Source organism: Ferrimonas sediminum (genome assembly GCF_900100175.1).
Lineage (GTDB): Bacteria > Pseudomonadota > Gammaproteobacteria > Enterobacterales > Shewanellaceae > Ferrimonas > Ferrimonas sediminum.
Genome location: NZ_FNEM01000009.1, coordinates 1 through 57,671, shown reverse-complemented (window position 1 = coordinate 57,671; position 57,671 = coordinate 1). Strand labels below are relative to the sequence as shown.

The 57,671-nt window shown below is 57.0% G+C and carries 43 protein-coding genes (1 of these 43 running past the window's edge); 23 read left to right on the top strand and 20 right to left on the bottom strand.

Annotated features, from left to right (window positions below; genetic code table 11):
• A protein-coding gene (locus tag BLT77_RS11565) for a flavocytochrome c (RefSeq protein ID WP_090365428.1) crosses the window boundary here: on the top strand, window positions 1-676 show its end. The gene continues 848 nt to the left of window position 1, outside the view; 676 of the gene's 1,524 nt are visible here — the last part of the coding sequence; the start codon falls outside the window, past its left edge; the stop codon is at window positions 674-676.
• A 9-nt stretch (window positions 677-685) separates the two neighbouring features.
• Entirely contained in the window at window positions 686-1,072 is a 387-nt protein-coding gene (locus tag BLT77_RS11560; protein ID WP_090365427.1) for a cytochrome c3 family protein, read from the top strand.
• Between the two features lie 172 nt (window positions 1,073-1,244).
• Here the strand turns inward: BLT77_RS11560 and BLT77_RS11555 are convergent, their stop codons facing one another.
• The gene (locus tag BLT77_RS11555) at window positions 1,245-1,886 is read right to left on the bottom strand and encodes a response regulator transcription factor (RefSeq protein ID WP_090365522.1); all 642 of its coding nucleotides are present in this window, start codon (window positions 1,884-1,886) and stop codon (window positions 1,245-1,247) included.
• A gap of 421 nt (window positions 1,887-2,307) precedes the next feature.
• On the opposite strand from BLT77_RS11555, the gene BLT77_RS11550 reads away from it, so the two are divergent.
• Window positions 2,308-3,339 carry a polyamine ABC transporter substrate-binding protein gene (locus tag BLT77_RS11550; RefSeq protein ID WP_090365426.1) on the top strand — a complete coding sequence of 344 codons (1,032 nt, stop codon included), beginning with the start codon at window positions 2,308-2,310 and terminating at the stop codon, window positions 3,337-3,339.
• Window positions 3,340-3,348: 9 nt separating this feature from the next.
• Window positions 3,349-5,769: a putative bifunctional diguanylate cyclase/phosphodiesterase gene (locus BLT77_RS11545; RefSeq protein WP_090365425.1), complete on the top strand. Its 2,421-nt coding sequence runs from the start codon at window positions 3,349-3,351 to the stop codon at window positions 5,767-5,769.
• A 15-nt stretch (window positions 5,770-5,784) separates the two neighbouring features.
• On the opposite strand, the gene BLT77_RS11540 is transcribed toward BLT77_RS11545, so the two are convergent.
• The 3 genes from BLT77_RS11540 to BLT77_RS11530 form a co-directional block, all read right to left on the bottom strand.
• Window positions 5,785-6,837, bottom strand: coding sequence for an efflux RND transporter periplasmic adaptor subunit (locus BLT77_RS11540; protein WP_176819298.1), 1,053 nt, complete (start codon window positions 6,835-6,837; stop codon window positions 5,785-5,787).
• Between the two features lie 2 nt (window positions 6,838-6,839).
• Window positions 6,840-9,965: an efflux RND transporter permease subunit gene (locus BLT77_RS11535; protein ID WP_090365423.1), complete on the bottom strand. Its 3,126-nt coding sequence runs from the start codon at window positions 9,963-9,965 to the stop codon at window positions 6,840-6,842.
• 541 nt (window positions 9,966-10,506) lie between these two features.
• Window positions 10,507-11,136 (bottom strand): class I SAM-dependent methyltransferase, encoded by a 630-nt coding sequence (locus BLT77_RS11530; RefSeq protein WP_090365422.1) that lies wholly within the window; start codon window positions 11,134-11,136, stop codon window positions 10,507-10,509.
• 173 nt (window positions 11,137-11,309) lie between these two features.
• On the opposite strand from BLT77_RS11530, the gene BLT77_RS11525 reads away from it, so the two are divergent.
• From BLT77_RS11525 to BLT77_RS11510, 4 genes are all read left to right on the top strand, one after another.
• Window positions 11,310-11,825, top strand: coding sequence for a hypothetical protein (locus tag BLT77_RS11525; RefSeq protein WP_090365421.1), 516 nt, complete (start codon window positions 11,310-11,312; stop codon window positions 11,823-11,825).
• Window positions 11,826-11,867: 42 nt separating this feature from the next.
• Window positions 11,868-12,473, top strand: coding sequence for a hypothetical protein (locus BLT77_RS11520; protein ID WP_090365420.1), 606 nt, complete (start codon window positions 11,868-11,870; stop codon window positions 12,471-12,473).
• A gap of 610 nt (window positions 12,474-13,083) precedes the next feature.
• A complete protein-coding gene (locus BLT77_RS11515; protein ID WP_090365419.1) occupies window positions 13,084-13,779 on the top strand; it encodes a 4Fe-4S dicluster domain-containing protein in 696 nt (231 codons plus the stop codon).
• A 9-nt stretch (window positions 13,780-13,788) separates the two neighbouring features.
• Entirely contained in the window at window positions 13,789-16,836 is a 3,048-nt protein-coding gene (locus BLT77_RS11510; protein ID WP_090365418.1) for a molybdopterin dinucleotide binding domain-containing protein, read from the top strand.
• Between the two features lie 254 nt (window positions 16,837-17,090).
• On the opposite strand, the gene BLT77_RS11505 is transcribed toward BLT77_RS11510, so the two are convergent.
• The 6 genes from BLT77_RS11505 to BLT77_RS11480 all read right to left on the bottom strand — a co-directional run bounded on the left by BLT77_RS11505 (window position 17,091) and on the right by BLT77_RS11480 (window position 25,071).
• Window positions 17,091-19,520, bottom strand: coding sequence for a TonB-dependent receptor (locus tag BLT77_RS11505; protein WP_090365521.1), 2,430 nt, complete (start codon window positions 19,518-19,520; stop codon window positions 17,091-17,093).
• A gap of 328 nt (window positions 19,521-19,848) precedes the next feature.
• Complete coding sequence (locus BLT77_RS11500; RefSeq protein ID WP_090365417.1) at window positions 19,849-20,595, bottom strand: PIG-L deacetylase family protein; 747 nt, start codon at window positions 20,593-20,595, stop codon at window positions 19,849-19,851.
• A 9-nt stretch (window positions 20,596-20,604) separates the two neighbouring features.
• On the bottom strand, window positions 20,605-22,503 hold the full coding sequence (locus BLT77_RS11495) for a TonB-dependent receptor plug domain-containing protein (protein WP_090365416.1): 1,899 nt from the start codon (window positions 22,501-22,503) through the stop codon (window positions 20,605-20,607).
• Between the two features lie 18 nt (window positions 22,504-22,521).
• Window positions 22,522-23,265, bottom strand: coding sequence for an ABC transporter ATP-binding protein (locus BLT77_RS11490; RefSeq protein ID WP_090365415.1), 744 nt, complete (start codon window positions 23,263-23,265; stop codon window positions 22,522-22,524).
• Entirely contained in the window at window positions 23,252-24,244 is a 993-nt protein-coding gene (locus BLT77_RS11485; RefSeq protein ID WP_090365414.1) for a FecCD family ABC transporter permease, read from the bottom strand. The genes BLT77_RS11490 and BLT77_RS11485 overlap by 14 nt, the downstream gene beginning before the upstream one ends.
• Entirely contained in the window at window positions 24,241-25,071 is an 831-nt protein-coding gene (locus BLT77_RS11480) for an ABC transporter substrate-binding protein (RefSeq protein ID WP_176819297.1), read from the bottom strand. The genes BLT77_RS11485 and BLT77_RS11480 overlap by 4 nt, the downstream gene beginning before the upstream one ends.
• 212 nt (window positions 25,072-25,283) lie before the next feature.
• On the opposite strand from BLT77_RS11480, the gene nikR reads away from it, so the two are divergent.
• Entirely contained in the window at window positions 25,284-25,706 is a 423-nt protein-coding gene (nikR, locus tag BLT77_RS11475; RefSeq protein WP_176819296.1) for a nickel-responsive transcriptional regulator NikR, read from the top strand.
• Window positions 25,707-25,873: 167 nt separating this feature from the next.
• A complete protein-coding gene (locus BLT77_RS11470; RefSeq protein WP_090365411.1) occupies window positions 25,874-26,203 on the top strand; it encodes a hypothetical protein in 330 nt (109 codons plus the stop codon).
• Here the strand turns inward: BLT77_RS11470 and BLT77_RS11465 are convergent.
• Window positions 26,200-26,679 carry a SixA phosphatase family protein gene (locus tag BLT77_RS11465; RefSeq protein WP_090365410.1) on the bottom strand — a complete coding sequence of 160 codons (480 nt, stop codon included), beginning with the start codon at window positions 26,677-26,679 and terminating at the stop codon, window positions 26,200-26,202. The two genes, BLT77_RS11470 and BLT77_RS11465, sit on opposite strands and share 4 nt — an antisense overlap.
• Before the next feature lie 236 nt (window positions 26,680-26,915).
• On the opposite strand from BLT77_RS11465, the gene BLT77_RS11460 reads away from it, so the two are divergent.
• Window positions 26,916-27,173, top strand: coding sequence for an Lpp/OprI family alanine-zipper lipoprotein (locus BLT77_RS11460; protein WP_090365409.1), 258 nt, complete (start codon window positions 26,916-26,918; stop codon window positions 27,171-27,173).
• Between the two features lie 17 nt (window positions 27,174-27,190).
• Here BLT77_RS11460 and BLT77_RS11455 read toward each other — a convergent pair whose 3' ends face one another.
• The 3 genes from BLT77_RS11455 to BLT77_RS11445 form a co-directional block, all read right to left on the bottom strand.
• On the bottom strand, window positions 27,191-28,084 hold the full coding sequence (locus tag BLT77_RS11455; RefSeq protein ID WP_090365408.1) for a L,D-transpeptidase family protein: 894 nt from the start codon (window positions 28,082-28,084) through the stop codon (window positions 27,191-27,193).
• Window positions 28,085-28,185: 101 nt separating this feature from the next.
• A complete protein-coding gene (gene fdhF / locus BLT77_RS11450; RefSeq protein ID WP_090365407.1) occupies window positions 28,186-32,331 on the bottom strand; it encodes a formate dehydrogenase subunit alpha in 4,146 nt (1,381 codons plus the stop codon).
• A gap of 260 nt (window positions 32,332-32,591) precedes the next feature.
• The gene (locus BLT77_RS11445; RefSeq protein ID WP_245709930.1) at window positions 32,592-32,927 is read right to left on the bottom strand and encodes a DoxX family protein; all 336 of its coding nucleotides are present in this window, start codon (window positions 32,925-32,927) and stop codon (window positions 32,592-32,594) included.
• A 127-nt stretch (window positions 32,928-33,054) separates the two neighbouring features.
• Here BLT77_RS11445 and BLT77_RS11440 point away from each other — a divergent pair, with 127 nt between their 5' ends.
• A complete protein-coding gene (locus tag BLT77_RS11440) occupies window positions 33,055-33,960 on the top strand; it encodes a LysR family transcriptional regulator (RefSeq protein WP_090365405.1) in 906 nt (301 codons plus the stop codon).
• Window positions 33,961-34,046: 86 nt separating this feature from the next.
• Window positions 34,047-36,440, top strand: a complete 2,394-nt coding sequence (lon, locus tag BLT77_RS11435; protein ID WP_090365404.1) for an endopeptidase La — start codon at window positions 34,047-34,049, stop codon at window positions 36,438-36,440.
• A 101-nt stretch (window positions 36,441-36,541) separates the two neighbouring features.
• Here lon and BLT77_RS11430 read toward each other — a convergent pair whose 3' ends face one another.
• From BLT77_RS11430 to BLT77_RS11415, 4 genes are all read right to left on the bottom strand, one after another.
• Window positions 36,542-37,327, bottom strand: coding sequence for a helix-turn-helix transcriptional regulator (locus tag BLT77_RS11430; RefSeq protein ID WP_090365403.1), 786 nt, complete (start codon window positions 37,325-37,327; stop codon window positions 36,542-36,544).
• 60 nt (window positions 37,328-37,387) lie between these two features.
• The gene (locus BLT77_RS11425; protein ID WP_143026622.1) at window positions 37,388-39,217 is read right to left on the bottom strand and encodes a cytochrome c3 family protein; all 1,830 of its coding nucleotides are present in this window, start codon (window positions 39,215-39,217) and stop codon (window positions 37,388-37,390) included.
• A gap of 300 nt (window positions 39,218-39,517) precedes the next feature.
• Entirely contained in the window at window positions 39,518-40,321 is an 804-nt protein-coding gene (locus BLT77_RS11420) for a DUF2189 domain-containing protein (RefSeq protein WP_090365401.1), read from the bottom strand.
• 145 nt (window positions 40,322-40,466) lie between these two features.
• Window positions 40,467-40,739 (bottom strand): hypothetical protein, encoded by a 273-nt coding sequence (locus tag BLT77_RS11415; RefSeq protein ID WP_090365400.1) that lies wholly within the window; start codon window positions 40,737-40,739, stop codon window positions 40,467-40,469.
• 327 nt (window positions 40,740-41,066) lie between these two features.
• Here BLT77_RS11415 and BLT77_RS11410 point away from each other — a divergent pair, with 327 nt between their 5' ends.
• The 6 genes from BLT77_RS11410 to BLT77_RS11385 all read left to right on the top strand — a co-directional run bounded on the left by BLT77_RS11410 (window position 41,067) and on the right by BLT77_RS11385 (window position 46,671).
• Entirely contained in the window at window positions 41,067-42,335 is a 1,269-nt protein-coding gene (locus tag BLT77_RS11410; RefSeq protein WP_090365399.1) for a sensor histidine kinase, read from the top strand.
• Complete coding sequence (locus tag BLT77_RS11405; RefSeq protein ID WP_090365398.1) at window positions 42,316-42,849, top strand: response regulator transcription factor; 534 nt, start codon at window positions 42,316-42,318, stop codon at window positions 42,847-42,849. Before BLT77_RS11410 ends, BLT77_RS11405 begins: the two co-directional genes overlap by 20 nt.
• 224 nt (window positions 42,850-43,073) lie before the next feature.
• Complete coding sequence (locus BLT77_RS11400) at window positions 43,074-44,552, top strand: alpha/beta hydrolase (protein ID WP_176819295.1); 1,479 nt, start codon at window positions 43,074-43,076, stop codon at window positions 44,550-44,552.
• Window positions 44,549-45,283 (top strand): ABC transporter ATP-binding protein, encoded by a 735-nt coding sequence (locus tag BLT77_RS11395; protein ID WP_090365396.1) that lies wholly within the window; start codon window positions 44,549-44,551, stop codon window positions 45,281-45,283. The genes BLT77_RS11400 and BLT77_RS11395 overlap by 4 nt, the downstream gene beginning before the upstream one ends.
• On the top strand, window positions 45,280-46,410 hold the full coding sequence (locus tag BLT77_RS11390) for an ABC transporter permease (RefSeq protein WP_090365395.1): 1,131 nt from the start codon (window positions 45,280-45,282) through the stop codon (window positions 46,408-46,410). The genes BLT77_RS11395 and BLT77_RS11390 overlap by 4 nt, the downstream gene beginning before the upstream one ends.
• Before the next feature lie 99 nt (window positions 46,411-46,509).
• Complete coding sequence (locus BLT77_RS11385) at window positions 46,510-46,671, top strand: DUF2986 domain-containing protein (protein ID WP_090365394.1); 162 nt, start codon at window positions 46,510-46,512, stop codon at window positions 46,669-46,671.
• A 6-nt stretch (window positions 46,672-46,677) separates the two neighbouring features.
• Here the strand turns inward: BLT77_RS11385 and rbsK are convergent, their stop codons facing one another.
• Complete coding sequence (rbsK, locus tag BLT77_RS11380) at window positions 46,678-47,607, bottom strand: ribokinase (protein WP_090365393.1); 930 nt, start codon at window positions 47,605-47,607, stop codon at window positions 46,678-46,680.
• Between the two features lie 197 nt (window positions 47,608-47,804).
• Entirely contained in the window at window positions 47,805-47,948 is a 144-nt protein-coding gene (locus BLT77_RS11375) for a YoaH family protein (RefSeq protein WP_090365392.1), read from the bottom strand.
• 631 nt (window positions 47,949-48,579) lie between these two features.
• Here BLT77_RS11375 and BLT77_RS11370 point away from each other — a divergent pair.
• The 4 genes from BLT77_RS11370 to ushA all read left to right on the top strand — a co-directional run bounded on the left by BLT77_RS11370 (window position 48,580) and on the right by ushA (window position 57,466).
• Complete coding sequence (locus BLT77_RS11370; protein ID WP_090365391.1) at window positions 48,580-49,632, top strand: hypothetical protein; 1,053 nt, start codon at window positions 48,580-48,582, stop codon at window positions 49,630-49,632.
• Window positions 49,633-49,666: 34 nt separating this feature from the next.
• Window positions 49,667-52,855, top strand: a complete 3,189-nt coding sequence (locus BLT77_RS11365; protein WP_090365390.1) for an ExeM/NucH family extracellular endonuclease — start codon at window positions 49,667-49,669, stop codon at window positions 52,853-52,855.
• 72 nt (window positions 52,856-52,927) lie between these two features.
• Window positions 52,928-55,570, top strand: a complete 2,643-nt coding sequence (locus BLT77_RS11360) for an endonuclease (RefSeq protein ID WP_090365389.1) — start codon at window positions 52,928-52,930, stop codon at window positions 55,568-55,570.
• Window positions 55,571-55,735: 165 nt separating this feature from the next.
• Window positions 55,736-57,466 (top strand): bifunctional UDP-sugar hydrolase/5'-nucleotidase UshA, encoded by a 1,731-nt coding sequence (ushA, locus tag BLT77_RS11355; RefSeq protein ID WP_090365388.1) that lies wholly within the window; start codon window positions 55,736-55,738, stop codon window positions 57,464-57,466.
• Window positions 57,467-57,671: the final 205 nt, after the last annotated feature.

Genomic DNA, 57,671 nt, shown 5'->3' with positions numbered 1-57,671 from the left:
ACACATGGCCCACATTCAATCTGGTCCCTGGGCATCTCCCGATGAAGGAGGCTTTGGCTACGTGTCTAATTACTCCATCTTCAACTTCCCCCACTCCATTGCCATTGAGCGCAAGAGTGGCAAGCGCTTCATGAACGAAATTGCCGACCGAAAAACCCGCGCCGATGCCGAACTGGCGAATCGCGACGATCAGGGTAATCCGGACCCAGCACTGATGATCACCAGCTACAAACATGCTGCCAAGCACCCCAACGCCAAAAAAGTGCTCAAGTACGGGGTCGGCTGGAAATTTGACTCGCTGGAGGAGCTAGCCAAAAACTACCAGATCCCATTTAAAGCACTTAAAGCACAAGTGGATGAGTACAATGGCTATGTAGAAAACGGAAAGGATGAGCAGTTTGGCAAGTCAATGACTAAGGCTAAGGGCAAATACCTCGAGCCCCCGTTTATGGTCGTCAGGCTGTGGCCAAAAGTGCACTACTGCCAAGGCGGCGTCATGATTAACCAAGACGCTCAGGTACTGGACTCCGAAACAGGTGAGCCCATCATGGGGCTGTATGCGGCTGGAGAGGTCACCGGTGGTGTCCATGGTGTCAGCCGCCTCGGCAGTTGCTCCATTCCGGAATGCATCGTCATGGGTATGACCGCATCCCGACACATAATGGCTAAGGGATAGGAGCTGATCATGAAAAATGCGTTGATCTACAGCATGTCGGCTCTCTCCTTATGCGTAACATCTTTGGCGGTAACCGCGGAGTCAACCCTGAAAGAGTACGACCAGATGACCGGTCGCAGTTACCATGAGCAGCTGCACAGCAAAAACAACTGTAAGGCCTGCCATGGCTCCGAAGTCAGCGGCTACCCCGCTGATAACACCTGTCACAAGTGCCATAACCCGGACAAATTAGCACAGAAAACCGTTCGCTCCGGGGATGAGGTTCATCAGAACCCTCACGATAACCTCCACTATGGCAAAGATGTTCCATGTACCGAATGCCACGGAGAACATATAGAGAAACAACCTCTGTGCGCAGACTGTCACACCTTTAAGTACCCTAACCACAAGAAGTAACGGCAATCTGACCGCGCCTTTGCAGGCCACTCAGAGTATGAATTAGGCCCTCAAACTAATGAGGGCCTATTTATTAAACCAGAGGTTACCGGCATGACTAGTCTGATGCGGTGCGCGGATGGCGTGTACATCGTCTTCTCGTTATCAACCATGTCCACCGGCCCCCTGGCGGCTAAATCGCTACCGAGGGCTGCAACTGCTTCATGGCGATCACCGCCTGGGTGCGGGTACGCACGCCCAGCTTCAGGAAGATGGCGCTGGCGTGGGCCTTGATGGTGGCCTCAGACAACCCCAGTTCGTTGGCGATCTGTTTGTTAAGCAGACCATCGGCAAACATCAACAGAATGCGGTGTTGCCGGGGCGACAGACTGGCAATGCGACGGGCCATGTCGTCATCGCCATCGCCGCTGAGATCGACGTCTTTGGGCCACCATTGCTGCCCCATGACCACCGCTTCTACCGCTTCCAACATCAGGGCCACCGGCTGCGATTTCGGCACAAAACCGGCGGCGCCACAGCGCATGCTCTGAGCAATGGTCTGGTTGTCTTCCTGGCCGGAGATGACGATCACCGCCAGTTCCGGGCGCTGGCTGCGAATACGGATTAAGGTGTTAAAGCCATGGGCATTGGGAATATTGAGATCGAGCAGCAGCAGTTCGGCATCCGGATGAGTGTCTAACAGCTTGTCGAGCTCATCGATACTGTCGGCTTCAAACAGCGACACCCCCTCAAAGCGGGCGCCCAACACCGATGTCAGGGCTTGGCGGAACAACGGGTGATCATCAGCAATTATTATTTTATCTATCCGTTGCATGGTGGCTTCCTTGTCAATGACATCGGTCATCAATATGGCACTGCCGGCGCCCACTGCACCGGCTTAGCCCTGATGGCGGAAACCACAAAATCAACCCTGGATTTTATTCCACCGACGATAAACAACCTCCCAATCTACCGAAACCCAGAGCAATTGCCATTAGACCTTCAGCCTACTCGTTATTAGGTAGAGGAATGGCCTCGCAACGACGCCTCTGCCGCCCTCCATGATCGCAAAGAACGGAGTGAGGTGGCGCACGCTTTGGAACCGATTCCAAAACGCCGCATGGCAAAGCAACTTTACTGTGATTTCATGTACATTCGAGAAATATCGACCTAGGATTAATGCAAGATCATAGAAAATTCGCAACTTATCCCATCAGGGTCACGACCGGTTTTTACTCGATTACCAAGGATACGGTATGAGTCAGATCAACGTTATTGCCAGCACACTGCTTATACTGCTGGCCCTTCCGTCCCTAGCCGACGAGATCAAGCTGCTTAACTGGGAAGCTTACCTTGCCGATGAGGTCATAGAAGCCTTCCACCGGGAAACCGGCCATACTGTTCGTCAGTTTTTTATCAGCAGCGATACCGAGCGCAACTCCATCATGGCCAGGGGCGGTGGTGACCAGTTCGACCTGGTGATACTGGATAATTCCGACTTATCGATGTACAGCAACGAAGGCTTACTCACCTTGCTGTCTCCCCTTATCGCCCCCCACACCCTAAGCAACAATCGCTGGCAACAAGCTTGTGGCGATTATGGTGTTGCTTACAGTTGGGGCACCATAGGCATCGCCTACCGCACCTCCATCAGCAACGCATCCATCACCTCCTGGGACCAGTTTTTTAGCCCGCCCCCCGAGCACCACGGCGGCATCGTGGTGATTCCGGACATTCAGGACCTTGTCTCGGCGGCGCTGCTGTCCGAATCATTGAGCCCCAACAGCAGCGACAGCGCCGAACTGGAACGCGCCTTTATCCGTTTGCAGAGACAACAGCCCCATGTCCTCGCCTACGACTACGGGGTCAGCTATGCCATCGCCAACAGATCGGCCAGTACAATGACCATGACCCTCGCCTACTCTGCGGATGTCGAGGAGATTATCGAAACTACCGGACAGCAGGACTGGGTGTACCTGGTACCTGAGGAAGGCACCATGATTTGGACCGACTGCTGGGCGGCACCGGCTTCCCGGGAACTGTCGAAGGCCACCCTGGCTTTTCTTGAGTTTATCAGTCGCCCTGACATCGCGGCATTGAACGCCGAGAAGGCCTGGATATCCACTCCGGTGGCGGCGGCCCTGCCTTTAACCAGCGACGAGCACCGCCGGAACCAAGAACTCTATCCGCCAGAGAATATCCTGATTAACAGCCATCATTACCAGCTCCAGACCGAAGAGATGATGGCTCTCAGGGCACGCATGGTGGCAACAGTGAAATTTCGCTGAGGAGAGGCAATGAAACTGAATCACCGTCTTAACCTGACCCTGTTACCGGTGATTGTTCTGGTCTTTTCCGTTGCCGCCACACTGACCATCGGCGAAACTCAGCGCCGCTCCAGTGACTTTCTCAAACACCGCCTGGTGGTCGAATTGGAAAACATCGAGGCGCAACTGGTCAACCAGGGCACCCTGATGGTCAGTGGCCTGAAGCTGATGCTGAGTAACGATGCCTTTCACTCGCTGCGCCGTTCCGATCACAGCCATTCGGCCAGCCTGTCACTGCAGCACCTGATTCTCGAACACCATGCCAATCTCAGGCAAATTCTGCCGAATCTGGAGATGTTGCAAATTTATGATACCCATGGCGAGGTGCTCCTTTCCACCACCGTCGATAACAACCCATTCTCCCCGCCCGCGACTCCGCCTATTCCTTCGGAACTGCAGTGGTGGACCCCCGGGCTGCCAGCACTCTCGGGCCAAAATTTTTACCTCTACCTTAACAACTCCGGTGCCGCCAGGCTGGTGCTGATCGAAGCCTTTGTGCCGGAGATGTTCGGAGTGAAGCATTCAAATGCATCCAATGCCGCCAACAACCTGTATGCACTCATCAGCATCACCCTTGGCGGCGGGGATGAAGTCCGGCCCAATACGCTATCTCCGACACAGAAGGGATTGTCTCTGCAGCTGAGTCCGCAAACAGAAGGCCTGCCGATGTCGCAGGCACAGAGATCAAGACTGTCCCCGGCCCAGCAGCTCTCCGGATACATCACCACCGATGCAGCCATCGCCACCCTGACTACACCGCTCTACCTTGCTACGCTCAGTCCACAGCCAGGTCTGGCATGGAGAGAGATCGCGCCACTGGTCAAGACCGAGTTACTGCTGGCCCTGCTGCTGATCATACTGACTTACCTGGTGCTGAAAAAACTGATCCACAACTACATTATCCGGCCGGTAACGATGCTGGTCACGCAGGTGAAGCACATCAGCGCCGACTCGGCGTCAACCCTGAAACCGCAACCGGGCAGCAATGAAATTACTCAGCTCAATAATGCCTATGTGAAGCTGGTTGACGACATCCAACACCTGGCGGCTTATGACCCGCTTACCGGCCTGGCCAATCGACGTAAATTCCAGTTTGTGCTGGATAAAGAGATAGCCAACACCTTGAAGTACGAGCAATCCCTGGCGCTGCTCTACATCGATCTGGATAACTTCAAGCGGGTTAACGACTCCTTCGGCCACGAGACCGGTGACCGATTGCTGTGTGAATACACCCATCGGCTCAACAAAGCCATCCTCAACTGCCGAAATGCATCGCCAAGGCTCACCCGCCCCCTGCTGGCCAGGCTGGCGGGAGATGAGTTCGCCTTGCTGTTAAATGATGTCAGCAGCGCCAACACCGCGATTAGTGTGGCCAAGCGGGTACTGGCGATCACCGAAAACGGCCTCACCGTTGACGGGTTTACCCACAATATCGGCACCAGTATTGGCATCGCCCTGGCTCCCCGGGACGCCTTGGACACCTCAGCGTTGTTCCGCTGCGCCGATACGGCCATGTACCAGGCCAAACTTAAGGGTAAAGGACGTTATCAACTGTTCAGCGACGATATCGCCCGGCTGCTGGCAGAACAGGACGCCATAGAGCAGGCGCTGCACACCGCCCTGGGAAGAGAAGAGTTCGAGCTGAATTTCCAGCCAATCTTTGATGCCAACAACCTTCGGGTCACCGCCATTGAAGCACTGCTTCGCTGCAACCACCCGCAACTGAAACAAGCCGGCCCCGACAAATTCATTCCTGTCGCCGAGTCCACCGGACTTATCCGCCAAATTGACCGCTGGGTCATCGAGCACGCTCTTAGCTCACTGGCACAGTTGCAACAGCGGGGGTTTGGCGGCGTACTCAATATCAATATTTCCGCCAATGAGCTGCACAATGAGCAGTTTCCCAGCCATATATCAACTGAACTAGGGAAGCACAATATTTCGCCAGCAGCAGTGGAGCTGGAGATTACAGAAACCACGTTAATCGACGCCGATCGACAGAGCGTCTCAGTATTGAGACGGCTCCAGGATATTGGCGTCAACATTGCCCTGGATGATTTCGGTACCGGCTACATCGGCTTTAACCAGCTCAACCATTATCCCGTTAATACCCTTAAGATCGACCGCTCCTTTGTCCACGCCATTGGCAATGAATCGGGCCAGAAGCGACCGATGGTTGACGTGGTGTTGGAACTGGCAAGCATCTTCGATCTGGATACGGTGGCCGAGGGCGTGGAAACCGAGCAGCAGTTACTGCGGCTGCGTAAATTGGGCTGCAACTTCCTTCAGGGCTACTACCTGGCACGACCGATGCCCTTGACCGAATTACTGAAGTTCCTGGAGCAGCATGGAGAATGCCCCCCAGCCCAGGCGCAGTCACTTCCGGATTGAAACTCAGCTGCAATACTAGCCCTGAACGACCACTCTCTGCCCGTCCCGCAGCCGCTCGGCGCCGCGAATCGCTACCCGGTCTCCCACCGCCAACTCGCCTTCAATGGCCACCCAGTCGCCCTGACCGGCGCCTACCACCACCCGTGTCTTATGGGCCACGTTGTTATCATCAATCTTCATCACGTAGGAGCCCTGACGACGCAGAATCAAGGCATCGCGGTGCACCGCCAGAGTCTGTCTGGATTGCTGCACCGGAATCGCTACCTTCACCAGTTCGCCAGCCGTCAGATATTGAACACTCTCCGGCGGCAAGGTCATTCTGAGCTCAAAGGTCTGGCTGCGGGGATCCGCTGCCGGAATCACGGCACGAATGCTGGCCTGGGTCAGGTGGTGCTCGCTGCTGATGGTCAGGGGCTCACCCCGGCTGATTTTACTCAAATACTTCACCGGCACGTGCAGATGCACCTCCAAGTGCTCGGTGTCCATCATTCTCAGCAGCGCATCGGAACGATTCACATCGGTGCCTTCCCGCACCAGTCGCTCGGTGATCACCCCGTCGAAGGGCGCCTCGATCTGGGCCCGCTCCAGTTGGTCGTTTATCTGCTTCAACTTAAGCCGGGCAATCTCCAGATCGGCATTGGCCAGCTCGTACTTGGAACGGTTCTCATCCAGCTGGTACTCGGCGGCGTTATTTTGCGCCTGCAGGGTAACCAGGCGCTCCAGCTCACGCTTCAGATAACGCAGGTTAATCTCGGCCCGTTTGATCTGGGCCTGCTGCTCCAGCTGTGCCAACTCCAGCGGAAAAGTATCCATGGTCACCAGAGTATCGCCTTTGCTTACCAGGGTGCCGGGCTCCACAATCCAGGTCAGCTGGCCGTTAACACCGGCGGTCAGCATCACATTGTTACGGCTGTACACCGTGCCCAACAGCCGGGCCGTCGGCGCCAGGTCCGTCTGCTTGACCTGCTCGACCTTCACCGGACTGGCCGGCGCCTGCGGCTCCGCCATGGTCTGAGGCGCCAGCCCCCATAGGCCGATGAGGATCAAAAGCGTATTAAATCGTTTCATAGTCATTCCGCCTGTGATTGGCTGGCTTGCAGAGGCGCGACAGGCGCCGCCGGTGTAAGTGTAGAGGAGCTCTGCGGGGTCATCCGGGTCTCTCCCAGCCGCAACAGACTCGGCAACAGAATCAGGGTGAACAAGGCACTGATCCCCATGCCACCGACGATCACCGTCGCCAGTCCCCGGTAGATCTCAGAGCCGACGCCGGGCATCAGCATCAACGGCAACATGCCAAACAGGCTGGTCAGGGTACTCATGTACACCGGCCGGGCACGGATGCGTACCGCCTGCGCCACCGCCTCGGCGCGATGACAACCCTGGCGCTCGGCGCGGCGAGTCTGGTCCACCAACAAAATGGCGTTATTGACCACCAACCCCAGCAGGATGATGAACCCAATCATGGTCAGCAGATCCAGTGACTGGAAGCTGACCAGGTTCAGTATCCACAAGGACAACACCCCGCCGCCAACCGCCAGGGGCATGACCAGCAGCACCAAAAAGCTGTCCCGGGCCGATTTAAACAGTGCCGTCATCAACAAAAACAGAATCAGTAGCGCCAGGACAAAGTTCAGCATCATCTCCTCAATGGCCGAGGCCATCTTATTGGCGTTACCACTGAGCTTGATGCTGGCCGAAGGCGGTAACTGCGCCTGCATCGTTGGGATAATGGTATCGTTCAGCGCCACCAGCGCCTCCTCCATCGACATCTCTTCCGGTGGCGACAACTCCAGGCTGATGGTGCGTTTTCCGTCCACTCGCCTCAGCTGTGTCGGGCCGACGGTTCGGCGAATATCGGCCAGCTCGCCCAAGGTCTGGATCCCCGCCAGCGGAGTGTATACCGGCAGTGATGCCAACTCCTCCGGGGTACGCCAGTCGCTACCACGCAGGATGACGTTCATACGGTCGTTACCGTCAAAATACTCGCTGATGAACAAGCCGTCGGTATAGGCCCGCACGGTGTCAGCCACATCGCCGCGGCTGAGGCCGGCCTGGGTAATGCGACGGTCATCGGGCACCAGTTGCAGTTCGGGCTCGGCGATGGCCAGCCCGGGGATCGGCCGGGCACTGACGCCGGGCAGATGGGTCTGAATGGCGGTAAGGCCAGCCTGGGCGGCATCAATCAGCCCCTCAAGCTCCGGTCCCTGCAGATTGACGCTGATTGACCGGCCATTGCCGCCACCGGTCACATTGATCATCGAGCCCCGGAACAGAAACACCTGGGTGTCAGGCAGTCCGGCAAGAATATCGGCCTGTACCACCTCCATCAGGGTTTCTACCTCGGTGGGATCATCGGCGTAGATGAAGCCGCCACTGAACCCGGCCCCAAAGGAGTAAAAGTTATAGCTTTTTATCTTCGGCAGCTTGTCGCCACTCAGGTGGGGCTGAATCCGCTCACGAACCAGCTGGGCCATCTCCTTGTCGACAAATTCCAGGTTGCCCCCCGGTGGCAGACTGATGTTGAAGAAGAAACCGTCGATAGGCGCCCGGGGCATAAAATCGGTCTTGGGCAACAGCAACAGAGTGATCGCCACCGAGCCTCCGAGCAGCGCGCCAATCCAACCGATGCGCCGCAGCGCACTGCCGGTCAGCCACATCACACTATGGGTCAATCGCTGCCAGTAGCGTTCAAAGGGGTCGCAGTCGTCCAATCCGGTCAGCCAGTATCTGCTGGCAACGGGCAAGACTGTAATGGCGCTCAGCAACGACGCGATCACCGCGATGGACAGCGTCAGGGCCAGATCGGAAAACAGCTGCCCCTCAATCCCCTGCATAAACAGAATCGGCAGGAAGATGGCCACGCTGGTGGCGGTGGAGGCGAACAGCGCTCCGGTCACCTCCACCGCCCCCTTTAACACCGCCTTACCGCTGTCCATGCCCAGGCCCCTGAGCCTGACAATGTTCTCCTGCACAATGATGGCAGCATCCAGCACCAAGCCTACCGAGAACGCCAGCCCCGCCAGAGAGATCACATTCAGGCTGCGGTCAAACAGGCTCAGGCCCAGAAACGCCACCATGATAGAGATGGGAATGGTGGTCGCGATGATCATGGTGGTGCGCCAGCCACGCAGGAACAGCCACAGGATTCCCAATGCCAGTGCAACGCCCAGTCCGAGATTGCTCTTCACCAGCGTCAGGGCATTACGAATATGGACCGACGAATCGAAACTGAGATCAATCACCAGCCCGGCGTCCGCCAGCGGCCCGGCGTTAAGCTCATCGATGGCGCGGTTGACCTCGTCCAGCAAAGTTACTGTGTTGGCATCGGCACCCCGGGTCAGGGTGATGTAATAGGCAGGCGCACCGTTTCTCAAGGTAAAGCCGAACCGGTCCACCAGGGTGTCTTCCACCGTGGCAATGTCCTGCAGATAGATCGGACGGTCATTCTGATAGCCGACAATCATCTCGCTGATGTTCTCGATGTCGTACTGACCGACAAAGCGAACCGTGTACTGGCGACGACCGACATCGGCAAAGCCGCCGGAGACATCGGCGGCACGGGCAATGGTGCTGCTGATCTGGCTGACCTGAATGCCCATGGCTGCCGCGGTAAAGGGATCGAAGCTGATGCGCAGCTCTCTGGGCCGGCGGGAGTTGAGGTTGACCTGACCAATCCCCTGTATCCGGGCCAGCCTCGGCTCAATCACATCATCGATAAGCTTCTGATACCGGGCGATCTCTTGCTGAGGGTTACCGGGCAGAATCCGCACCAGCAAGGAAGCAGCATTGGGTCCGTCGCGGCCACCGCCCACCGCGACCACAGGCTCAGAGGCATCCAGTGGCAACGGCGGCGCCTGGTTCAGATTGTTAATCACATCCAGCATCGCCTGCTGCATGTCGGTGCCCACATCGAAGGTCAGGGTGATGTTGCCAAAGCCGCTGTTGATGGAGGTGGTCACCTCAGTCACCCCGCGGGTATTTTTCACCACATTTTCCTGCGGCTCGATGATCACCGATTCCAACTCCTCCGGAGCGGCACTGCGCCAGCCGGTAGAGATGGTGATTTGTGGCTGTTCGATATCCGGTGTGAGCTGTATCGGCAGCTTCATCATGCTGAGGATGCCAAACAGACAGATCAGCGCCACGATAACCAGAACAGCGGCGGGATTTTTCAATGAAGAACGGGAGAGATTCATACTTCGACCCTGAAGTTTTCGGCCAAGTATACTGATCCCGACATCCAGGGGTGTTATTAAAGTGTTTCAGAATTTAATTGGATGTTGCCATGACTCTCGCTGCACGGATGCACGCTGTGGCCATTGATGCCCAGGCCCGGTATTGGCCTGCGTTCTTGAGCCCGCCCCTAGGCCGACGCCCTGTTTCAAACCCTGACCCATCGGTACGACCTTAATCAACGGCAGATTCCCCTGGCGGGAGGCAGTTATCACCAGGCCAGTACCGGCCAGTTTCTGTTTGCCGATGCCGGGCTTATCGACGGCGGCACATTGCCTCCCAGAGCCTCGGCGCCTCCCGTCGATTTGGTTTTCGCAGCACCACCGATGCGCCGACACCCTGGTTTTGACCCTGCACCCAGGCGATTTGCTGTGGATGGGGCCGGGACGCCAACAGCGATATGAACATGCGCGGTTACCTCAACCCGGTTATCAGCAGCCGAGATTGAACCTGACATTTCGCCAGTTTGGCTGGTCCACCGGGACGGAGTCAGGCTCGCCATCCTCACCCTGATCGTCTGCGCGCCAGGATAAACAGGTCGGTGGCTCGATGGGTTCCGTCATCATACCGGCGTCGCTGCAGATCCAGCAGCTCGAACTTCGGCGCCAGCCACTGCTGCAACTTTTCAGCCTGATGGTAATGAGTGTAGACACGGTCACCGGCGGACGAGGTCTGAAACCCGGATTGGGACGCCGGCCCCTCCATGGTGCTCAGGTAGATCACCCCGCCGTCACGCAACGCGGCGGCAGCATCGTTAATGAGCCCCTGAACGTCCAACGGCGCCAAATAGGGCAGACAAAACGCCGCCATGATGCCATCGAGATTCGGCTCCACCGAGCCAAGATCCCGGGCATCCAGGATCTCGAAACGCGCACCAGGCACATTGTTTCGAGCCAGAGACACCATGTTGGGGGCCAGATCGATACCCAGCAACTGCATATCGGGGCGCTGCGCCATCAGGTGACGAGAGACATTACCAGGCCCGCACCCCAGTTCCAGCACCCGGGGGGCCGCCGCCAATGCCTGGCAAAAAGCCACATAGGTATCCAGATACTGATCCATCGCCATGTACTTGTCCTGATACTGGCTGGCCAGTTTGTCGAAGGTGCGGATGGTTTCCAGATCGTCGTCCATGATGCTCCCGTTTGCCCGTCCAAGTGGTATGAAGTGCCAGTATAGGCCCGGGTTGGTCCAGGAAACCAGCGCCTGCACCTGTGCTTAAAACACATCCACAGCAATGTTAATTAGAAATTCGTGATAACACCTGTGGAAACCTGATTTCAGCGGCTTTACGATGGGAGTACTGATTGAAAGCACTGATTAATGAGGCCCAGTTGAACACGCCCTACTCCACGGAATACGCCCCCGACGACAACGTTTTTTTTCAAGGACACGGCCTGGTCGTGACTCTGCTGTTCGTGGTGGCCACCCTGCTGTCTCTGGCGGTATCCGGAGTGATGTTGGCAGGCCTGGTGGTGGCTGGCAGCATCAGTGTGTTCTTTCAGGTTCGGGATAAAGGCGATCACAGCGTCCGCTTCAGCAACGACGAGATCAGCGGCATGATGGGCGAACTGGGCGACAGCGCCGAACGCGGACGTCTGGCACTGAGCCTGAAAGAGATCGACATCGAACGCTCCTACCACCGCACCTGGCTCGACAAACTCTGCTTCAGCCATCGTATCCACAACCGTCAGGGGCGCAGCATCGTCATCAGCGGCACCCTGTTTGGCCTGACTCAAGCACCGAAGATTCACCAGGAGATACTGACCGCCATTCGACAATGGCAGATCGATCACGGCGGCATCTCGGCCTTCATCGCCTGATTTGTAGCCTCGACACCCATTCCACAGGAAAAGGACCCCCTGATGAACAGACGATTCGTGGTATTACTGCTCACGCCGCTGTTGGCATTGTCCCAGTTTGCCGGCGCCGAAACCCGCCAATTAACCAGCGAAGCGATCCTCGACTGCGAGATCGGTGCCACCTCCCTACGCGATGCCCATAAGTACCATCAGCCAGACTTTGTCAAACCCCTGTACCGGCTGCAGGAAACCGAGGAGGCAATCAACACCGTCATCAACGCAGTAAAAGATGAGATGATGCATTATCGCTCCGAGCACACGGTGTACTATGAAATGGAGCTCGAAGAACTCGTCGATTCCTCCGGCGATCACAGCCAGCGCATTGAAGAGCTGCAATCACTGCTGGATGCCGCCTACCGGGCTCGGGAATATCAGGAGCTGGGAGTCACCTCGGAGCTGCTGCCGATATTCCTCACCAGAATTGAAAGCCGGACGGCACAACAAAAACAGGCCATACAGGATAACGAGGAATCACTGGAACGGTGGATGAACAATCTGGTTGAGAAGTGCTTCACCGACGTGCAGGTCTCACCGGCGCTCTACCGTCAACATTGTGAGTCCGGTGATCCCTTGACCATCTGTGAAATACTGGCAACACTGCAGCCCTAGCCTGTGGCAGGCATTCAGATAGCCAGAGGTATCTTATTCCTCTATGGGTGATCTCGACGCCAACCGGTAACGCTAACAACGGCCCGCCTTAGGTCGGGCCTGAATATCTCCGCCGCATTCTCCGTGGTCTAAAAATCAAAACCTCATTATTAAATATGCACTGAAATCTATTTTAACAGTACAGTCAACGTGCTTTAAAAAATAATACCCCACCTCTTTAAACACTATGTAATAGTACGTACTAGAGCACAATTGAAAATCGGCCAAATTTTATTTCAACCTGATATAAAGACCTGCCCGACGGCTCCATGTCGGCACGCTAATGCCGCCATGTTCGTCACCAGCACTCTGCGCCACATCACGCTGCCACACCCATCTCGTTGACACCAGCAAAGCCGCTGGGCACGCTATACAGGACTCTGCCACCAGCGTAATTTGCAGATTCCGCAACTGCCTTTTTTCGATTCCGAAAAGTTGGGAGGCTGGCGACAAATCAACAACGCCAACTCTTTTTTGTCTCCCAAATCGAACATTTTTCATCTATTTTCTCTGCCAGCAAAACCCTTAATTCCGCATTGCGTATTCTGCAATGCATATTCAAGGACCTCTCATGTTAGACAGACGTTCATTATTAAAAATGGCGGCGGGAAGTGCTGCCCTGACCCTCATTCCCAGCGCCACCCTGCTGGCTCAGACCGCCGGCAAACGCCTGGCGATGGTGTTCGATGTACGCCGCTGCACCGGCTGCCTCTCCTGCAGTGTCTCCTGCTCCATCGAGAACCAGGTCGATCCCGGTCGTGCCCGAACCCGGGTCACCCAGGCGGCCATCAACGGCACTCACGGAGTGACCACCCTGTCGGTGCCCAATCAGTGTAACCACTGTGAGCAGCCCTCCTGCGTCAAAGTCTGCCCCAAACAGGCAACCTACAAGCGCGAGGAAGATGGCATTGTGGTGATTGACTACGACAAGTGCATCCACTGTCAGCGCTGCGTCAAAGCCTGTCCCTATGGCGCCCGTCGCAAAGACACCAAGTTCAAGACGCCGCCGGAAAAATGCAACTTCTGTATCCACCGTCTACAGCAGGGCCTGCTGCCCGCCTGTGTGGAAACCTGTATTGGTGAGGCCCGCGTGTTTGGCGATCTGAACGATGCCAACAGCGACATCGCCAAGCTGGTTCGTGACAACCCGGTGTACGGCATGCTGCCCGACTCCGGCAACCTGCCCAATATCCTCTACATCGGTCTGCCTCAGCCCAGCGATGACAAGGGCATCCTCACTCTCAATCACCTGGACTGGCAACGATAGGACCTGAATATGGACAGAAGAACCTTTATCACCCGCGCCGGACTGGTGTCCGCCGCTGCCGCAACCGGCACCGCCTGCAGCAGTCGCACCGCCCCTGCGACGCTCAAGGTCAGCAAAAGCAATACACGCTTTGGCAATCCCCTGCCTACCGAAGCCCAGCTGGCTGCCGACGGCAGCCTGAGCAAAACCGCCGGCATCCGCACCATGTACACCCGTTGCTTTACCTGCAACAACATGTGTGGCCTGCGGGTACGCATCGACGAAGCCAGCGATACCGTACTTAAGGTGGGTGGCAACCCCTATTGCGAGGTCAACTCGGGCTCGCCATTCCCTCTGGCGATGCCGGTACGCGACAGCTATGCCGCCCTGGCAGGCAATCAGGGACTGGAAAACCGCGCCACCACCTGTGGCAAGGGCGCCAGTGGCGTCAACTGCGTTGACGACCCGCGCCGGGTGACCCAGGTGCTGAAACGGGCCGGCAAGCGCGGTGAAGGCAAATGGGTCAGCATTAGCTACGAGCAGGCGCTGAAGGAGATCCTCGACGGCGGCGATCTGTTTGGCGAGGGCCAGGTGGACGGCCTCAGGGCCATTCGCCAGCTGGACAAGCCTGCGGTACCCGGTCAGCCCGAATTCGGCTCGGCCACCAACCGCCTGTTCGCTACCTTCAATGAAGAGGACACCCTGCGCGGCAGCCTGTACGCCCGCTTTATGCGCCAGTCCTACGGCACCGCCAACCTGGTCACCAAGCACGCCTATTGCGGGGCACCGACCGGCATCGGTTTCGGCATTGGCCTGAATCCGGGCCTGGAACCCGGACTCAGTGACATCGACTGGGACAGCGTCGAGTACGCCCTGTTCCTGGGGACGGCGCCGGGTGCCTCAGGTGCCAGCCTCAACCGTCTGGGCCGCGGCCTGGCAGATGCCCGCACCGACCGCCAACTCAAATACACCTGTGTCGATCCGCTGCTGCGCACCACGGTCGCCAACGATACCCGTGGCCAGTGGCTGCCCATCAAACCAGGCCGTGACAGCGCGTTTGCCTTCGCCCTGATTCAGATCATGCTCAGCGAAGGCTGGTTTGATGCCGAATTTCTGTCGATTCCCAACTCCGAAGTGGCCAAAGCCAAAGGCGAAGTCAACCGGGCCAACGCCTGCCACCTGGTGGTGATGGATCCAGCCCACCCCGGCGACCGTCACCTGGCCAAGGCCAGTGACTTTGGCCTCGGTGGCGATGAGCCGCTGGTGGTCAGCAACGGTCAGTTGCTGTCCGCCAATCAGGCTCAGCAGGGTGACCTGTTCACCGATGCCAGCTTTACCGACATCAACGGCCAACCGGTGCGACTGGCTGCCTCGCTGGCGCTGCTGAAACAGGAAGCGGATCGCACCTCCCTGAGCGACTACGCCGCCGCTTGTGGTATCGACGAGGCCGCGATCCGTCAGGTGGCCAAAGATCTGAGTCATCATGGCCGCCGGGCCTGCGTAGCCACCAACACCGGCGCCAACAGCGGTGATGCCATCATCATGGGCTGGCTGATTGCCACCCTCAACACCCTGATCGGTGCCCACGATGCCAAAGGTGGGGCCATCTACGGCAACGGCGCCTACTGGGGATTTGAAGGCAACTACAACCTCGGCGGTTTCGACGGTGAAGTGGACACCAGCGCGGTGATCAACGTCTGCCGTGCCGGCGCCTACGAAGGCTCAACCGAATACCAGCAGAAACTGGCCCGGGGCGACAACCCCTACCCGGCCAGCGACATGTGGCACAACCTGGTGCCCGGCTACGCCGCCGGTAACGCCGCCGAAGCCCTGACTGCTCACACCAACGGTAACCCCTACAGCGCCAAGGCTCTGATTAACTGGCGCAGCAATGCGCTGTACAGCGCCTCCTCCATCAACCACAAGGTAGAACAGACCCTGGCGGACCCGGCCCGACTGCCGCTGTTTGTCGCCATCGACTGCTACATGAATGAAACCAACCGCTATGCCGATTATTTCATTCCTGACCGAGTGATGTTTGAGGAGTACGCCGCCGATCGCATGTGGGGCGCCTTTAACCTGGGTGTGGTCGCCGGCGCACCGCTGGTCACCCCAAGAACCGTCAAAAACGCCGCCGGCCAGCACGTGTGCATGGAGCAGTTTGTCATCGATCTGGCCATGGCCATGTCACTGCCCGGCTTTGGTAAAGGCGCCATTGCTGCCGCCGATGGCCACAAGGTCGACCTGCTGACGTTTGAGGACTGGCATGCCCGCTACCTGGCCAACGTTGCCGCCCAGTGCAGCGCTCTTCCGGTAGTCAGCGATGACGACCGTCAGTGGTCTGCGCTGGACTACTCCATGACGCCGCTGCGCCCGCGCCTGAGTGAAACCGAAGCGGCCCAGGTCGAAGCCTTGCTGTCCCGCGGTGGTTACTACGAAAGTGGCGAGCGCTACGACGGCGACTTCATCAATGGCGGTGGCGGCAAACTGCTGCAGATCTACAACGCCGATATGGCTCAGCTGCGTCATTGTCACTCCGGTGAGTTCTACCCCGGCACGCCGGTGTACCAGCCTAACCGGTTCTGGAATGGCGACACCTGGGAACAACACTGGCCCGCCAGCGACTATCCGCTGCTGTTCTCCAGTTACAAGCCGACACTGCGCTCCAACTACTCCGCCGCCTTTGATCGCTGTGCCGAGTTGACGCCCACCAACTTCGTCTACCTGCACAGCGACACCGCTTCGGCGCTGGGTCTGAAAAACGGCGATACGGTTCGGGTTGTGAGTGGCAACGGCACCCCGGCCGAAGGGGTGGTGCAGGCCGACAGTGGCGTCGCCAAAGGTGCCGTGTGCGTATCCCATACCTTTGGTCACAAGCAGGCCTATGGGGCCGATACCCGCAGCATCGATGGCCAGGTTCTCGAGGGGCTGTCCCATCGTGGCGGCGGTACCGCAGTGAATCAAATGGTGCCGCACGATCCCACTCGCCCCGGCGAGGTCAGCATGCTCAACGACTACTATGCCGGCACCAACTGCCGTCACGGCATTCCGGTTCGAATCGAAAAGGTTGATGTCTAAGACTTAATCCGGTTCCCCAGCCCCGTCCTTTGACGGGGCTTTTTCGTTCTAGAGTCTCTCCACCGGCACAGCCCTGACGCTTTTGCGTCGTGCAGATAGGCCATGGTTCGGCGCCCGGGTACCACCCGGCCGCACGCCTGGCCTGGCCCCATTGCCGCAGGCTGAAACAGCCAATGGGCGACTTCCTCCTCCACCACTGAATCGCAGCCACAAAAAAGGGGAGCTCGCGCTCCCCTGTATTCTGGCAATGACAATTACAGCCGGTAGTTGAGGCTGACCGTCACGTTACGCTCTTCGCCGGGCATGCCGCCGAGGAACATCGCCTTGCTGTAGTAGGCTTCGTTAAACAGGTTGTTAACGTTCACCTGCAACTTCCAGTCCTGCGCATCGTAGCTCAGGGCGGTGTCCACCACGGTATAGGCCGGCACGTGACCATCGGGAATGCCAAACGAGCTGGAGTGGGTGCTGCGCTCATCGACGTAGGTGGCTCCCAGGCTCAGCTTGAGCGGACTGGCCAGATCAAACCACTGGGCCGCATAGGTAACCCAGGTACTGGCGGTGATCTTCGGAATCCCTTTCTGAGGGGTATCGAAGCTGTCTTTGTTGGGATCTTTTTTATCGCGGGCATCCTGATACACGCCGTTGAGGTTGATCATCCACTGCTCATTCAGATGGGCATTCAGATCCAGCTCCACCCCTTTGGTTTCCTCTTCACCGTCGTACAGCGTTTCCGGCACGCCTGACTGCGGATTGTCTTCGTCGTACAGCGGGTTGCTGTACTCCAGATTGGTTCGAGCACTCTCAAACACCACTAGAGAGGCCAGCATCTGGTCATCAAACGCCTTCAGGCGGATACCGAAGTCATTGCTGATGGACTCGGAATCTTTCCGGTCAGACTCATCACCGGCGACACTGCCCAAAATGCTGTAGGCGGTACGCCCCTTGGAGTGGTTCAGGAACAGTGACAGGTTGTCCATCGGCATGTAGGTGATGCCGAGGTTATAGGTTACGCCATTATCGGTGGTGTCCTGCTCGGGAGTGGCCGCCGCGCGGCTGGCACTGTACCTGGGATCCACCCCCAGGTGCTCATAGCTCTGCTTGATCTCGTTAAACGCCACGCCGATTCGGGTGGTAAAACCGTAATCCAGGTACGCCACATGTTGCAGGCCCACGCCCCAGGCGCTGACAGTCTTGTTGTAATTGGCGGTCAACAGCGGATCGTAATCTTCGAAGCTGCCGCTGCCCCAGTTAGGGTTACGGATGTCGTAGATGTACGGCAGGCTGCCCTGATAGATGAGGTTGCCCTCTTTGTCGTAAATCAGCTTGTCGGCGTCATAGATGGAATACTGCTTAAAGCGGATGTCGCGGTCTTCGTAGTTGGCATTGACCAGCAGTTCGTTGTCGATGCCGCCCAAATCAAAATCGTAACGGAGATCGGCAAAGTACTGCCAGGAGGACTCATCCGCTTCCACTTTGCGGTACTCCTGACGGCGGGCGGCGTAAGGGTACAGTACCCCGTCTTCCACCAGCGGAGCCCGGGGGTCGGCATTGATGGTGCCGCGGCGATCCCAGTAAACGTAGTTGTAAGCGCCGGTCTGACGTGCAAAACCGGAATCGTAGTTGCGGTATTGCAGCTGTTGGTTCAGAAACAGGTTCGGAGTGAAATCGATGTTGTGAGTCAGCTTAAAGCGGATCTCCTCCCCCTCGTTGTCCTTGGCCATCGGCGAGATCAGATCGGCATCACCCAGATCAAAGGGTTCCAATCCATCGGTGGCCGCCAACGAGTCCGCCAGCTGCTGCCGTTGCTCGTCGGTCAGCTGCAGGCCATTGCCATCGGGATCGTTAATCAGATCTTCCCAGCTCACCTCACCGGCGCCTTTGCCACCGACAGACTCGGCGTTATAGATACGGATCGGATGACCGATGGAATCCACGGCAATGGCGTCTTTGATGTAGGCCACCGACAACATCAGATCCTGATTGTCGCTGACCAGATACTTCAACGAGGAGTAGATCTCATCGCGGTCGGCTCCCACGCCGCGATAGCCGTCGCTGCGGGCGGATTTCGCCACTACCCGGTAGGCCAGGGTGTCACTGATACCGGCGGTGCTGTCCAGCGCCAGGGAGTAGGTGTCCCACTGGCCGGCTTCCACGGTCACTTCGTGAGCGGACTCAAACTCCGGCTTCTTTTCAATCAGGTTGATCACACCGCCGGCGCTGCCCATGCCATACAAACCGGTTGCCGGCCCCTTAAGAACCTCAATGGACTCGACATTGGTCATGGAGCGAGTCGGGTTAAAGGTATTCCCCAGCCCGGCACCTCCATACATGCCGTCGTAGGTGTAGTTGGCACCCAGGCCGCGAATCACCAGGTTGTCACCGATGCCATAGTTGTTACCGGCCTGGGTCACACCGCTGATGTTACGCACCAGATCCTGGAGGTTGTCGGCCCCTTGAGCCTGAATCAGCTCCTGATCCACTACCACCACGGCGGCGGGAGTTTCCATCAACGACATATCTGACTTAGTCGCCAGGCCGGAGTTCATCACCACCTGGTTTTGACGACCATACACGGTAATGGTCTCTGTGCCTTCGGCAGCCGCGGCCTCTTGTGCCATCGCAACAGGGGCGACCAGAGCCGAGGCACAGGCTACGGCCAGAACTGAATAACGAAACTGTTTCATCATTAACCTCTTCTTGATTTGGTGCGAATGATAACAACTCTCATTGCCTTTTCAATTTGCACCACAGAGAGGCCCGGCTTTTATAGGTAAACACATGATATAAGCAGGGTTTTAATGATTAAAAACAGAACAGTAACGGTAAATCAACTTGAGCAAAGGTTGCAAAAAGGTGAATAACATCGAGGTTCGAGAAGCCTTCAAATGTTATTCAACACCAAATTGCAACACGGTAAAGAATTTTTTAAATCGCACCTTAGTGGCAATCAAGTTCCCAAAACAACCCAAACTGTGATCACCATCACCAGTAAAGGCGCGTCGATCAGGGCTCTCACACCATCAGTTCGTTGAGTTCAAACAACCCCTGGCGACGGTAGGGCTCTGCCAGGGCAAAACGGCTGTGGCTACCCAAGCCGGTATGCAGATGCAGGGCCTTGTCCATGGCCCGTTGCACCTCCCGCCCCTTGTGATAGTCGGACGGCAACTCGGCAAACCCGGGACACAGAGCCTGTTGCTCCTGCTCAGACAAGCGTTCACTGAAATGCTGACCGGAAAACGTCATCTGGCTGCTCAGGCAGTCCATGGCCTGCTCCTTCTTCTGCCACACGGTCGCCAGCGACACGCTGCAGTTAGGTTGTGAAGGCGACATGTAGTACAGCGTCGCCACCGGGTGCGGCTGCAGTTCCGGCATCGCCTCCAGCCCATAATCTCGCCCGGCCAACGCAATAGCCTCCAGAATCAGTCCCATGGCTGGACGACGGTCTGGATCGAGATCCTCGAAACTGTGCTGCGGATCCTGGGTAATGATGATGTCCGGCCGGGTCTGGCGAATCACGCGGCACAGCGCCAGTTTGTAGTCGGGCCGAAGATCCACCCCACCCCGCTCGAACTCATTAAAGAACAGCTGTTCAATACCCAGAACCTCCGCGGCCTGATGCAGATCCCGCTGCATCTCCGGCCGGGCCAGCATGATGGACGCAAACGAGTGTCCCCCATTGGCGGCGTTGATGGCCAGCGCCCCGCCGCACTCCACCATCTCCATGCCGTAAACACCCAGCAGCAAAATTCGTTGACTCATCGCGCTCTCCTAAAATTGATAGTGGTAGTTCAGTTGCAGGTTTCTGGGGATCCCCAGCGTCTGCTTTGGCGACCGCTCCGGCTCCGGTACCGAGGAACCGGGATTGAACACGCTGGCGGCGTACTCCTCATCCAGGGCATTTTCCAGTCGCACCCTCAGGGTATGGTGCTGTCCCCAGCGGTAACTGCCTCCCAGCTCCAGCAACCAATAGTCACCGGCTTCGGTGGCATAGTCGGTAAATTCACCGGTATAGGAGACAAACAAGTACAGAGACAGCGCGTCAGAGGGGGTATGCTCGAGGCGGCTGGAGGCCAGCCACTTAGGCACCTCTTCGATCTGCTCGCTGCTGCCGTTTTCACGGCTGTCGGCGTAGGTCATCTGTCCCTGCCAGTACCACAGGTCGCTGCCCTGCCAGGCCAGATTAAGCTCCACCCCTTTGGTCTCAACCCGGTTATCCAGATTCTGGTACTGATTGCCCTGAATGCCGATGAGATCATCGACCCGGCGCCAGAACAGGGTTGGTTCCAGTTGCCATGCGTCTTGCTGCCAGCTCAATCCCAGGTTGAGGTTCAGACTCTGCTCGGGGTCCAGATCCGGGTTGCCAATCAGTCCCCCTTCCCGCTCCACCGAATACAGCTCGTCGGCGCTGGGCAGGCGAAAGCCGGTGCCCGCAGATGCCCGCAGCAGCCCGTATGCGTTGAGCCGATGCTCGCCACCCAGGCTCCAGTTGAGGCTGTCACCGGCGGAATCGATGTCACTGTAGCGCAGACCCACGGCCACCGACGTATCGGCAAGCGCCTCGAAGCGAGGCCGATACTGAGCAAACAGCGACCGTACCACCTCGGTGTCACTGACAAACTCCATCACCTCGTCCTCGCCTCGATAGCCTTGAAGCTCGGTGCCCATCAACCAGCTGTCACCGTTGTCCTGGGTCAGCTTGGCCGACAACTTCAGGCCGTAATCCTCGAACCCCCAGTAACTGTCGTCGTCCACCACACTCACATTGCCATTAATATCTTGGTCGATGCGGGTGTAGTGGCTGTCCCAACCGTGGTAATACCCTTTCAGCAGTAGCTGCAATTGATCGCTGGCCAGGAACTGGTACTCGGCGGTGTAGATCTGCTCCCGGCGCTCATTGTGGCTGTCGATGGTGCCGTAGCTGCGCAGACGCTCCAGCTCGCCATAGTTGTATTGCGCCAGCACCGTCAGTTGGCTGGCGTCGTTAATGACCCAGCGCAGCTTGGTCCCGGCGTTGGCCACGGTGTAGCCGCGCTTCTTGTCGTCGGCGGCGGTCCAGTGGATCTCCTCGTCCCGCCACAACTGGTAGCCCTCACTGGTGGTGGCCGAACCAAACAACGACCACTCCAAGGAGTCCACTGCCGTGGTATAAAACAGCGAGCCACTGGCGGTCTCCAACGTATCGGCACCCACCGAGACACTGCCCTCGGTCTCGCCCTGGTAGTTGCGGGTCACGATGTTGATGACACCGGCTATCGCCTCGGTGCCGAACACCACGCCCTGCCCTCCCTTGAGCACTTCGATCCGCTCGATGATGTTGGGGTTAAGGCTGTCCAGGTAGATGCCGCCATAGAGGCGGTTATTGATGCGGTTACCATCAATCAGCCACAAAATGTCCTGCTTGCGGGAACCCTGTAACGAGGCATAACCAGCGTCGTAACGGCCTCTGGCTCCGACCGCAAACAGGCCGGGAACGAACTGGTTCAGCAGGGTATTGATGTCGCCCTCACCGATGGACTCAAACTGGTCGCGATCGATCACCACCAAATCCGCACCCAGTGCGGCCTGATCCCAGGCCAGGTTTTCCTCTAAGGACCGATACTCTACGGTGACCACTTCGTCCACTTCCATGGCCACCGTGGCGGCGGCCAACAACAGGGGGGTTAACATGTTTTCTCCAGGGGTTAGTTATCGGGCTGCGCCCAGAATGCGCACCTGACGTTGTCCGTCGGTGCCTGTGTGAATTTCGGTGTCGACACGAAATGCCTGTCGCAACAGTGACGGCGTCAGAACCTGCTCCGGTGTGCCGTGGGCCAGCACCCGGCCCTCTCCCAGCAACAGCAGGCGATCACACCACTGGGCCGCCAGGTTCATGTCGTGAAAACTGGCGACCACCGACATGCTCCGTTGGCGAATGCGCGCCAACGTGGTGTAGAGGTGATACACATCCAGGTGGTTGGCCGGCTCGTCCAGCAGCAGCAACGGCGTATCCTGCAACAGCGCCTGAGCAATCATGGTTCGCTGCACCTGGCCGCCGGAGAGGCTGTCCAGCGGCCGCTGCCGCATTGCCAGCAGTTCACACTCGAGCAACACCTGCTCCAATGCAGCCCGTTCACAGCCTCTGGCCGGGCTGGCGCCCAGGGCCACGGTTTGCTCGACCGTCAACCCGCCACTGGGCTGGTTGTGCTGCACCAGAATCGACACCAGTTCCGCCCGGGCCAGGGGCGCCATTTCCGCCAGAGAAGCACCGGCGAAGCACACCCGGCCGCGGCTCAAAGGCCATAAACCGGCAATGCTCTTCAGCAGTGAGGTTTTGCCACAGCCATTGGCCCCCAACAGCCCAAGCCACTGCCCCTGTGGCAGTTGCAGACTCAGATCCGTCACCAGTTGCCGGTGACCACGCCTTAACTCCAGGGTATTAAGCTCCAGCATCGGCCTGCCTGCGAATCAGTAGTAAAATTAATGGCACCGTCAACACCGCCATGGGAACCGACAGCGGCAACTCTTCCGGCGCCAGCAGCGTTCGGCATAGGCCGTCAACCCCCACCGTCACCACGGCCCCCAGCATCGCGACCACAGGCAGCCAGCGCCGGTGCAGGCCGCCAACCCACATTCGGGCCAGGTGCGGCACCAACAGCCCCACGAAACTGACGGCGCCTGCGGCCGCTACCGACAGAGCGGTCAATACCAGAATCACCACCGCGATTGCCCGACGCTCAAACAGCGGCCTTAACCCTAATGAGCGGGCCTTGTCCTGCCCCAGCAGCATCAAATCCAGCTTCACCGTTCGCCACCTGAGCCAGATCATGGCCAGCGGCAAGGCCACCAGCAGCGGCACCGACCGCCCGAAATCCGCTCCGGCCATCGACCCCATCAGCCAGCGCAGAATCTGCCCCAAGGCACGATCATCCCCCAGCAGCATCATCAGGGTCGTGAGCGAAGAACCCAGGGCACTGATGGCAACACCACAAAGAATCAACGCATAGGGGGAGAGAGAAAGACGGCCGTAGCTGGCCACCGTCATCACCAGGGCAAACGCGCCCAGTGCACCCAAGGTTGCCAATACCGGAGTAGGCAATGACCAGGCCAGGGTTAATCCGGTAACCGCTGCCAACGCTGCGCCATTAGCAATCCCCAGCAGATAGGGATCCGCCAGCGGGTTTCGGACCAATGTCTGCGTGAGCGCTCCGGCCACCGACAGTGCCGCCCCCACCAACGCGGCCAGCAACACCCTGGGCAGGCGCATCTCAACCACCACCACCCGGATCAGCGGGTCACCAGCGCTGGAAAAGAGCGCCTCCCACGCCAGGTCCGGGGGAACCGACACGGCTCCCTGAGTCAGGGCCCACAGCGACACCAGCGCCAGTCCCGATAACAGCCACACACAGTGCACACGACTCCCCCAACTCATGACTGCCACGCCATCACCGCGCGATGGGCCTTGTCGATGCCGTCGATCATCCTCACGCCACCAACCGTCTCGGAGAAAGAGAGTGTGTCCAGGCGCAGCTGGCCGGAACCATGCAGGGTGTCCAGGTAGGGCGAATTCTGAAGGAATTGACGTTTCCTGCGTTGGGGCGACCAGTTGGAGTCGACCATCAAAATGATCTCTGGCCGAGCGGCCAATACCGCCTCCCAGGAGAGATGCCCCCAGGCTCGGTCGATATCGGCCCCGACATTAACGCCACCGGCAGCCTCGATAATCAGATTGCCGATGCCACAGCAGCCGGCCACATAAGGCAGTTCATACTCCCTTAACCACAGCAACATGCGGGGCGCTCGCGCCGGTGGGGTGGCCGCAATGGCAGCCAGGCGCTTGCTCTGGGCCGCGACCCAGGCCTCGGCCTGATCGGCAGTACCGGTAAGGCGCCCCAGTTGGCGCATGTCGGTAAACACCGAGTCAACGGTCACGGCCTGTGGCGCACACACCGATTCAAACAGGTAAGTTTGCATCCCTCTTTGCTGCCAGCGCTGCCTGGAACCGATGCCCATATCGCGGTAGGCACTGGCGAACCCGGCCACCAGCAGATCCGCCCGTGACAGCAACACCTGCTCGGTACTGGGGTACTCCCGGCTAAGCACAGGGATACGCTCATAAGCTTGCTGCAGTTCCGGCTTCACCGCCTCATCCAGGTAGGCGGTACCAATCAGCTTCGGCCCCAGCCCCAGGGTCAGCAGTGCTTCAGTGGCATGCTGGTTAAGTGCAATGATTCGCTCGGCCGGCCGGTGCTCGTCCATCGGCTGACCACAGTTTCGCCAGAACGTCTCTCCCTGAACTCCCGCCGAAGAAAAAAATAAAACCCACATTATCAAGTATTTATACTGCATCAAATCGCCCCACCAAAAAGTATGACGATCTTTATAAAGTTCATAACTTGACGATATGATCAAAATCAACAAAATGTGAAGAATTTAAAATTAGTATGTCGGCAGACTTGGGGAGAAAAACCATGGGAACAGAGCGAATTACGGTGTCACTGGACACTGAGCTGCTGACAGAACTGGACCAACTGGCCGATGACGGCGGCTACCGCAATCGCAGTGAGCTGTTCCGGGATATGATTCGGGAAAAGCGCAAAGACAAGTTACTGGAGACCGACCCCGGTACCCCTTGTATTGCCACTTTGAGCTACGTGTTTGATACTCGAAAGCGCACCCTGGTGACGCGGTTGATGGACAACCTGCATATGTTCAATCGCATTGTCCGCTCCACCATGTTGGTGTGTCTGGATGAGCATTTTCGAATGGAGTCCATTGCCCTGGAAGGCACCGCCGAGCAACTGCAGCAGTTTGCCAACATTCAGCTCAGTGAAAGTGGCGTTCTCAATGGCTGTCTGCACCTGGTTCCGCTAATGGCTGACGAAACCATCTGATTTATCAGCAACTATCGAATCCAGGCATCAATCCGGGCAAACCCCCTTGCCCACGGGGCTGGAGAGGCGTTGTTACCAGAGCGTTCTCCAGTTCACATTTATCGGCAAAAGCATTGACTGCGAATAATTATTATTTAGAATCGGTACAAACCAGTGAGGAGCCGATGATGGATAAGCGCACCAAAAAGCAGCTGAAGCGCCAGTCGAAAGCATTGAAAAAAGCCCTGAAGCAGTCCTTGAAGCAGGCCGGGAAGAGTGCCGCCAACAGCGTCGTCGAACTGGACAAAAAACAGCTAAAGGCGATGGCTGACAAGCTGGTGCAAGAGATGGTCGTTGGGCAAGCGGCACAGCCCAAAGTTGTGGCTATCCGGCCGCTGGCATCGGATCCGATGAGCTTTGCCCGTCGCCCCTACAAGAAAACGCCTTGTAAACGTTGCCCTGCACTGGCTGGCGGTTTGTGTGCCTGTGCCATCAAAAAGCAGAAGCGGGCCGCTTAACCCAAACGCTGCTCTCCCCCCTTAGGGCTCCACAGCCGCAATTCTGAGGTGAGTTCCAGATCACCGTTGACCTTCATCATCGCCATCGAACCGGTGGTAAACTTTTCCAGCTCAATGCCACCCAAATGTTCGACAACCCGATGCATTCCAGGGTTATGCCCTACCCATATCTGAGTCTGGCCCGCACAAAACTTACGCGCCATCATCGCCAGGATCTGTGCTTCACTGGCCAGATACAATGACGGCTTAAAGCTGACCTCAACGTCCTCAAACGCATCACTGATGGCACAGGTGGTCAAACGGGTGCGCACCGCATCACTGCTCAATATCCGATCCGGGACCACACGCCAACGCGTCAACTGATCCGTTATCTTCGGTAGGGTTCTGACACCACGGGGACTCAATGGCCGATGCCAATCCGCCAACGTGGCATCGTTCCAGCTAGATTTGGCATGCCGCAGTACGATCAGGCGCATACGCCTCCCGAATCTGAACCTGTCTGAATAAGTTTAGAACGCTCGCTGGCCACGACCGAACCAGATTGGCGCATCGATTCGGATTCACACAGCTCACGACTACAGAAACGACGATTAACGTGAAATAACAATGGCCTTGTTTGGTTTAAAAATCACCAAAGCAACATGCAAATGCTGAAAAATGTGCCAAACTGTCACCGGCACACTCTAATGTGCTGCACATAATAGGAGAGGATATGAAATCCAAGGTATTACTGGTAGCAACCGCTGCCTCGGCACTGTTTCTAGCCGGCTGTGCCAACAACGACGAGCTGGCGGCCCAGGTATCTGCTTTATCCAATAAGGTGGACTCCTTCCAGGCTGAAACCCAGGCCGATCAGCAGCGTCAGGATCGCGACATCAACGCAGCAAAAGCGGCTGCCGATGACGCCGCAGCTGAAGCGATGCGTGCCAACCAGCGCATTGACAACATTGCGACTTCTTACAAGAAGTAAGCTCCGGGTGGGCTGGTTTACGGCCAGCCCACTACTTTCGGCACCCCGGCCCTTTCAGCCAGCATTCGAGTCACCCACTCCTGATTGACGTGATTCATCTGAATCAGCCTCAGCTGATCATCACTGAATGTTAGGGGTTTGTCGGCCTGCTCCTCCACACTCAATGGGTCATGGACCTCCAGCAGAATCTCTCCCTGCCGCCCCCGCGCCACTTTCAGTGGCTGATTGATGACCCGCACCGGTGTTTTTACCGGCACCATGGAAAACAGCTCCTCAATGTCCTTTGGCCATAAGCGGATGCAACCGGCACTGACCCGCAAGCCGATACCAAACTCCTTATTGGTACCGTGGATCAGGTACTGGCCCTGGGCAAACCCCAGTCGCAGTGCAAACAGTCCCAGAGGGTTATTCGGCCCCGGCGGCACCACTTTGGGCAGCTCGATGCCCTGCTCCAGGTACTCCGCACGGGTACTGGCGGTAGGCGTCCAGCTGGGATTCGGGTGCTTACGGGTGATGACGGTGTCTCCCAATGGCGTGTCATGACCGATACGGCCAATGCCAATGGGGTAGACATGGACGAAGTGATCGTCAAAGTAGTACAACCGCAGCTCGGCCAGGTTGATCACCACCCCCTTGCGGGGCACGTCCGGAAGCAGCATGTAGGAGGGGATCTCCAATTCGGTACCCGGCTTGGGCAAAAACGGGTCCACCCCGGGGTTGAGCTCCATCAGTGCCAGCAGCCCCACGCCGTATCGCTTGGCAATCGGAGCCAGGTGCTCACCGGTCTTGACCACATGAGTCACGGAGAACCCCACCAACCGGTGGCCTGGCTCGGGCAAAGGGTAGATCACCGCGCACACCGTTGCAGACCAGCCCAACAGCACACACAGCCACAGTATGGCCTTCCTCATTCCCACTCCTTACCTCCACGGCCAAAACCTGGCCTGGGCTACGCCCCTGCACCAAAAAGCCCGCCAATGGCGGGCTTTTAATGGTAATCAACCGACGTGGATCAGGCAATCACTTCGCTGGTCAGCCGCTTTTCTACCCGCACCGCACACACCTTGAACTCGGGGATCTTGGCGTGAGGATCCAGGGCTGGGTTGGTCAGACGGTTAGCGGGCGCCTCCTCGAAGTGGAACGCCGTGAACACCACCCCTTTCTGAATCCGCTTGGTGACGAAGGCATTGAGCTCGATGTCGCCACGACGGGTGGTCAGACGAATCGGATCGCCATTGCCAATGCCCAGACGCTCCGCGTCGGCCACCGACAACATGGCCGTCGGACCGGCCAGATCGTTCAAGCCTTTCGTCTTGCGGGTCATGGTGCCGGTATGGAACTGCTCCAGCAACCGGCCGGTGGTCAACACCAATGGGTACTCGTCGCAAGGCAATTCGGCGGCGTACTTAAATGGAATCGGCTCCATGTAGGCCCGCTCACCAATGGCAAACTTGTCGACGTGCATCACCGGCATGCCATCACACTGGTCATCGACACAGGGCCATTGAATGCCCTTGGTTCCGACACGTTCCCAACGGATACCGGCGTACTGGGGCACCGCCAGGTTGATCTCGTTGCAGATCGCCTTTTCGTTACGATATCGCCAGTTTGCTCCCAATGCCTGAGCCAACAGCTGAATGATCTCCCAATCATTACGAGCCTGGCCCGGTGCGTTCACCGCCGCATTGAGTCGCTGTACCCGGCGCTCGGTGTTGGTGAAGTGTCCCTGCTTCTCTGCAAAGGCAAAGGCCGGCAACACCACGTCCGCCATCTGCGCGGTTTCCGTCAGGAAGATGTCCTGCACCACCAACAGATCCAGCGCCTGTAGCGCTTTAATTACGTGCTTTTGATCCGGGTCAGACAGAACCGGGTTTTCCCCCATTACGTACAGGCCGTCAACCTGGTCCGCCAGAATGGCATCCATCACCTCGGTCACCGTCAGGCCATTGGCCGGAGACAGGTCGGTGTGCCATAACGCCTCGAAGCGCTCGCGGATGGCCGGTTCCTCGATGTTCTGATACCCCGGCAAGTAGTTCGGCAACGCTCCCATGTCGCAGGCGCCCTGCACGTTAGACTGGCCCCGGAGAGGGTTGATGCCCGCTCCCTCAATCCCGATGTTGCCACACAGCAACTGCAGGTTGGCAATGGCCCGCACGTTGTCGTGGCCGGTGGTGTGCTGGGTAATGCCCATGGCGTAATACACGGCGGTCTTGGTCGCGGTGCCCATCAACCTGGCAATCTCACGCACCTGCGCCGCAGGAACGCCGCTGACCAGCTCAACCTGCTCAGGAGCATAATCCGGTTTCATCACTTCGGTCCTGAACGCCTCGAAGCCTTCGGTGCGGCGAGCCACGTAGTCGTCATCCTGCCAGCCATTGACCAGAATCTCTCGAGCGATGCCGTTCAGCAACATCACATCGGTTCCGGGTCGGTGACAGGCGTACAGCTGGGCGTGATCAGACAGACCGATGCGCTTAGGATCCGCCACAATCAGGCGGGCGCCATGGTGGCGAACCGCTTGCTTGATGTGAGAGGCGATCACCGGATGCGCGGCGGTGGTATCCGAGCCGATAACAAAGATCAAATCCGACTCTTTAATGGACGGAATGTCATTGGTCATGGCACCACTGCCCACGGCCGCGCGCAGGCCCGATACCGTGGTGGAGTGACACAAGCGGGCACAGTGGTCAATGTTATTGGTGCCAATCACACTTCTGAACAGCTTCTGGAACAGGAAGTTGTCTTCGTTGGTGGCCTTGGCGGAAGCAAAACCGGCCATGGCGTTACCACCTTTGGCAGCAGTAATCTCTTCGATTTTTGCGGCCACATAACCGATGGCGTTAGCCCAGGTCGTAGGCACCAGCTCACCGTCCTTACGGATCAGCGGCTGGGTCAATCGCTCTTTGGACTGAATGAAGTCAAAACCGAAGCGGCCTTTGACACACAGCATCCCTTCGTTGACCGGCGACTCTTCGACCCCGGTGACCTTGATGATGCTGTTGCTGCCCTCGTCCACGTGCAGACGAATGCCACAACCCACGCCACAGTAGGTGCAGATGGTATCGACAGTTTTCAGGGTTTGCTGGCGCCCCTGGCTGCGATCCCGGGCATCGGTCAGGGCGCCCACCGGGCACGCCTGGATGCAGGCACCACACTGGGAACAGTTTGAGTTAGCCATCAACTCGCCACCGTCAAAACACACTCGCTGGCTGGGCTGATCGTCTTTAAAGCCCAGCACCCCATGGACACCGCGCTCATTACAGGCCACCACACACTGACCACAGCTGATGCAGCGGTTGGGATCCAGGTTAATGAACGGCGCGCTGCTGTCGATGCGCTTCTGCTGGGCCTTGCTGTAGTCCAGGTCGGCATCGCTGATGCGGTATTCGGTGGCGTAATCTCTCAGCCCGCACTGGGTATTGACCTGACAGCCGCACTCCAGGCAACGGGCGGCTTCGGCAATGGCGGCCTCGGCATCAAATCCGAGCTCCACTTCCTCAAAACTGCCCTGACGCTGAGCACTGGTCAGTTCCGGCATCGCCAGACGCGACTGTTTGGGCCAGTGATCCAGGAAACGCGCCTCAACCTCTTTCAGAGATTTGGCTTTCTGGGAGTTGAACTGTGCTTTAGGAGCCTGGACCAGGCCACTTTGCAAAAAGCGGTCGATGGCAATGGCGGCTTTTTTGCCATCGCCAATCGCCTCAACCGCCGTCGCCGGCCCCAGGCGGAAATCGCCGATGGCAAACAGGTTGCCGATGCCGGCGTGCATGGTCGACGGATCCGCATCCGCGGTGGTCCAGCGGGTCAGCGGCAGCGCTTCCCCTCCCAGCTTAGCGGCATCGGAGGCCAGCAGTTCGGCGTCCGGCTTTTGCGACACCGCCGCAATAACGGTATCAAACTCCATCCACTGGAACTCGCCTGTCGACTCGGGACGACGACGACCGGAGGCATCGGGTTCACCCAACTTCAGGGTTTCCACCTTGACCTTGCACACCCGGCCCTGATCGTCGGCCAGGTTCTCTACCGGCAGAGACAAGAACTGGAAGTTAACCCCTTCCACTTCGGCTTCATGAATCTCGTAATCCTCCGCCGGCATATCGGCCTTGGTTCGGCGGTAGATGATGGTGACTTCCGCCCCCTGACGCAAAGCGGTCCGGGCACAGTCGATGGCGGTATTGCCGCCACCAATCACGGCCACTTTCTTGCCCACTGACACGTCTTTGCCCAGGGTGAAGTCCTTCAGGTAATCCACCCCCAGCATGCAGCCTTTCTGATCCGAGCCGGTGTAGTCCATGGCCACCGCTTTCTGGGCGCCAATGGCCAGACAGACCGCGTCGTATTCCTGGCTCAACTGTTCCAGGGTGAAATCGCGCCCCAGGCTTTGATTCAGCTCGATGCTCATGCCGGCACGACACATCAACTCAATCTCTTTATCCAGGGTCGCTTTCGGCAACCGGTATTCCGGAATGCCATAGCGCAACCAGCCACCCGCTTGCGGCATGGCTTCAAATACTGTGGCTTGATAGCCGTTGTGAGTCAGAAAATAACCGGCAGACAGGCCGGCAGGGCCGCCGCCAATAATGGCAATTTTTTTGCCTTTGGCGGGCGCAATGTCCGCCAGGTGGGCCTGGTCATCGAGATCCAGGTCGGCCGCATGCCGCTTCAGTTGACGAATCGCCAGTGGCTCATCCACCAAGGTGCGCCGACACGCCGACTCACAGAAGGCCGGGCACACCCGGCCGATGGACAGCGGCATCGGCAGGGTGTCTTTAATGGTCTGTACCGCCTTGGTATGGTCGCCCTGAGCGATGTCGTACAGATACCCCTGAATGTCGACGTCTGCCGGACAGGCGGTCTTACACGGGGCCTCACAATCGGCAGTATGATTAGACAGAATGCGTTTCAACGCCGCCTGGCGGGTCTGGGTCAGAGTCTCGGACTGAGTCTGTACCTCAATGCCGGCTTTTACCGGATGGCGGCAACTGAGGGTCACCTCCCCATCAACCTCGACGGCGCACAGGCCGCACGCTTCCTGCCCCTGGCCGTCAGGGCCACCACACAGCGAGGGAACCTCGAACCCAGCCTGTCGACACGCGTCCAGCAGGTAGAGGGATTCCTCAACTTCAACCAGTTGATTGTTAATGGAGATCTTTATCATTTTTGCTCTTCTTAAGCCGGCGTCAGCTGCCCCGGTCTACTTCTTCAGAGGTATCTGTCCGGGAATGAAAAAGCTGAATTCCATTCCTAACCAATTAGGCTACCAACCCGTCGGGTTGAGTTGAAGATAAGCTGAGCCTTTACGTGATCTCAGTCAAAAACGCTGCAAGAGGTAAGACCAATCTCAAGCCAGAGTCACTGAAACAGCAAAAATGATCGCCAAAAACTGCCTGCCCTGACACGCGCGTCAACTTGGCCGGATTACACCAGCAACAACAGAGCCAATGACAGCATCAGGGTAATCAGGGCACCGGCGCCCTCTTTCAGAGTGTCGAATCGCAAATGGAAGCTCAGGGCACCGGCACTCACCACCGCCAGCAACAAGGCGCCTGCGGCAGGATACAGCCCCAACAGTGCCGCGCCACAGAGTTCCAGCCCCCCTACCACCGCCATGGCGCTTCGATTGAGGCCGTATGAGCGAAAATAGCCCAACTGAATCTCAAACACCTGCTTTTGCCACCCCGTTAGTTTGACGGACCCCGCCAATACGAAGAACAGCCCCAGCAGGACGGAGATCCCCATTGTCAAAATAGTCACAGGCCTTTCTCCACAGTCATGGTCACCCCATCATGATCGCGCATGTTGTTGTCCTCCAGCTTCAATGATTGAAACCAGCCTACCCAAGCTGCATTATTATTAACAATCAACGCGACACATACATGACATGAATGACATTAATAATATAGACCTCAACCTGCTCAAATCACTGCAAGCCTTGCTGCTGGAGTGCCACGTTGGCCGAGCCGCAAAACGGATGCATGTTACCCAGTCCGCCATGAGCCACACCCTGGCCCGCCTGCGCGATGCTTTTGAAGATCCCCTGTTTGTTCGCACCAGCAAAGGCCTGTCCCCGACTCCCAGAGCGCAGCAACTTGGCAGGCAACTGGAGCCGCTGATGGCGGATCTGACCCGGTTATTTGACACACCCCGGTTTGACCCGGGCAACATCCGCTGTCGGTACCGCATACTCAGCCATGACTTCATCGTTCAGGCCTATCTGGCGCCGCAGTTGAATCGAATCCAAAGGCAGGCCCCGGAGATCCAGTTTGAGCTCGATACCCTGGGGCCTGAAGCCAATGACAAGCTGGATCAGGATCAGGCCGATCTCATTATCGGCGCCGGCCTGGATGCTCGAGAACGGTTCATGCAGCAACGTCTGGTCCAAGAGCCCATCGACTGCGTGCTGGCCGCCAATCACCCGGCCCTGGAGCAGTGGCAGCTGGAGTCCTTGCTGGCCTATCCCCACATCACTGTCGGGCTTCTGGCTGAGCACAACGATCCGGTATCCCAGGCCAGCGGTGGCCAGGCCCGGCGACGGGTAGCCATGATCACCCACAACCTGCAAACCCAACTGCCGCTGTTGGTGGACTCATCGCTTATCGCCTTCTTACCCCGATCGCTGGCCACCATTGGCGAACGTCAGTACGGCCTCAGCAGCCGGCCCAGCCCGGTGCCTCTGGCACCGCTGACCATTCGGGCACTGTGGCATCAACGACGCCAGCACGACCATGGCCACCGCTGGATTCGTCAGCAACTGTTTGAGGGCTTTAACGAAGCTACCGAGTGTTAGTCGCAGGAAAAACCACACGCCACGGTTGCAAATCCAAAATCCATCCCCATCTAAGATGGATACGAATACGCAGTTGGAAACAGGCTATGCACCAAGAGGATATTGACGTCATCGACAACGACGAACCCCAACCTACCGACATCGTGGTTGCCGGAGAGCAGCGACCGGACCAACTGCATGTGATGCCGGTACAGAACCGGCCATTCTTCCCTGCCCAGGTCATGCCGGTACTGATCAAAAGTGGCGACTGGATCGAGACCCTCAAAGCGGTGGGTGAAACCGATCACAAGATGCTGGCGCTGTTCTACAGCGAGGACTTTGATCATCAGGAGGGGAGATTCAACCCCCAGACCCTGCCTCAGACCGGTTGTGTGGTGCGGGTTCATCAGGTCAAAGAGGGGGATGATGGCGACATTCAGTTCATCGCCGAAGGCATTGAACGGGTGCACATCGACAGCTGGGAAAGTACCAGCCACCCTTACCTGGCCAATGTCAGCTATCCGGAGACAGAGCAGGACAGCGAAGGCAAAGAGATCAAGGCCTACGCCATGGCGTTGATCAACGCCATCAAGGAGTTGCTGCCCATCAATCCATTGCTGTCGGAGGAGCTGAAAGATTACCTCAACCGCTTCGGCCCCAATGAGCCCTCCCCTCTTACCGATTTCGGCGCCGCCATCACCACCGCCCCCGGGCCATTGCTGCAGGAGGTGGTGGATCAAGTGGCGCTGCTGCCACGGATGGAAAAAACCCTGGCACTGCTGAAAAAGGAGCTGGATGCCGCCCGCCTGCACAGCGAAATTGCCGAAGAGGTGAATCGCAAGATCAGCAAACACGAGCGCGAGTTCTTCCTGCGGGAACAGCTGAGAGTCATCCAGAAAGAGCTGGGCGTCGCCAAAGACGATAAAACTGCCGACCTGGAGGAGTTTAACGCCCGCATGCAGGGCAAAACTCTGCCGGAAGCGGCAGAGAAGAAATTCAAAGAGGAGATGCAGAAGTTCTCGGTGCTGGAGTCCGGCTCACCGGAATACGCCGTCAGTCGCAACTACCTGGACTGGATCACCCAGATGCCCTGGGGAATACACAGCACCGACAAGCTGGAGTTGAGTCAGGCGCGCACCATTCTCGACAAACACCACGACGGCCTGGATGACGTCAAAGACCGGATTCTGGAGTTTCTGGCGCTGGGTGCCTTTAAGGGTGAAATCAGCGGCTCCATTATTCTGCTCGTAGGTCCTCCTGGCGTCGGCAAGACCTCCATCGGTCGCTCCATCGCCGAATGTCTGGATCGCCCCTTCTACCGTTTCAGTGTCGGCGGCATGCGCGACGAAGCTGAGATCAAAGGCCATCGTCGCACCTACATCGGTGCCATGCCAGGCAAACTGGTTCAGGCACTGAAGGAAGCGGAAGTGATGAATCCGGTGATCATGCTGGATGAAATCGACAAGATGGGCAGCAGCTATCAGGGCGACCCCGCCTCGGCACTGCTGGAAACCCTGGATCCTGAGCAGAACGTCAACTTCCTCGATCACTACCTGGATCTGCGCCTGGACCTGTCCAAGGTCCTGTTCGTCTGCACCGCCAATACCCTGGACAGCATTCCCGCACCGCTGCTGGATAGAATGGACGTTATCCACCTGTCCGGTTACCTGGCCGAGGAGAAACTGGCCATTGGTAAACACCACCTGTGGCCGAGGCAGCTTAAGCGCGCTGGCGTCAAACGCAGCCAACTGAAAATTACCGATGCCGCCCTGAAGAAGGTGGTGGTCGACTACTGCCGCGAAGCGGGGGTTCGCAGCCTGGATAAGGCGCTGGCAAAACTGGTTCGAAAATCGGTGGTGAAACTGCTGCAAGACCCACAGCAGAAACTGTCACTGGGCTTGAAGGCAATTCCTGAGCTGTTGGGGCCCGCCAAATTCAAGGCGGAGCAGACCCTGTGTGGGACCGGCATTGTCACCGGCCTGGCCTGGACCTCAGTGGGCGGCGCCACTCTGCCGGTAGAAGCCAACAGCATCCACCAGCAAAGCCGGGGCCTAAAACTGACCGGTCAACTGGGCGATGTGATGAAGGAGTCCGCCGAGATCGCCTTCAGCTTTATCAGCAGTCACCTGAGCCAGTATGACGTGGAAGAGAACTACTTCGACAAACGCTTCGTACACCTGCACGTGCCAGAGGGCGCCACCCCCAAAGACGGCCCCAGTGCCGGCATCACCATGTCCACAGCCCTGCTGTCGCTGGCCCTGGGCAAGGCACCGAAAAAGCACCTGGCCATGACCGGCGAGATCACCCTCAATGGCTATGTGCTGGCCGTAGGAGGCATTCGGGAGAAACTGATTGCCGCCAAACGTCAGGGGATCAAAGAGGTGCTGTTGCCGGAAGAGTGCAGCGGTGACTATCAGGAGTTACCGGATCACGTCAAAGAGGGGCTCAAGGTGCACTTTGTCAGCCATTTTGACCAGGTGGCCAAGCTGGCGTTTGACTGAGTCGCATTAGGGTTGTCGTCTCTGACGATCAATGCATTCAGCTTTCTACCGCACCACACACCAACAGGCACCTTCGGGTGCCTGCGTTGTCTGTCTCAAGGTCACAACACGCCATGCAGATAGGCTTTGCTGACCAGATTGGCGCGATTTCTGGCCATCATGATCTGCCGGGCCCGATCCAGATGGTAGTTAACGCCTCGCTCACTCATGTACAGCTGCTCGCCGATCTCTTCGCTGGAGTACCCCTTAGCCACCAGGGACAGTATCTGGATGCAGGTCGGCGACAGCACACCAAAGTTAGCCAGCGGGTTAATACTGCGAAACGCCAACGCGTTGAAGGTATCGGCATACTCCGACAGTAAGCCACGACACTCCGCCAGCCCCACCCCCTGGCCCAGCGGCAATTGCTGACGCTGTGTCTCAGAAAACAGATTGAAGATACCCAGCCAGCCGGGACGCTCTGCCACCGGATGATAAAAGGTCAGCTGAGCACCGATACCAAATCGCTGCTTCAACTGCTTGAGCTGCAAATGGGTGCTTTTTCTTCGGGCAGATTCGGCATCGTCGGGCCACAGGTAAGGGTTACTGCGATTTCGGATTGATGGTCCTGAAAGCTGAAAGCCCTGATCACTGCGGGAAAAGCGGCGCAGAAACTCATCACGGTACAGCAAAATGGCATCATCGGATGCCACCGCAAAACGCATCCGCTTCAGGTTAAACGCCCGACTGGCATTAAAAGTGCTACAACATCCTAGGGTATCGGCAATGGTACTCTCATTGTCAGGCACTATGGTGTAGTAAAAGCGACTCAGCTCAAATGCCGCCAGCCGCTGGATAAAGTCATCAATCACCCGGCGACTGGCCAGGTTTATTTTTTGTGCAGGCATTATCTTCTCCCCAGTAAAAGGGGCCTGCCGGCCCCTCTTTCTCAATCGTTTTTACTCAGTCTACTCTCCCTTGTCTATGTGACATGTCAGACAGCTTTCCGGCTCTTTGAATCGGGTCTGTTCACTGTAGTAATCGTCCTTGGTGGAATAGGCGTCGCCATGTTTCTCCAAGGTCTTGGCGTGACAGAACCCACAGGTCAGCAGCTCACCGTGGCTGGCCGGCGCACCGTTGTTGCCGTGGCACTCGGCGCACTCCCAGGGGGCCATCTCCTCAACCACGTGGCTGTTGGCGGCATTGTGACAGGTGCTGCAATCAGGCAGCTTCCAACCGAAGTGCGACTCGGTCAGAGGTGCCCGGGCCTTGCTGATATCCTTGATGCGGTTGGGGTCGATCTCAGGCGCTTCGGCATCGCAGCCAGAGGTAGACTGCTGGTTACCATAACCGTTACCGAAAGCAGCACCAATATAGTTGATGTACTCGGGGCCATAGATGATCATCGCATCCCCGGTCAGGTGCGGATCGTTACCACCGAAGGGCAAACCGAACTTCATGTAACCCCGTCCCTTGGGGTTGTGGTTTTCAAACTCCTCACCGGCACCATAGTGGTGGGCACGATACCCCAGTACGCCAGGAACTTTGCCATAACAAGCGTTGCGATACTCATCACCGCCCATATCGGTGCGGGCTGAACACATCACCCACTGGTATAGGCCGTTCTGAGCGCCGGAGTCCATGTAGTTCTCCCACTCACCGGTGTGATGCACGAAACCACAGGAACCGTTATTGGTGTAGGTTTCGTTAACGATGTTGCCCAGATCGTCCCGGCCATTGAAGCTGATGGCGGTGGCCACATAACCCTGAACGTTGGAATTGGTGCTCAGCCGTGGCCAATAGCTCCAATCGATCTTCAGATCGGGACGCTGCTCCACCAGTGACAGCCAGGCATCGAGTTCGGTAATCACACCGGGCTGGTACAGATCGGTACGCAGGTTGTGGGCCGTTACTTCAATGTTCTTGAACACCGCCCGCTGATTCGGAACCAGGATCTCACCGGTAGCCGAGTACTTGGCTGGCTTAAAGTCGATCACGATCTCCGGCACGATCACCTTGCCACCGTTGGCTGCCAACCGCTCCATCTCCTTACGGTACTTGCGCTTACGAATCTCCATCTCACCTGGCTGAGCCGGAACCAACACGATGCTCATCTCATTCTTCAGCGGATGGTGATCCATGCGAAAGTAGATCTCCTCCTCCTTGTAGTAATTATGATCGGCTTCGTAACTGCCCTCTTTTTTGGCTTCCCAGACACTGGGGCCCACCAGGTACTTCCAGCCCTGACCCTGAGTTTCCCCCAGGTGCTGCTGGTCCACCGCTTCCGGCAGGCCTTCAATCCCTTCAATGGACGTCACAAAGTGGGTGTTGAGGGCGTCATCCTTCTCTATCTGAATGTCCAGGTCGTATTTCTCAGATACCCACATCAGCAGGTCCAGCACCGACCCCCGCCCCTCGGCAAACAGCTCCGGGCGCAGCGTATCAATCTTGACCCCCGCCATATTGATGGCCGTCGGGGGCAACAGATAGTCTACCTTCAGCCCTCTCTTGGCGGCATCCTCGACCATTTTTGAATGCACTACCCCTTCGACGTCGATACTGGCGGCCCGTTTCTGGACCTCAGCCTTACTCATCTTGGCATCCAGCGGCGAAAAGCCTTTCACAATGGCAATCTGAATCACCTTGTTGAGTTTTTGTTCATCCTCACCGGGGCCACCGAACACGTACTCCGGCTTTATAATGTCGGGTGGCGTGACTTCCGGCGGCACAGGTACAGTACCGCCATCATCACTGCCACAACCGGTCAATGCCAGGCCGCAGGCCAAACTCACTATCATTAATTTATTCTTAATCATCATCTTATCCTTGCTGTAAATACGGCAAGGTCAGAATAGGGAGTTGGTAGGTGGGAACACTGGCAGATTTGACAGTGGCAAAGCAAGATGTGACACCCGTCCGGCCTCAGGTCAAAAACCGAAGTACCAGCGACAATGCTACAATACACCCTCGCCAAAACGATGCACACTCACCGGGGGCATTACCGTTAAGACCACATAAAGTGTGTTATGACAAGACAGCGGCGGCCCCGCTAAAGGAGGCCGCGATTCAGGGGAGCGGCTTAGCAAGAGCCACTTGATTTACTCAAATCGACGAGGACGCTTGGTCTTAATGGTTCGAATGTAACCGTGCCAGGTGGCGTAGCCGAGAATCGGCATAATCAATAACATTCCGAGGCCGGCGGTGGCAAACCCCAATGCCACTCCGGCACCGATGATGGCCGCCCACACCACCATCACGCCGGCATTGTGGTACACCGCACTGACGCTGGTGCTGATGGCCGTCATCATGTCCACCCGTCGCTCCATCATCACCGGAATAGAGAACGCCGACAACGCAAAGACGGTGGCGGTAAACAGCGCACCAAACAGGGTGCCCAGGCTTAAGAAAGGCAGGAACTGTTCAAAATGGGCATCTTGATTAAGTGGGTACAGGGCATGAACCATGGCGGCTACCCGCATCCAGAAAATCATCATTACCGCCAGTAAAATGGCAAACCCCCACTCCGACACCCGGTTGCGGCGGATCGCCCGCATCGAATGGAACAGATTCGGCTTTTTCCCTCGCTCAAGCTGCCAACTGACGTCATACAGCCCGGTGGCCAAGAAGGGGCCTACCAGCATAAACACCACCAGCGAGGGAATAATCACCAAATGGGTGCCCTGCAGCAACACCGCCACCCAGATGGCAAAGGTGGCCAAGGTAAAGACCATGCCATAAAACAGGCTGACTGAGGGCGCCGCGACCACATCCCTCAAAGCCAGGTGCAGCCAATGGAGGGGATCGCGATAGGATAATTGATTATGAGGGATCACCCGGGCAAAGGCCGGTGTGCGGGTTGGAGCTCGAGATCCGCTCTTGGGGACAGGCGCAGTCTGAGGCATAACTCACTCCTTACGGGCCAACAGCCCATCTCGCTTTCAAGTTTCGAGGCACGCCGATCTGGAAAACGGCGATCGCCCCTCAACTTTCAGCATAGTCGCTGTAGATGGAGTGATTACGAACAGGCGTGAAGTTTCGATCAGACTTTCAGTTGATTCTAGGACGGTCTGCCCGATACTCGGGTAACTCGGCTTTCAGAGAGAAATACACCAAAAAGACGATCGCCAAAGGCGGAATAAAGGCTGAGAAAGCTCCCACAATGGCGCAGGCCAGAGGTGAACGCACCTTCTTTCGGGAAACGAAAAAGGTCACGATAAACATCACCACTGCAAATCCCAATAAAGGATGGGCACCAAACAGATTGCTGAAACTCATCTCTCCCCCCTTGCTCAGCAGAACCCCACAGATTTGATCGCTCATTTAATCAACATTGGCGCAACAATATGAAAACAAACAGATATCTTGAAGCGCTCAGCCACCAGATTAACAAAATTCCCGACTAAAATCCTCAGTTAATTTTGCTGATAATAAGCCGAGGTGATGAACCCATTGAATGCTGCGCAGCGGACAATGACCAAACTGCCCCCTGCCTCAGCGGTGACCCGAGGCACCAGCTCCAAACCGATGCGGCCATTTTAAAAAAGGGGAGTTTCATCAAGCGACTGAGCCTTAGGGCCATTGGCGAGCGCCTGCCTTCGTGGTAGCTTTCTTCCTAAGTACAAATCGCCCCAATATCAGGATCATACAATGCCAGGCAGTCACCCCCCTCACTGGTGGGATCTCAAGCGAGCTTCTGCCATTCAGCGATTGCTGGTGTTTCGAACCTTTGCGCTGGCAGCACTGGCTCTGCTGCTGCCCGTCGCCGGGTTGCTCACCGAGCAGGCAACCGGATACATAGAGCTGATCCCGATCATCAGCCTGATGATCGTATTTCATATTGTCAGCCTGATCCGCTACCGCCACAAAACCATGGTCAGCACCGCCGCCATGTTAGGACAGATACTGAGTGACCTGGCCTTCCTGACCCTGATCTTAAATGCCAGCGGCGGCGCCACCAACGCGTTCGTCTCCCTGCTACTGCTGCCGATTGTGTTTGCCGGCGTCAGCCTTGGCATCCGCTTACTGGGATTGGTGACCTTGCTGGCCGTAGCCGCTTACAGCTATCTGCTGCTAACCATGCCGGAACATGCCATGCATATGATGGACATGAAGCAGCACTTTGTATTCATGGGCGCCAACTTCTTTATTTCTGCGCTGGTCATCGCCCTGGTCGTCGGCGCCATGGCCAGGATGATCGCCGACCGGGAGCGGATGGTAGCGCAACAACGAGAAGAACAACTGCGGCAGGAACAGTTACTGGCTCTGGGCATCGCATCGGCCCAGGTCACCCACCAACTGGCAACACCGTTGAGCACGCTGCAACTGCTGTATGATGAACTCAAAGACAGCTACCCGGAAGAGGAGGCGGTGCAGGAGATGGCCCATCCGCTTCAGCAAACCGCCAGCCACCTGAGCTATTTTCGTACCCTGGCCAGTGCCATTCGGGAAGGCAAACATCAGATTCTGCCCTGCCACGAGTTGATCGCGCAGTTGCAGGATGCGGTATTGCTGCACTTCCCTGAACAGACGCTGCGACTGCAAGCCGCCGAGCTGGAGGGGCAGATTCAGACCGATGCCATGCTGCTGCCCGCCCTGCTCAACCTGATTCAAAACAGTGCCCAGGCCAACACCAAGACCGGCCATCAGATTTTAGAGCTGCGCGCGTATACCGAGTCAGGGCAGCTGCGACTGAGCCTTCGCGACCATGGCCCCGGTGTCGAAGAACAGCGCCTGGCCCGCCTCGGTGACGTTCTGCAAAGCAGTGACTCAGGCATGGGCATGGCGCTAGTACTTTCCAGCGCTAGCTTTGAACGCTTGGGCGGCCGCCTGGCGCTGAGCAATCACCCGGATGGCGGAGCCATCGCCGATATCACCCTGCAACTGGAACCCGGTCCCGATGAAACTACTGATCGTTGAAGATGACGAGGCCTTCGCCAACGCCCTGTCGCGTAGAATGAAAAAGCAGGGGTTCGAGACCCGAGTGGCGCACTGTGCAACCGAGGCGCTGTTACAGGCCCGACAGTGGCAACCCTCTCACCTGCTGCTCGATATGAAACTGGCATCCGAAAATGGCCTGGAGCTGCTGACACCGCTTAGGCAAAGCCTGCCTCAGGGGCGCATCGTATTGTTGACCGGGTTTGCCAGTATCGCCACGGCGGTCGAAGCCATCAAGCTGGGGGCGGATCATTACCTGGCCAAACCCGCCGACACCCATACCCTGCTCAAAGCGCTCACCGATGAACCGGATCCTAAGTTGGAGATCGCCGAAACGGACGAGTTTGCCACCATGTCGCCAGAACGACTGGAGTGGGAGCACATTCAACAGACCCTCAGTGCCCACGATGGCAACGTCTCCGCCACCGCACGGGCGCTGGGAATGCACCGGCGCACGCTGCAACGTAAGCTGCAAAAAAAGCCGGCGCATCGATGATGGCCGGCTAACACAGAGAATATCCTTGTTGCAGGAGGGTAAGGCACAACCTGACTGTGCCATCACCAACCTCAGTGTCTGGGCAACAGGTCCATTCGCCAAATGCTTTCCCGGAAACTGTGACAATTTGCCGCAGCCGGTTGACTCCTCACCGGGGCACCAGTAGCTTGGCGATGGATTCATCTCTCAGCGGCCGCTTACGCTGCATGCAAAAGGACTGCACCATGACCGCCACCACCCGGCCCTCTATCAACGCCCTGCGCGGTGTGTTCTGCCTGCTGCTGCTGGGTTCGTTATGGGGACCCGGCGCCAGGGCCGCCAGCCTGAGCCCCTGTTATCTTAACGGCCTGTCCGAGCAGGTCGAGTGTGGCGTGCTGAGCGTGCCGGAAGATTACAACGAACCCGACAAGACCCGGATTCCTATCCATTTTGCCCGTATCGCAGCGATCAAGTCGTCTCCTGGGAAAGCCCCCCTGCTGGTGATTACCGGTGGCCCGGGTCAATCTGCGCTGGACGATGCCGACCTGTTTGAACAGGTCTTTGCCCGAATTCGCCAGAGCCGGGATCTGATTCTGATCGATCAACGCGGTACCGGCCGCTCCAACCCGCTGCTGTGCGATGAAGACACCTCGGTGGCGCCCCTGGCACAGGACGACAGCAAACTGGATCTGGCGGCTCTGATTCAACAGTGTCTTTCGCAGCAGCAGGCCGATGTGAGTCAGTACCACAGTCGCCATGCCCTAGAGGATTTCGAACTCGTGCGACAGGCGCTGGGAATCACCCGCTGGCACCTGTATGGCATCTCCTACGGCACCCGCATGGCCCAACTGTACATGCGCCACCACCCGGACGCCCTGGAAACCGTCACCCTGGACGGCGTGGTGCCGATGCAGCAATCGGTGCTCACCATTGGCTATGCGGTGAATCGGGCGTTGGATCAGTTATTGCGGGAGTGCCTGGACTCACCAGACTGCCACCGTAGCTTTCCCAGTCTGAGTGCCGATCTGGCGAACGTTCAGCGACGTCTTCAGGCCAAGCCTGTGACCCTGTCGGTCACCGATCCCTTGTCGGCGCAACCGGCCACCTTTGTGGTCACCCGCAACAAATTCCTGTCAGCACTGAGAATGGCGCTCTACTCCCCCACCAGTCGCAGCCTGATTCCACTGGTGATACACGCCGCCGCACGGAATAACTTTCAGCCGCTGCTGGGGATGCAACAGACAGAGTCAAACTTCGGCATTGCCATGGGCATGCACCTGTCGGTGATTTGTCAGGAGGACTGGCCAAGAGTGAGCGCCCAACAAAAGCAGCAGCTCAAACACAGCTCTGCCTTTGCCGCCAACATGGTAGACCTGTTTCAACGCGCCTGCCCCGTCTGGGGTACCGCCGAGCCCGAGGCCGCATTCAGCCAGGCGATCGACAGCGACATTCCCACTTTGCTGCTGTCTGGAGAGAAAGACCCGGCGACGCCGCCCTCCTGGGGGGTCCTGGCCCAGGCCGGGCTCAGAAACAGCAGCCACCTGATTGCTCCCCATGCCACCCACGGAGTTGCATTTCAGACCTGCGCGCCCAGGCTGATTCAGCAACTGATTGAAACCGGGTCGCCTCAGGAACTGGATAGCGAGTGCCTGTCTCTGGATACCCATCGCGCCTTCTACCTGAACGCCAACTCCGTCGAATCCCCTCGCGAGGCCACCGAATGATTGAAGTCAAAGGATTGAAGAAAAAGATTGGCCAGGTCCAGGCTCTGGACGGACTGAGTTTCAAGGCAGAGAATGGCCAGATAACCGGGCTGCTTGGCCCTAACGGCGCCGGTAAAACCACGGCACTGCGAACCCTGTTCGGGCTGCTCAAGGCCGACGAGGGCCTGGCACTGGTGAACGGTCTGGACGTGCAACGGCAGGCGATGGCGGCAAAACGCGCCCTGGGGTTATTTCCCGACCCGTTCGGCCTGTATGAACGGCTGACACCCAGGGAATACATCCACTACTTTGCCACTCTCAACGGCCTGGGCTCAAAGCAGGCCCATACCGCAGTGGAGGCGGTGCTCTCCCGAATGCAGATGCAGGACATCGCCGATCGCCCCTGCAAAGGCTTTTCTCAGGGTCAGCGCATGAAAACCGCCCTGGCCCAGGCCATCGTCCATCAACCGGACAACATCGTACTCGATGAGCCCTCCCGCGGCCTGGATGTCATGAGTACCCGCATTCTAAGGCAGACTCTGAACGATCTGAAACGGCAGGGGCACTGCGTCCTGTTCTCCAGTCATGTGATGCAGGAAGTCGCGGCACTGTGCGACCAGGTTATCGTCATGGCCCGGGGCCGGCTTATTGTTCAGGGCAGCCCGGAGGAGTTGTGCCAACTGACCGGACAAGCCAGCCTGGAGGAGGCCTTCATTCAGCTGATTGGCACCGACGAGGGCATAGCGGCATGATGCGCAGAATCTGGATATTGCTGGTTAAAGAGTTAACCGATGCGATTCGGGATCGCCGCTCCATCATGGCAGCCATGTCCTACTCCTTAAGCACGCCGCTGATTTTTGCCGCCATCTTCATGTCGGTGATTCATGATGTGTCCGAAAAACCGCAAGTCGTCATCAGCATTGAGGGCGCCAGCCATGCCCCTGACCTCGTCCGTTTCCTGGCCAGCGCCGGCATTGTTGACGGCGACGACGCCATCGACCTCACCCTGACCATTCCTTCAGCCTACCCCGAGCAGATGACAAAAGGGGTGCCGGCACAGGTGTGGCTGACGGCAGACAGCTCGAACAAGGATCTGCAGCAGCCTCTGAGTCAGATACGCCGGGTCATCGATGCCTATTCCGCCGAAATGGCTGCCATCCGCCTCATCGCCCGAGGCATCAACCCCAAGGTTATACAGCCCCTGCAGCTCAGGCTGAAAGATCAGTCAACCAACCAATCCAAAGCCGGGATTATTCTTGGCGGCTTGCTGCTGGCCATTATGCTGTCGCTGTTCTTCTCCGGCATGAATGTGGCCATCGATACCAGTGCCGGAGAGCGGGAACGCAACTCCCTGGCGCTGCTGCTGTGCCAGCCCATCGCCACCGCCGAGATTGTCGCTGCCAAAGCCGGCGCCGTCGCCCTGTTTTCCATCGGTGGCCTGCTGCTGACTCTGGTGATATCGGTACTGGCGTTTTCCCAGGTACCCTGGCAGGAGCTGGGCTTCAGCCTCAACTTCGATCCCGCCTCGGCGCTGATCATCGTGGTGGTGTGCCTGCCCATCGGCCTATTTGCCGCCACGCTGCAGCTGTATGTGTCCTTCTTTGCCAAATCCTTCAAAGAGGCGCAGACCTATCTGACCATCATTCTGATGCTGCCCACCGCCATGATCATGGCACCGGTGTTTGATCTGTTTACCGACGTCCTCAAGTGGCTGCCGATATCGGGACAGCAGCTGGCATTTACCGAAATGCTCAAAGGCGAACCTTTGCCCCTGTCTCAGCTGGCTTGGGCAACGCTGAGCACACTGACGTTATCGGCTTTGCTGTTCTGGGCCAATGTCCGGGCTTTAAAAAGTGAGAAAGTGGTGTTTGCGCTGTGAGCTTTGACTGGCGACAGTCACTCGACGTCGCCGGTTTTTCTTGCGTTGAGCGGCCCAGTGGATACACTTAGCCGCCCAATGCAGCCGTGGATGACCCCAATGAACCGCAAGAAAAAGATTAACTCGATTTTAAAAAAGAAAGCCAAGCGGGCCGCTGCCAAGACCAGCACCAACAAAAAGCCCAAATACATCCCTAAGGGTGAGCGTGAACAGCAACAACAGATCGACGCTCAGCCTGACTCCGAGGCCGGCGCCGAGTAACGTCCGTCAGAGCGACGAGCGAGTGTTGATCAGCGCCTGAGCTTCATCCCGCGTAGGAATGGAGCTTTGCGCCCCGACCCGGGTGACCGACATCGCAGCAGCAGCCTGCCCAAACGCCACGGCATCGATGATCGACTGTCCTTCCAGCAGCGCGGTAACAAAACCGCCGTTGAAGGTATCGCCGGCCGCAGTGGTGTCCACCGCCTTAACCTCAAAACCGGCCAGCAACTGCCCCTGCCCGCCCTGGCTCAGCCATACGCCACGTTTGCCCATGGTGATCAGAACCAGATCAATGCCAAATCTCTGGTGCAGCGCCTGAGCCGCGTGATCCGCATCCGTCAAAGTGTTCACGGCAATGCCTGTCAGTTGCTCCGCTTCGGTTTCATTGGGCGTGATGATATCAACATGGTGCAGCAGTGCTTCGGGCAGTGCTTTCGCCGGAGCCGGATTAAGTACCACCCGGGTGTTGGCGCCCTTGGCGATTGCTGCCGCCTCGATCAGAGTGTCAATCGGCGTTTCCAGTTGCATCAGCAGCAGCTGCGACTGCTCAATTAACTCTCGATGCGCCAGTGCCAGTTGTGGGCTCAGGCAGCCATTGGCTCCCGGCCAGATGCCAATGCTATTTTCACCCTTGTCATCCACATAGATCATCGCCAGCCCGGTTGCTTCACCGGGCACCGTGGTAATCGCCGACACGTCCAGTCCGTTGGCCGCAAACTCTCGAGTCAACTGGGCGCCAATAGGGTCGTCACCAATGCAACCGATCATGGCCACCTGTCCTCCCAGCCTGGCGGCTGCAACGGCCTGGTTGGCGCCCTTACCGCCACCAATGACCTGATAGTGCTGCGCTTCAATAGTCTGACCGGGACGGGGAAAGGCCGCCACCTGCATTACATGATCGACATTGATGCTGCCAAGAACGGTGAGTGTAGCCATCGATTGCTCCAACAAAAAACGGTGGTTAAGGCACGGACTGCAAATGGTCTAGGCCTAACAGGTGCACGGTAGGGGTGTGAGTATAAAGTGTAAATTGAATGAACTGGATAGAGAAAGGTAGCCGCTCCCACGGCGTTACCGGCATCACAGATCACCGCTGGGCACCTGCAAAGCCCCTTATCCCTTGACGGCTGGTGTTATGGCTGACCTTTACTCTGCTTAAGCTCTTTGACCACAATCTGTATCGCTTCAGCCATGGCCATCCCTTCAGAGGTTAACTCCTGAATCCGCTCTACCGCTTGCTGCTGTTCTTCATGGGTCAGGCCCAACAGTTCTGACATGATTTACTCCTCGGTACGTAGAGCAGCATTTTACCTCAATCAGGGCTCAATACCAGTGACCGGAACCGTCCTGATGCCCCACCAGTTTAGACTATCGACAATTCCAATCGACATCGCTCCCCCACCTCTGGTTGACAATACGGCTTAATTTCAGCCTGTCACGATCATTTTCCGCTCGACACCAAGTAAAAGTCGAATAAACATCAAGCAATACGAACAACTTTAAGCCAACCGGTTCACGTGAACTTTATTTAAATGAACATCAAAAACCAATACGCCAAAAAATTACAAATTGAAGTTATTTATTTTCCCCGTTAAGTGACTATTTGTGCATAAATACACAGTATTTGAAGCTTGTGTTGAATAGTTATTTTGCCGATGTGATCAAGATCACCAATCATGCAAAATAGTAACAAATATCAAACAGTAATAAGTTAAAGTTGAGCGGCAATTTACAATAAAAACGGGTCTAACTGATGAACTACATTCCAAAGATGAAAGCGATTTCGCTGGCGTATGCCACTCCCCCTTCTTAAGTATTTGGCGAATTAAGTATTACTGAAAACCAACCTTAAATATAAATTCAGCCTACACGCTACGGGTTGAATGTTATCAAACGGAAATACAGGCAATGTTAAAAAAAACAACCGTTGCAATCGCCCTCGCCACCTTATTTAGCGCAGGTTCAGTCAACGCTGTAACCTTCGAGCTCAATGATGCTGGGGATTACGCTCGCCTATATGGGGAAGTTGGTGTTGGGGGTCATATCGATACCAACCCCGATTACAACCACGATGAATTTTACGATACCAAAGGGTACGTCGACGACAGCTTCGCCACCATGGGCATGGAAGGCCAGCGTGGTAAATACCGCTATCGGCTCGAGCTGGACTACCAACGCCGTAACTGGCTGGGTGGCGATGGCGAATTCGAACTGGCCATCGATAAGATGTACATCGGCTACGCCTTTACCGACCACCAGTGGATTGAACTGGGCCTGACCGATACCGCCTTTGATGATTACGATCACTTTGGTGACTTCACCTTCAACAAGTCGGTTGAAACCGGTGAAGCCGGCGATCAGGAAAACACCGTTAAGTACCAGGCCGATTTCGATCACCTCATCCTGGGTGCCTCTTACTCCTATGAGGGTGAACACAAGAGCGGTGCCCTGCAGGGCGACATCGTCAACGGTTATGTTGGCTGGATGTCCGACTTCCTGTCCGTGGTAGTTGGCCTGGAAACCCGCGGTGGTTCCGACGGCATCTCCAAGTATGGCGAGCAACAGCAAGTTGGCCTGGGCGTACGTCTGCAGGTGATGCCTAAACTGGCCTTTGGCTTCAACGGCTTCCTGGAAGATGAAGACCTGGCCACCCGCAAGAGCGGCGACGTTTACCTGGGTTATGAAACCTTCCGCAACTACGGTTTAACCCTCACCAGCAAATACGATCTCAATGAAAAATGGGAAATCATCGCTTCAGCAAACCACGAAGAGTATGAAGGCTGGGATCTGATCGGCCCGAATTACGACTACACCGACCAGCCTGCGGAGTACGGCAAAGAACGCCGCTGGGGAAGTGTGGGCTTCAACTACCGCCCGGCCAAAGACATTGTTCTGTCCCTGGAAGGCCGCTTCGGCGAAGCCCCTGAAGCCGGCTACGCCTACGCGCGCATGTACTTCTAATCCGAGTCCGAATTAACTACATACAGAGTTTGCTATGAATAAAAGTATCCTCTCGCTGGCCGTTGCCAGCGTAATCAGCGTTGGCGCCCACGCCGCCGTTGAAGATCTGCTGATCACCGAAATGGTGCAAAAAGACGGCGGAACGGAGTTTGGTTCTGTAGAGATCACCAACACCCACGCCACCGACGCCTATACCTTTACTGACGACGTTGCCGCATTCCTCCGCGGCAACGGTAAATACGACAACAAACTGCTCAATGCCGACGGCAATCAAATCCTGACCGGCCTGAGCATTGAGGCTGGTAAATCACTGGTTGTATTAAGCAACGGTGTTTCCGACGAGTACAAGAAAACCATCACCGACAACGGCGGCACCTTTGTCGTTGCCACCGGCGATCCCGATACCTCGTACTCCAATCTGTACATGACCGGTAACGACGGCTTCTACCTCAAAAACGGCAATACCGTTATCGACCGTGTCGGTGGTGAGAATGACGGTTCCGTTTGGGCACCCGATACCACCCTGGTTCGCCGGCTGGCCGAAGATGGCAATGCGCCGACTCAGTCTGCCAATTTCGATGCCTCCCAGTGGGTAGCGACCTCTCCCTTGACGACCGCCACCATGGGTACCCCAAACTATGCCGAGGCATACGTGCCTTTCGTCTGTGAAAACCTGACCGACATCAGTGTCATTCAAGGCAGCGGCAGCACGTCACCTCTGGAAGGACAAACGGTTGCTGTCAAGGGTGTGGTTACCGCTGTGGTTTCCGTACCCGCTAAAGGTTTCTACATTCGAGACCTGATCTCCGATAACGACCCCATGACCTCTGACGGCATCTTCGTGAAAAGCGGCAGCGCCGACAGCCAACTGCTCGGCCGAACCGTGTGCCTGGGCAGTGAAGTGGCTGAATTTGAAGGTCAGACTCAACTGGCCGCCGACAAGTGGGAAGTCACCGACTCCAACTTTACTGCAACCAACGTAACCCCCATCGAGGTTATGGAAGCCGACAAAGGTTCCTTTGACAACACTCTGGAGCGTTATGAAGGCATGCTGGTCAGCCTGACCGAAGACCTGGATCCGCTCACGGACGGTAACCAGGACATGCGGGTGTCTCGCACCTTCAGCTATAACTACCTGCCGAGCTCAACGGGGAAAAACCGCAACAATATGGTTGTGGCCTACACCCGCCCCAACGTGCAACCCAACCACCTGCATGTTGCCGGTAGCCCTGAATCTAAAGCCGCCGCAGATCAAAACGACGACTATCGACTGGTCATCGAAAGCGCCACGGTCTCTCGTAACAACGAGCTTCCCTACTACGCAGACTTTAACACCAACCCGCACAAAGACTACATCCGTATCGATGACAGTGTCGTTGGCATGGAAGGCGTCATCAGCCAGTACGAAACTGCACTGGACAACGCCACGGGTAAGAACGAGCTTGACTTCAGCCTGACCGTTACCAACCAGCTGAACGGTAACAACTTTATCCATAACCTCCCCCGCTCCACCAGTCCTGCACTGGCCGAGGCCGTGGAGAAGGATCACTTCCCAGTCCGCGTTGCCAGCCAAAACCTGTTCAACTTCTTCAACTCTCCCTTCGGTGGTGACAACAACCAGTTTGGTCAGAGCCGCGGAGCCCAGACCTACGATGAGTTCATCCATCAGAGAACCAAGCTGGTAGAAGCCATCCGAGCCCTGGATGCCGACGTTCTGGCCTTGATGGAGATGGAGAACAACGGCTTTGGCGAAAACAGCGCCATCGCCGAGATGGTTAACCAGGTTAACATCGAGTATGTGGACGAGCGGGCGCGTGATTACAACGGCCCCACCTCTACCGAGAACCGCTACGTGTTCGTTGGCTTCGACCACAACGGCAACCAGGTGCTGGATGAACTGGACGCCATTGGCGCCGATGCGATTGCTACCGGTATCATGTACCGCCCAAGCATGATGAGCATCGAACGCACCCGCGTTATCCCAATGCCTCAGCAGAAAGCACCCACCATCGTTAACGACAACGGTGAGGTGATCAAGGATCAGAATAAAGAGATCCTGGAAAACGGCCAGAACTATCACCGTAATGCCCTGGTAGTGACTTTCGTGATTAACCAGACCGGTAAACGTTTGACTCTGGCAGTGAACCACCTCAAGTCTAAAGGCTCTACCTGCTGGGAAGACTGGCAAGGCGTTGAGTTCGGTGATGCCACCGAGTGGAATAACCGCGAAGCACCTGACCTGGATCGCCAAGGCTCCTGTTCCGAGTTCCGTGTTGCCGGCGCAGTTCACCTGGGTGAAGAGATGGAAGAGATTCCTGGTGACAAGATCATCCTCGGTGACCTGAATGCCTACGGCAAGGAAGATCCCCTGCTGGTATTGACTGAAAACCCACGCAACAAGACGTTGGTCACCGCCAGCCATACCTTCCTCGGCTACAAGCCTCAGTTCAACGAAAGCGGCGCTCCCGTAACCATCACCAAGACCTACGGTTACGTTGATATCGTTGGCAAGTTCTTCGAAGAGAAAGGCAAGACTCCGTGGAGCTTCTCCTACAACGATGAAGTGGGTTCTCTTGACCACATCCTGATCTCTCCCTCTCTGGAAGATCGTGTGGTTGATGCCACCGACTGGCACATCAATGCCGCCGAAGCGAGCCTGTATGACTACAAAAATGAGTACAAAGGCACCATCACCGGTGGTGAGCACAAATTCTACAACGCAGACATCTACCGCTCTTCTGACCACGATCCAGCGCTGATCACTCTGAGCTACAAGCCGGGCGAAGCCGATCCAGGCCACGCTCTGGTTCTGCCCAAGCTGAGAAAACTGATCAAGGTGCCCTATCAGGTTCCTGCCGATGCCGGTGCCCTGGAAGGTGACGTTGCCACCATCAAACTGAGCCCAACCGACGATGAAGCCAACCTGGATCTGAGCCAGATGGTCGAGCCCAACGTGGTGCTGACAGAGGATGGCCAAACCATGGTGACCTTCGAAGTGTTTGGTGCCCCATCCGCCTATTACCACGCCACGGTTTCACTGAAGCGCAACGGCGAAGTAGTAGCTGGCTCCAGCAAATCCTTTGAGATCGAAGTCTCCAGCCGCGATTCGCTGGTTGCCGACATCGTTGAAGAAAAGAGCGATGGCAGCGGCGGCAGCACCGGCTTTATCAGCATGCTGTCCCTATTCGGCCTGGCGGCACTGCGTCGTCGCATCCGCAAATAAGTTTATCTCGACAATGAAGCGCCTGCCTTAAGGCAGTGCGCTTCGAGTCCTGGATTGAAAAGAGATACCATTATGACGATTAAAATCAGCGCAGTTGCCGCGGCAACTGCCATGCTTCTCGGCACCGTCTCTACTGCCGCCAACGCCAACTTGGTGATCACCGAATACGTTGAAGGCAGCAGCAGCAATAAAGCCGTTGAACTTTCCAACCTTGGCAGCAGCGCGATTGACCTAGCCGGTGAAAACTACAAACTGCTTCGTTACAACAATGGCAGCACCGACGTCAGCGCAACCGAAGTTCTGACCGGCACTCTGGCTGCAGGTGAGAGCCTTGTCTTCCACAACGGCGGCGCCGACGAGGCGTTTAAAGTGGGCATTGAATCGACCATCACCTACTTTAACGGTGACGACGCCCTGGTCCTGACCAAAAATGATGTGGTTGTCGATCGCTTCGGCAAGCTGGGCGTAGACCCGGGCTCTGCCTGGACCGATTCTAACAATAGCGACTTCTCCACCGCTGAAAAGACCCTGCGTCGTAAAGCCAGTGTCACTGCCGGCGATACCGTTGCCGATGCTGACTTCCCTGGCGCCGATAACCAGTGGGTGGTATTTGACCAAAACACCTCCGATGGTCTTGGCTGCCCGGGTGAAGGTGCGTGTAGCTCTGAAGCAACACCCGGTGTACTGCTGATTACCGAATACGTTGAAGGCAGCAGCAGCAATAAGGCGGTCGAGATCTCCAACGTGGGTGGCAGCGCCATCAACCTGGATGACGACAACTATCAGATCACTCTGTATAGCAATGGCAGCACAGACTTCAATGCAGACAGATCTGAAACTCTGTCTGGCACCCTGGAAGCTGGCAAAAGCATCGTCTTCCACAACTCCGGTGCCGACGACGCATTCAAAATCGGCACCGCCTCCTCAGTCACCTGGTTCAACGGTGACGATGCGCTGGTTCTGACCAAAAATGATGTGGTTATCGATCGCTTAGGCAAGTTTGGCGTAGACCCGGGCTCTGCCTGGACCGATCCTAACAATAGCGACTTCTCCACCGCCGAAAAGACCCTGCGTCGTAAAGCCAGTGTCGCTGCCGGCGATACCGTTGCCGACGCTGACTTCCCTGGCGCCGATAACCAGTGGGCGGTATTTGATCAAAACACCTCCGATGGCCTTGGCTGCCCGGGTGAAGGCGCTTGCGGCGATACCCCGGTCGATCCGGATCCCGAACCTACCGATCCCTGCACAGGTTGCGAAACCCTGACTCCGGTTGCCGATCCTAAAACCTTCAACAGCGATGAGTACTACTCTGACGCACTGAACGGTGACTTCAGTACCCCTGAAGAGCTCAAAACCGCGCTGTCGACCATCATCGCAGCAGGCCACAAGCAACTGAGCTACAAACAGGTGTGGACGGCACTGACCTACGCCGACCAGGATCCCGGCAACGATAAGAACGTTATCGAGATCTATACCGGCGCCTCCATCTCCAAGCACGACAACCAGACCAGTGGCAGTGGTGCAGGCAAATGGAACCGTGAGCACGTCTGGGCCAAGAGCCATGGCTTCCCGAACGAGTCCCAGTGGGGCTACACCGATGCCCACCACCTGCGCCCGGCAGATCCCGGCATTAACACTAAACGAAGCAACAACGACTTCGGTGAGTGCAGTGACTCTGGTGAAGAGGTGCAATTCAACGGTCAGGGCACAGGTAACTACCTGAATACCACCACCGACTGCTGGGAACCTCGCGATGAAGTGAAAGGTGATGTGGCCCGTATGATCATGTATATGGATACCCGTTACCAGGGTGCCAATACTGGAACTACTGGCATGCCCGACCTTGTGGCTGTGGATCGCCTGACCACCACAGAAGAAGATAGCGCTCCGCTGATTGGTACCCTGTGTACTCTGTACGCCTGGAACACGTTGGATCCAGTTGATAGCTATGAGCAGAGCCGTAACGATGCGGTTTATGCCTACCAGGGCAACCGTAACCCCTTCATCGACCGCCCAGAGCTGGTGCAACAGGTGTATGGCGATGTCTGTGGCGATCCCGTAACCCCGGCCCTGGATGTCGAAGTCAAGGTAACGGCTCCTGAGACCGTAGCCGAAGGTGCCAGCTTCACTCTGGACGCTTCTGCCACCGTTGGCGGCGAAGGCCAGACCCTGACCTTTAGCTGGGAACAGACTTCGGGTGATGAGAAAACCGTTGTTGGCACCGGTGCGGTTCTGACCCTGACAGCACCGATGGTTGATGCCGATACAGCACTGAAGTTCACCCTCACCGTGAGCGATGGCGTTCTGGAAACCAGCGAAGTAATTAACCTGCCGGTGACCAACGTGCCTCTGACCCTGGACGTGAGCTTCGATGGCAACACCAAGCTGACTGAAGGTGACAGCACCACCATCACCGCTGTGATTACCGATGAGCCACAAGGCCTGAGCTACAGCTGGAAGCAGGTGTCCGGTGCCGCTGCAGAGTTCACTGCCTCTGGCCTGAAGCTTGACGTTACCTCTCCTAAGGTAGACATCAACCAGGCTCTGGTGTTTGAGCTGACTGCCAGCAACGACGATGACAGCTTTAAAACTACGGTTAGCATCGACGTTCAGAACACCGAGGAAGCTGGCTGGGTTGAGCCTGATGGTGCCGGTAGCTTCGGCGGTTTCATCGCCCTGCTGCTGCCACTGATGTGGCGTCGCCGCCGGGCCTAATCCGGTAAGCCAATAAAAGCAGCACCGAGAGCACTCTGGGTGCTGCTTTTTTTAATTGAACAGGCGTTGCCTTCTGTCTCGCCTTGGGCTCATTGCGCTCTCTTCCATGAGAGAACCAACCCCAAGACAAGCAGCAACGCTGTATCTGAATACTGAAGGATTACCATGAATCGTTCACTTCATCCTTCTAACCTGCTCCTTACCGGCTCAGCCCTCGCCCTTGCATTGGCGTTAACCGGCTGTGGTAAGAAACAGGAGGAAGAGGCCCCAAAGGTAACAGCATCACCCGCCTGCGTAGCCGCCGGCGATGATTGCAAGCGCTTCACCCTGCTGCATACCAATGACCACCACGGCCGTTTCTGGCACAGCAAAAGGGGTGAATATGGTATGGCAGCGCGGAAGACTGTCATCGATGGCATCCGTAAGGAGGTTGCCGAACAGGGTGGTGAGGTACTGCTACTCTCCGGTGGCGACATCAACACCGGCGTTCCTGAATCTGACCTCCAGGATGCAGAACCCGATTTTATCGGCATGAACCACCTCGGCTATGACGCCATGGCCGTGGGTAACCATGAGTTTGACAACCCAACGACCATCGTGGATAAGCAGCGGGACTGGTCCAACTTTCCCTGGCTGGCAGCCAACATCTATCGCCAGGTCGACGGTGAGTGGCAACTCTACTTCGAACCCTACAAACTGTTTGAAGTCCAGGGGTTGAAATTGGCCGTGGTCGGCTTGACCACAGAGCAGACCGCCGAGATCGGTAACCCTGAGTTCGTACAGGGCCTGAAATTTACTTCTCCACAGGAGGAGATAAAGGGCATTCTGGCGGAACTCGAACAGAAGCACCATCCAGATCTGGTCTTTGGTCTTACCCACATGGGCCATTACGAAAATGGCGACCATGGCAGCAACGCGCCGGGGGATGTCGCACTGGCGCAAAGCCTTGAGCCAGGTCAGGTTCAGGCGATCATTGGCGGCCACTCACAACTGCCTGTCTGTATGGAGGGGGAGACTGGTGAGTACGTAGAGGATTACGGCCGCGATGAAGCCTGTAAACCGGATCGCCAAAATGGTACCTGGGTCATGCAAGCCTACGAGTGGGGCAAGTACGTCGGCCGCGCCGATTTTGAATACTATGGTGGTGAGCTGCATCTGGCAAACTACCAACTGGTTCCGGTGAACACAGCCACCAAATTCGGTTCCATGTACCCGTTTCAGATGCTGACCACCCGAGATCCGGAAACCCTCGAGCTGCTGCGTCCCTACCAGAACAAGGGCCAGCAAAAGCTGAAAGAGAAGATTGGGGTCGCGGAGCAGGATTTCATCGGCAAGCGTAAGGTCGTGCGTTATCAGGCCACGCCCCTGGGAATCATGATCGCCCACGCCCAGACTCAGCTTCCTGTGCCTGCCGACTTCGGCATCATGAACTCAGGCGGCATTCGCACCACCATCGAAAAAGGCCCCATCCGCTATCGCGATGTGCTCAAGGTACAACCGTTTGCCAACAGCGTGACGGTGACCGAGATGAATGGTACCGACCTGAAGCAGTACCTGTCCAAGGTAGCCATCAAGACGCGGGGATCTGGTGGCTTTGCCCACTTCAGTGGCATCAAGATGACCGTCGACTGTGTCGCCAGAGATGTCGATATCACGTCTGTTGGTGGTAAGCCCTTCAACCTGGCTGACACCTACCGGTTTACTCTCCCCAGCTACAACGCCGCGGGCGGAAACAAGTATCCGAAGCTGGAACAAGCTCGAAACACCGGCTTTGTCGATGCCGACATGCTGTACCAGTTCATCAAAGAGCATAAGTCTCTCAACCCAATGGACTACGACCGGGCAAAAGATGTTCGCTACACCAACTCCAGAAGCCCTTATGGCTGCGGTGGCTAAACCCAATGAGCGCGGTTTGCTGGGCTTTTTAGACCCAAGACCCAGCTAACTCAAGCTATGGCGCCATCGCTCGCATAAACAGCTCCTGACACGCTTTGAGCAATCAAAGCAAACCCCAAAGCCCAACCACTTGGTTGGGCTTTTCTTTCTCCCTCTAAACCCGAAGACACTGGGCCCTCGCGTTCGCAAGGGCGACGGGCTTTCC

Excerpts from the sequence above, each read along its gene's own strand:
- BLT77_RS11520 (WP_090365420.1), top strand. The coding sequence starts at position 11,868 with ATGAACAGACGATTCGTGGTATTACTGCTCACGCCGCTGTTGGCATTG.
- BLT77_RS11400 (WP_176819295.1), top strand. The coding sequence starts at position 43,074 with ATGACCGCCACCACCCGGCCCTCTATCAACGCCCTGCGCGGTGTGTTC.
- BLT77_RS11465 (WP_090365410.1), bottom strand. The coding sequence starts at position 26,679 with ATGCGCCTGATCGTACTGCGGCATGCCAAATCTAGCTGGAACGATGCC.
- BLT77_RS11500 (WP_090365417.1), bottom strand. The coding sequence starts at position 20,595 with ATGAGTCAACGAATTTTGCTGCTGGGTGTTTACGGCATGGAGATGGTG.
- BLT77_RS11415 (WP_090365400.1), bottom strand. The coding sequence starts at position 40,739 with ATGAGCGATCAAATCTGTGGGGTTCTGCTGAGCAAGGGGGGAGAGATG.
- BLT77_RS11375 (WP_090365392.1), bottom strand. The coding sequence starts at position 47,948 with ATGTCAGAACTGTTGGGCCTGACCCATGAAGAACAGCAGCAAGCGGTA.
- BLT77_RS11540 (WP_176819298.1), bottom strand. The coding sequence starts at position 6,837 with ATGAAACGATTTAATACGCTTTTGATCCTCATCGGCCTATGGGGGCTG.
- BLT77_RS11505 (WP_090365521.1), bottom strand. The coding sequence starts at position 19,520 with ATGAAACAGTTTCGTTATTCAGTTCTGGCCGTAGCCTGTGCCTCGGCT.
- nikR (WP_176819296.1), top strand. The coding sequence starts at position 25,284 with ATGGGAACAGAGCGAATTACGGTGTCACTGGACACTGAGCTGCTGACA.
- BLT77_RS11495 (WP_090365416.1), bottom strand. The coding sequence starts at position 22,503 with ATGTTAACCCCCCTGTTGTTGGCCGCCGCCACGGTGGCCATGGAAGTG.
- BLT77_RS11510 (WP_090365418.1), top strand. The coding sequence starts at position 13,789 with ATGGACAGAAGAACCTTTATCACCCGCGCCGGACTGGTGTCCGCCGCT.
- BLT77_RS11425 (WP_143026622.1), bottom strand. The coding sequence starts at position 39,217 with ATGATAGTGAGTTTGGCCTGCGGCCTGGCATTGACCGGTTGTGGCAGT.
- BLT77_RS11360 (WP_090365389.1), top strand. The coding sequence starts at position 52,928 with ATGACGATTAAAATCAGCGCAGTTGCCGCGGCAACTGCCATGCTTCTC.
- BLT77_RS11550 (WP_090365426.1), top strand. The coding sequence starts at position 2,308 with ATGAGTCAGATCAACGTTATTGCCAGCACACTGCTTATACTGCTGGCC.
- rbsK (WP_090365393.1), bottom strand. The coding sequence starts at position 47,607 with ATGGCTACACTCACCGTTCTTGGCAGCATCAATGTCGATCATGTAATG.
- BLT77_RS11490 (WP_090365415.1), bottom strand. The coding sequence starts at position 23,265 with ATGCTGGAGCTTAATACCCTGGAGTTAAGGCGTGGTCACCGGCAACTG.
- BLT77_RS11410 (WP_090365399.1), top strand. The coding sequence starts at position 41,067 with ATGCCAGGCAGTCACCCCCCTCACTGGTGGGATCTCAAGCGAGCTTCT.
- lon (WP_090365404.1), top strand. The coding sequence starts at position 34,047 with ATGCACCAAGAGGATATTGACGTCATCGACAACGACGAACCCCAACCT.
- BLT77_RS11390 (WP_090365395.1), top strand. The coding sequence starts at position 45,280 with ATGATGCGCAGAATCTGGATATTGCTGGTTAAAGAGTTAACCGATGCG.
- BLT77_RS11515 (WP_090365419.1), top strand. The coding sequence starts at position 13,084 with ATGTTAGACAGACGTTCATTATTAAAAATGGCGGCGGGAAGTGCTGCC.
- BLT77_RS11440 (WP_090365405.1), top strand. The coding sequence starts at position 33,055 with ATGAATGACATTAATAATATAGACCTCAACCTGCTCAAATCACTGCAA.
- BLT77_RS11455 (WP_090365408.1), bottom strand. The coding sequence starts at position 28,084 with ATGAGGAAGGCCATACTGTGGCTGTGTGTGCTGTTGGGCTGGTCTGCA.
- BLT77_RS11365 (WP_090365390.1), top strand. The coding sequence starts at position 49,667 with ATGAATAAAAGTATCCTCTCGCTGGCCGTTGCCAGCGTAATCAGCGTT.
- BLT77_RS11405 (WP_090365398.1), top strand. The coding sequence starts at position 42,316 with ATGAAACTACTGATCGTTGAAGATGACGAGGCCTTCGCCAACGCCCTG.
- BLT77_RS11480 (WP_176819297.1), bottom strand. The coding sequence starts at position 25,071 with ATGGACGAGCACCGGCCGGCCGAGCGAATCATTGCACTTAACCAGCAT.
- BLT77_RS11385 (WP_090365394.1), top strand. The coding sequence starts at position 46,510 with ATGAACCGCAAGAAAAAGATTAACTCGATTTTAAAAAAGAAAGCCAAG.
- BLT77_RS11545 (WP_090365425.1), top strand. The coding sequence starts at position 3,349 with ATGAAACTGAATCACCGTCTTAACCTGACCCTGTTACCGGTGATTGTT.
- fdhF (WP_090365407.1), bottom strand. The coding sequence starts at position 32,331 with ATGATAAAGATCTCCATTAACAATCAACTGGTTGAAGTTGAGGAATCC.
- BLT77_RS11395 (WP_090365396.1), top strand. The coding sequence starts at position 44,549 with ATGATTGAAGTCAAAGGATTGAAGAAAAAGATTGGCCAGGTCCAGGCT.
- ushA (WP_090365388.1), top strand. The coding sequence starts at position 55,736 with ATGAATCGTTCACTTCATCCTTCTAACCTGCTCCTTACCGGCTCAGCC.
- BLT77_RS11460 (WP_090365409.1), top strand. The coding sequence starts at position 26,916 with ATGAAATCCAAGGTATTACTGGTAGCAACCGCTGCCTCGGCACTGTTT.
- BLT77_RS11560 (WP_090365427.1), top strand. The coding sequence starts at position 686 with ATGAAAAATGCGTTGATCTACAGCATGTCGGCTCTCTCCTTATGCGTA.
- BLT77_RS11470 (WP_090365411.1), top strand. The coding sequence starts at position 25,874 with ATGGATAAGCGCACCAAAAAGCAGCTGAAGCGCCAGTCGAAAGCATTG.
- BLT77_RS11535 (WP_090365423.1), bottom strand. The coding sequence starts at position 9,965 with ATGAATCTCTCCCGTTCTTCATTGAAAAATCCCGCCGCTGTTCTGGTT.
- BLT77_RS11370 (WP_090365391.1), top strand. The coding sequence starts at position 48,580 with ATGTTAAAAAAAACAACCGTTGCAATCGCCCTCGCCACCTTATTTAGC.
- BLT77_RS11530 (WP_090365422.1), bottom strand. The coding sequence starts at position 11,136 with ATGGACGACGATCTGGAAACCATCCGCACCTTCGACAAACTGGCCAGC.
- BLT77_RS11420 (WP_090365401.1), bottom strand. The coding sequence starts at position 40,321 with ATGCCTCAGACTGCGCCTGTCCCCAAGAGCGGATCTCGAGCTCCAACC.
- BLT77_RS11555 (WP_090365522.1), bottom strand. The coding sequence starts at position 1,886 with ATGCAACGGATAGATAAAATAATAATTGCTGATGATCACCCGTTGTTC.
- BLT77_RS11430 (WP_090365403.1), bottom strand. The coding sequence starts at position 37,327 with ATGCCTGCACAAAAAATAAACCTGGCCAGTCGCCGGGTGATTGATGAC.
- BLT77_RS11485 (WP_090365414.1), bottom strand. The coding sequence starts at position 24,244 with ATGAGTTGGGGGAGTCGTGTGCACTGTGTGTGGCTGTTATCGGGACTG.